The 57671-nt window shown below is 52.6% G+C and carries 58 protein-coding genes and 1 tRNA gene (2 of these 59 cut by a window edge); 26 read left to right on the top strand and 33 right to left on the bottom strand.

The window, feature by feature from the left end:
• Positions 1–162 carry the beginning of a lipase family protein gene (locus JOD55_RS09225; RefSeq protein ID WP_204398669.1) on the bottom strand. 1095 nt of this gene lie to the left of the window's left edge, so the window shows 162 of its 1257 coding nt (coding positions 1–162); it begins with the start codon at positions 160–162; its stop codon lies beyond the left edge, outside the window.
• 463 nt (positions 163–625) lie between these two features.
• Here JOD55_RS09225 and JOD55_RS03380 point away from each other — a divergent pair, with 463 nt between their 5' ends.
• Both JOD55_RS03380 and JOD55_RS03375 read left to right on the top strand, forming a co-directional pair.
• A complete protein-coding gene (locus JOD55_RS03380) occupies positions 626–1087 on the top strand; it encodes a hypothetical protein (RefSeq protein WP_204398667.1) in 462 nt (153 codons plus the stop codon).
• Positions 1084–1392 (top strand): transcriptional regulator, encoded by a 309-nt coding sequence (locus JOD55_RS03375; RefSeq protein ID WP_204398665.1) that lies wholly within the window; start codon positions 1084–1086, stop codon positions 1390–1392. The genes JOD55_RS03380 and JOD55_RS03375 overlap by 4 nt, the downstream gene beginning before the upstream one ends.
• Before the next feature lie 9 nt (positions 1393–1401).
• Here JOD55_RS03375 and JOD55_RS03370 read toward each other — a convergent pair whose 3' ends face one another.
• Positions 1402–2010 carry a mismatch-specific DNA-glycosylase gene (locus tag JOD55_RS03370; protein ID WP_338022187.1) on the bottom strand — a complete coding sequence of 203 codons (609 nt, stop codon included), beginning with the start codon at positions 2008–2010 and terminating at the stop codon, positions 1402–1404.
• A 189-nt stretch (positions 2011–2199) separates the two neighbouring features.
• On the opposite strand from JOD55_RS03370, the gene JOD55_RS03365 reads away from it, so the two are divergent.
• Both JOD55_RS03365 and JOD55_RS03360 read left to right on the top strand, forming a co-directional pair.
• A complete protein-coding gene (locus JOD55_RS03365) occupies positions 2200–3831 on the top strand; it encodes an FAD/NAD(P)-binding protein (RefSeq protein ID WP_204398664.1) in 1632 nt (543 codons plus the stop codon).
• Between the two features lie 68 nt (positions 3832–3899).
• Positions 3900–4571 carry a DUF6928 family protein gene (locus JOD55_RS03360; protein WP_204398663.1) on the top strand — a complete coding sequence of 224 codons (672 nt, stop codon included), beginning with the start codon at positions 3900–3902 and terminating at the stop codon, positions 4569–4571.
• 101 nt (positions 4572–4672) lie between these two features.
• Here the strand turns inward: JOD55_RS03360 and JOD55_RS03355 are convergent, their stop codons facing one another.
• The 4 genes from JOD55_RS03355 to JOD55_RS03340 all read right to left on the bottom strand — a co-directional run bounded on the left by JOD55_RS03355 (position 4673) and on the right by JOD55_RS03340 (position 8392).
• Positions 4673–5125, bottom strand: coding sequence for a hypothetical protein (locus JOD55_RS03355; RefSeq protein WP_204398662.1), 453 nt, complete (start codon positions 5123–5125; stop codon positions 4673–4675).
• A gap of 69 nt (positions 5126–5194) precedes the next feature.
• A complete protein-coding gene (locus tag JOD55_RS03350; protein WP_204398661.1) occupies positions 5195–5842 on the bottom strand; it encodes an IS1/IS1595 family N-terminal zinc-binding domain-containing protein in 648 nt (215 codons plus the stop codon).
• A gap of 251 nt (positions 5843–6093) precedes the next feature.
• Positions 6094–7860 carry an alpha/beta hydrolase gene (locus tag JOD55_RS03345; RefSeq protein WP_204398660.1) on the bottom strand — a complete coding sequence of 589 codons (1767 nt, stop codon included), beginning with the start codon at positions 7858–7860 and terminating at the stop codon, positions 6094–6096.
• Between the two features lie 10 nt (positions 7861–7870).
• Positions 7871–8392, bottom strand: a complete 522-nt coding sequence (locus JOD55_RS03340) for a GNAT family N-acetyltransferase (RefSeq protein WP_204398659.1) — start codon at positions 8390–8392, stop codon at positions 7871–7873.
• Between the two features lie 237 nt (positions 8393–8629).
• Between JOD55_RS03340 and JOD55_RS03335 the strand changes: the two genes are divergently transcribed.
• Both JOD55_RS03335 and JOD55_RS03330 read left to right on the top strand, forming a co-directional pair.
• Entirely contained in the window at positions 8630–9739 is a 1110-nt protein-coding gene (locus JOD55_RS03335) for a CE1758 family FMN-dependent luciferase-like monooxygenase (protein ID WP_204398657.1), read from the top strand.
• On the top strand, positions 9736–10359 hold the full coding sequence (locus JOD55_RS03330; RefSeq protein ID WP_204398655.1) for a CE1759 family FMN reductase: 624 nt from the start codon (positions 9736–9738) through the stop codon (positions 10357–10359). Before JOD55_RS03335 ends, JOD55_RS03330 begins: the two co-directional genes overlap by 4 nt.
• 164 nt (positions 10360–10523) lie before the next feature.
• Here JOD55_RS03330 and JOD55_RS03325 read toward each other — a convergent pair whose 3' ends face one another.
• Positions 10524–10823 (bottom strand): HigA family addiction module antitoxin, encoded by a 300-nt coding sequence (locus tag JOD55_RS03325; protein WP_204398649.1) that lies wholly within the window; start codon positions 10821–10823, stop codon positions 10524–10526.
• Between the two features lie 373 nt (positions 10824–11196).
• Between JOD55_RS03325 and JOD55_RS03320 the strand changes: the two genes are divergently transcribed.
• The gene (locus JOD55_RS03320; protein ID WP_204398646.1) at positions 11197–11592 is read left to right on the top strand and encodes a VOC family protein; all 396 of its coding nucleotides are present in this window, start codon (positions 11197–11199) and stop codon (positions 11590–11592) included.
• A 182-nt stretch (positions 11593–11774) separates the two neighbouring features.
• On the opposite strand, the gene ychF is transcribed toward JOD55_RS03320, so the two are convergent.
• The gene (gene ychF, locus JOD55_RS03315; protein ID WP_204398637.1) at positions 11775–12854 is read right to left on the bottom strand and encodes a redox-regulated ATPase YchF; all 1080 of its coding nucleotides are present in this window, start codon (positions 12852–12854) and stop codon (positions 11775–11777) included.
• Between the two features lie 163 nt (positions 12855–13017).
• Here ychF and JOD55_RS03310 point away from each other — a divergent pair, with 163 nt between their 5' ends.
• Positions 13018–14238: a DNA recombination protein RmuC gene (locus JOD55_RS03310; protein ID WP_204398635.1), complete on the top strand. Its 1221-nt coding sequence runs from the start codon at positions 13018–13020 to the stop codon at positions 14236–14238.
• Between the two features lie 99 nt (positions 14239–14337).
• Here JOD55_RS03310 and JOD55_RS03305 read toward each other — a convergent pair whose 3' ends face one another.
• A complete protein-coding gene (locus JOD55_RS03305; protein ID WP_239538952.1) occupies positions 14338–15117 on the bottom strand; it encodes a DNA alkylation repair protein in 780 nt (259 codons plus the stop codon).
• A 22-nt stretch (positions 15118–15139) separates the two neighbouring features.
• Positions 15140–16216 carry a 4-hydroxy-3-methylbut-2-enyl diphosphate reductase gene (locus JOD55_RS03300; protein WP_239539079.1) on the bottom strand — a complete coding sequence of 359 codons (1077 nt, stop codon included), beginning with the start codon at positions 16214–16216 and terminating at the stop codon, positions 15140–15142.
• 391 nt (positions 16217–16607) lie between these two features.
• On the opposite strand from JOD55_RS03300, the gene xseA reads away from it, so the two are divergent.
• Genes xseA through JOD55_RS03285 form a run of 3 tightly spaced genes read left to right on the top strand, consistent with a single transcriptional unit; the run spans position 16608 to position 19194 of the window.
• Positions 16608–17933, top strand: coding sequence for an exodeoxyribonuclease VII large subunit (gene xseA, locus JOD55_RS03295; protein ID WP_204398633.1), 1326 nt, complete (start codon positions 16608–16610; stop codon positions 17931–17933).
• Complete coding sequence (locus tag JOD55_RS03290; RefSeq protein WP_204398631.1) at positions 17930–18229, top strand: exodeoxyribonuclease VII small subunit; 300 nt, start codon at positions 17930–17932, stop codon at positions 18227–18229. Before xseA ends, JOD55_RS03290 begins: the two co-directional genes overlap by 4 nt.
• Positions 18226–19194 carry a carbohydrate kinase family protein gene (locus tag JOD55_RS03285; protein WP_204398629.1) on the top strand — a complete coding sequence of 323 codons (969 nt, stop codon included), beginning with the start codon at positions 18226–18228 and terminating at the stop codon, positions 19192–19194. Before JOD55_RS03290 ends, JOD55_RS03285 begins: the two co-directional genes overlap by 4 nt.
• Before the next feature lie 59 nt (positions 19195–19253).
• Here the strand turns inward: JOD55_RS03285 and JOD55_RS03280 are convergent, their stop codons facing one another.
• Positions 19254–20015 (bottom strand): isoprenyl transferase, encoded by a 762-nt coding sequence (locus JOD55_RS03280; protein WP_204398627.1) that lies wholly within the window; start codon positions 20013–20015, stop codon positions 19254–19256.
• A gap of 142 nt (positions 20016–20157) precedes the next feature.
• Here JOD55_RS03280 and trhA point away from each other — a divergent pair, with 142 nt between their 5' ends.
• Complete coding sequence (gene trhA / locus JOD55_RS03275; RefSeq protein WP_204398625.1) at positions 20158–20811, top strand: PAQR family membrane homeostasis protein TrhA; 654 nt, start codon at positions 20158–20160, stop codon at positions 20809–20811.
• Positions 20812–20918: 107 nt separating this feature from the next.
• A complete protein-coding gene (locus JOD55_RS03270) occupies positions 20919–22139 on the top strand; it encodes a PPK2 family polyphosphate kinase (protein WP_204398624.1) in 1221 nt (406 codons plus the stop codon).
• 89 nt (positions 22140–22228) lie between these two features.
• Here the strand turns inward: JOD55_RS03270 and mca are convergent, their stop codons facing one another.
• Complete coding sequence (gene mca / locus JOD55_RS03265) at positions 22229–23110, bottom strand: mycothiol conjugate amidase Mca (RefSeq protein WP_204398622.1); 882 nt, start codon at positions 23108–23110, stop codon at positions 22229–22231.
• A 196-nt stretch (positions 23111–23306) separates the two neighbouring features.
• On the opposite strand from mca, the gene greA reads away from it, so the two are divergent.
• The 3 genes from greA to JOD55_RS03250 all read left to right on the top strand — a co-directional run bounded on the left by greA (position 23307) and on the right by JOD55_RS03250 (position 25299).
• Positions 23307–23780 carry a transcription elongation factor GreA gene (greA, locus tag JOD55_RS03260; protein ID WP_204398615.1) on the top strand — a complete coding sequence of 158 codons (474 nt, stop codon included), beginning with the start codon at positions 23307–23309 and terminating at the stop codon, positions 23778–23780.
• A gap of 245 nt (positions 23781–24025) precedes the next feature.
• A complete protein-coding gene (gene msrA, locus JOD55_RS03255; RefSeq protein WP_204398613.1) occupies positions 24026–24709 on the top strand; it encodes a peptide-methionine (S)-S-oxide reductase MsrA in 684 nt (227 codons plus the stop codon).
• 182 nt (positions 24710–24891) lie between these two features.
• Positions 24892–25299 carry an FKBP-type peptidyl-prolyl cis-trans isomerase gene (locus JOD55_RS03250; protein WP_204398610.1) on the top strand — a complete coding sequence of 136 codons (408 nt, stop codon included), beginning with the start codon at positions 24892–24894 and terminating at the stop codon, positions 25297–25299.
• Between the two features lie 126 nt (positions 25300–25425).
• On the opposite strand, the gene JOD55_RS03245 is transcribed toward JOD55_RS03250, so the two are convergent.
• Positions 25426–26274 (bottom strand): Bax inhibitor-1/YccA family protein, encoded by an 849-nt coding sequence (locus tag JOD55_RS03245; RefSeq protein ID WP_204398608.1) that lies wholly within the window; start codon positions 26272–26274, stop codon positions 25426–25428.
• A gap of 383 nt (positions 26275–26657) precedes the next feature.
• Here JOD55_RS03245 and JOD55_RS03240 point away from each other — a divergent pair, with 383 nt between their 5' ends.
• The 6 genes from JOD55_RS03240 (at position 26658) to JOD55_RS03215 (ending at position 31487) form a co-directional block, all read left to right on the top strand.
• Positions 26658–27740, top strand: a complete 1083-nt coding sequence (locus JOD55_RS03240; RefSeq protein WP_204398606.1) for an ATP-binding cassette domain-containing protein — start codon at positions 26658–26660, stop codon at positions 27738–27740.
• 2 nt (positions 27741–27742) lie between these two features.
• Positions 27743–28528 (top strand): ABC transporter permease subunit, encoded by a 786-nt coding sequence (locus tag JOD55_RS03235; RefSeq protein WP_204398604.1) that lies wholly within the window; start codon positions 27743–27745, stop codon positions 28526–28528.
• Between the two features lie 250 nt (positions 28529–28778).
• Positions 28779–29279, top strand: coding sequence for a DUF456 domain-containing protein (locus JOD55_RS03230; RefSeq protein ID WP_204398602.1), 501 nt, complete (start codon positions 28779–28781; stop codon positions 29277–29279).
• 47 nt (positions 29280–29326) lie between these two features.
• Complete coding sequence (locus JOD55_RS03225; protein ID WP_204398601.1) at positions 29327–30058, top strand: DUF4126 domain-containing protein; 732 nt, start codon at positions 29327–29329, stop codon at positions 30056–30058.
• A 209-nt stretch (positions 30059–30267) separates the two neighbouring features.
• Positions 30268–30963 (top strand): DUF3800 domain-containing protein, encoded by a 696-nt coding sequence (locus JOD55_RS03220; RefSeq protein ID WP_204398600.1) that lies wholly within the window; start codon positions 30268–30270, stop codon positions 30961–30963.
• The gene (locus JOD55_RS03215) at positions 30960–31487 is read left to right on the top strand and encodes a hypothetical protein (RefSeq protein ID WP_204398599.1); all 528 of its coding nucleotides are present in this window, start codon (positions 30960–30962) and stop codon (positions 31485–31487) included. The genes JOD55_RS03220 and JOD55_RS03215 overlap by 4 nt, the downstream gene beginning before the upstream one ends.
• A gap of 119 nt (positions 31488–31606) precedes the next feature.
• On the opposite strand, the gene JOD55_RS03210 is transcribed toward JOD55_RS03215, so the two are convergent.
• A tRNA-Leu gene (locus JOD55_RS03210) sits at positions 31607–31680 on the bottom strand.
• Positions 31681–31902: 222 nt separating this feature from the next.
• On the opposite strand from JOD55_RS03210, the gene nhaA reads away from it, so the two are divergent.
• Positions 31903–33150, top strand: a complete 1248-nt coding sequence (gene nhaA / locus JOD55_RS03205) for a Na+/H+ antiporter NhaA (protein ID WP_338022186.1) — start codon at positions 31903–31905, stop codon at positions 33148–33150.
• Positions 33151–33312: 162 nt separating this feature from the next.
• On the top strand, positions 33313–34044 hold the full coding sequence (locus tag JOD55_RS03200; protein ID WP_204398597.1) for a DUF5067 domain-containing protein: 732 nt from the start codon (positions 33313–33315) through the stop codon (positions 34042–34044).
• A 192-nt stretch (positions 34045–34236) separates the two neighbouring features.
• Here JOD55_RS03200 and JOD55_RS03195 read toward each other — a convergent pair whose 3' ends face one another.
• The 4 genes from JOD55_RS03195 to eno all read right to left on the bottom strand — a co-directional run bounded on the left by JOD55_RS03195 (position 34237) and on the right by eno (position 38354).
• Positions 34237–35217 (bottom strand): Ppx/GppA phosphatase family protein, encoded by a 981-nt coding sequence (locus JOD55_RS03195; RefSeq protein WP_204398596.1) that lies wholly within the window; start codon positions 35215–35217, stop codon positions 34237–34239.
• Between the two features lie 79 nt (positions 35218–35296).
• On the bottom strand, positions 35297–35860 hold the full coding sequence (locus JOD55_RS03190; protein ID WP_204398595.1) for a DUF501 domain-containing protein: 564 nt from the start codon (positions 35858–35860) through the stop codon (positions 35297–35299).
• Positions 35861–35905: 45 nt separating this feature from the next.
• Entirely contained in the window at positions 35906–36853 is a 948-nt protein-coding gene (locus tag JOD55_RS03185) for an FtsB family cell division protein (RefSeq protein WP_204398594.1), read from the bottom strand.
• 220 nt (positions 36854–37073) lie between these two features.
• Complete coding sequence (eno, locus tag JOD55_RS03180; protein ID WP_204398593.1) at positions 37074–38354, bottom strand: phosphopyruvate hydratase; 1281 nt, start codon at positions 38352–38354, stop codon at positions 37074–37076.
• A gap of 308 nt (positions 38355–38662) precedes the next feature.
• Here eno and JOD55_RS03175 point away from each other — a divergent pair, with 308 nt between their 5' ends.
• Positions 38663–39640: an SPFH domain-containing protein gene (locus JOD55_RS03175; RefSeq protein WP_204398592.1), complete on the top strand. Its 978-nt coding sequence runs from the start codon at positions 38663–38665 to the stop codon at positions 39638–39640.
• 329 nt (positions 39641–39969) lie between these two features.
• On the opposite strand, the gene mfd is transcribed toward JOD55_RS03175, so the two are convergent.
• The 7 genes from mfd to JOD55_RS03140 all read right to left on the bottom strand — a co-directional run bounded on the left by mfd (position 39970) and on the right by JOD55_RS03140 (position 48410).
• Positions 39970–43491: a transcription-repair coupling factor gene (mfd, locus tag JOD55_RS03170; protein WP_204398591.1), complete on the bottom strand. Its 3522-nt coding sequence runs from the start codon at positions 43489–43491 to the stop codon at positions 39970–39972.
• Between the two features lie 71 nt (positions 43492–43562).
• Positions 43563–44147, bottom strand: coding sequence for an aminoacyl-tRNA hydrolase (gene pth / locus JOD55_RS03165; RefSeq protein ID WP_204398589.1), 585 nt, complete (start codon positions 44145–44147; stop codon positions 43563–43565).
• A 151-nt stretch (positions 44148–44298) separates the two neighbouring features.
• On the bottom strand, positions 44299–44883 hold the full coding sequence (locus JOD55_RS03160; RefSeq protein WP_204398588.1) for a 50S ribosomal protein L25/general stress protein Ctc: 585 nt from the start codon (positions 44881–44883) through the stop codon (positions 44299–44301).
• A gap of 277 nt (positions 44884–45160) precedes the next feature.
• Positions 45161–45457, bottom strand: a complete 297-nt coding sequence (locus JOD55_RS03155; RefSeq protein ID WP_204398587.1) for a ferredoxin family protein — start codon at positions 45455–45457, stop codon at positions 45161–45163.
• Positions 45457–46755: an FAD-dependent oxidoreductase gene (locus JOD55_RS03150; RefSeq protein ID WP_204398583.1), complete on the bottom strand. Its 1299-nt coding sequence runs from the start codon at positions 46753–46755 to the stop codon at positions 45457–45459. Before JOD55_RS03150 ends, JOD55_RS03155 begins: the two co-directional genes overlap by 1 nt.
• Before the next feature lie 5 nt (positions 46756–46760).
• On the bottom strand, positions 46761–47630 hold the full coding sequence (locus JOD55_RS03145; protein WP_204398581.1) for an electron transfer flavoprotein subunit alpha/FixB family protein: 870 nt from the start codon (positions 47628–47630) through the stop codon (positions 46761–46763).
• Between the two features lie 18 nt (positions 47631–47648).
• Entirely contained in the window at positions 47649–48410 is a 762-nt protein-coding gene (locus JOD55_RS03140; RefSeq protein ID WP_204398579.1) for an electron transfer flavoprotein subunit beta/FixA family protein, read from the bottom strand.
• A 158-nt stretch (positions 48411–48568) separates the two neighbouring features.
• Here JOD55_RS03140 and JOD55_RS03135 point away from each other — a divergent pair, with 158 nt between their 5' ends.
• Positions 48569–49210 (top strand): TetR/AcrR family transcriptional regulator, encoded by a 642-nt coding sequence (locus JOD55_RS03135; protein WP_204398578.1) that lies wholly within the window; start codon positions 48569–48571, stop codon positions 49208–49210.
• A 37-nt stretch (positions 49211–49247) separates the two neighbouring features.
• Here the strand turns inward: JOD55_RS03135 and JOD55_RS03130 are convergent, their stop codons facing one another.
• The 8 genes from JOD55_RS03130 to JOD55_RS03095 all read right to left on the bottom strand — a co-directional run.
• Positions 49248–49901 carry an MBL fold metallo-hydrolase gene (locus JOD55_RS03130; protein WP_204398577.1) on the bottom strand — a complete coding sequence of 218 codons (654 nt, stop codon included), beginning with the start codon at positions 49899–49901 and terminating at the stop codon, positions 49248–49250.
• 2 nt (positions 49902–49903) lie between these two features.
• The gene (locus JOD55_RS03125) at positions 49904–51247 is read right to left on the bottom strand and encodes an MFS transporter (protein ID WP_204398576.1); all 1344 of its coding nucleotides are present in this window, start codon (positions 51245–51247) and stop codon (positions 49904–49906) included.
• 11 nt (positions 51248–51258) lie between these two features.
• The gene (locus JOD55_RS03120) at positions 51259–52134 is read right to left on the bottom strand and encodes a MaoC/PaaZ C-terminal domain-containing protein (RefSeq protein WP_204398575.1); all 876 of its coding nucleotides are present in this window, start codon (positions 52132–52134) and stop codon (positions 51259–51261) included.
• A 16-nt stretch (positions 52135–52150) separates the two neighbouring features.
• Positions 52151–53701 (bottom strand): AMP-binding protein, encoded by a 1551-nt coding sequence (locus JOD55_RS03115; RefSeq protein WP_239538950.1) that lies wholly within the window; start codon positions 53699–53701, stop codon positions 52151–52153.
• An 18-nt stretch (positions 53702–53719) separates the two neighbouring features.
• Positions 53720–54931, bottom strand: a complete 1212-nt coding sequence (gene caiB, locus JOD55_RS03110) for an L-carnitine CoA-transferase (protein WP_204398572.1) — start codon at positions 54929–54931, stop codon at positions 53720–53722.
• A 14-nt stretch (positions 54932–54945) separates the two neighbouring features.
• Positions 54946–56079: a crotonobetainyl-CoA dehydrogenase gene (caiA, locus tag JOD55_RS03105; protein WP_204398570.1), complete on the bottom strand. Its 1134-nt coding sequence runs from the start codon at positions 56077–56079 to the stop codon at positions 54946–54948.
• A gap of 128 nt (positions 56080–56207) precedes the next feature.
• Positions 56208–57170: an acetyl esterase gene (aes, locus tag JOD55_RS03100; protein WP_204398567.1), complete on the bottom strand. Its 963-nt coding sequence runs from the start codon at positions 57168–57170 to the stop codon at positions 56208–56210.
• A gap of 5 nt (positions 57171–57175) precedes the next feature.
• Positions 57176–57671, bottom strand: partial view of an MFS transporter gene (locus tag JOD55_RS03095; protein WP_204398565.1) — the 3' portion only. Its footprint extends 821 nt past the window's final position; only the last 496 of its 1317 coding nucleotides appear in the window; its start codon lies off the right edge, out of view; its stop codon occupies positions 57176–57178.

The raw sequence follows: 57671 nt of genomic DNA, 5'->3' as shown, positions 1-57671 counted from the left end.
GAAAGGCAGGTAGTCATCGCCCTGCGGATCGGTTTGAGCACCAGCTTGCAGTTGGAGGGAGGATTGCGAAGGGCTTGCGTCCGCTATTGCCGACGGCGCGATGCCCGCTGCAAGCAAAGATGACAGTGCCAAACATGAAAGTATCATCGTATTTTTACGCACGATGAACTCCAATCGGTGAGAATTGAAAGTGGCTGTGGTGTATATATGCAATTTATGAGATCTATGCATGCAAATATGCACCAAACCTGGCATTGTGTTGCTTTCTGAGCAACACGTCTCAAGGTTATCGATACCTTATGTACCAAAACAAGCGTTTTGACGGATTTTTCCGATTTGTTCACTTTTAGCTACCGAGATTTTGCCGGATTTTCGTTTTTCAGCTTGACAATCATGCTGGCCAGCGGCCGGTGGGAAGCGACCTATCGACGCCACTAGGCACCGTTTCATATCTTGCGCACTATTCTACAAATGAACGAATTATTCATTCATACGTTATAAGTTCAGATATTCATGACATATATTTCATGCGCTTTGACTAACACCCACTTATGCACAGCCATATAACTACACATAAATGGCAATACTACTTTACAGATCGTTAAGTACTTAATACTATAGAAACATGAACGGTACAAATTACTCGTCAACTGCCCCACATCCGAGTTTCCGGCAAGCCTCTCTCCAAGCTCAAGCGAGTACACCTGCGTACGTGAGCTCAAAAGAAGGTTGGCTGTACCTTATCTATGCCTGCCTGATCGCTTTTCATTATGTGATAATGCTGCAACGCACCAATATTCCCTGGGGAGGAATCTTAACTACCTGCTCGAGCATCATCTTTTTGTTTGGAGGCGCCGCTTTATCTGCAAATATTATTCGGAGCAAGCGCGTCCAACCCCTCGGTTTTCGCCGTCGCAAGTTCTTTGCATTTGCGTTTCCGATAGGAGTCGCCCTGTTCGGATTATTACTCGAAGTCTTGGGCAAGACTCCACATTTCACATGGCCAGCTACTCTACTTATAGCAACAATAACAGTTGTCCCAATGACGCGCTTGGGAGTATTCATGATCAGATTGGCTCATCGATGAATCTAGTTAAGGCACGCACAGTCCTCGATTCACCAATCCATTCACCAGCCCGATTATCCATCGTGGCTCCACTGTACACAGTCGAATCAATCGATTATCAGACCCTGAAAAACGAACTCGGAATGAGCTACGCACTCCTCACGAAACACGCGACTCTCCTAGAAAACGCCGGCATCATAAGCATTAAGAAGGAGTTTTCAGGTAAAACCGCAGTCACGAGGCTAGCTTTAACCAAGCAAGGCCGCAAGGAATACGAGCTATACCTAGCAGCACTCGATACTTTGGTGCGAGGCTTCGCCCATTAGGCGCTACGTCTAGCTGCGACGTCGTCTCGCAGCTACTTGTTGCCACCAATCCACCAGCACTGGCATCGTGGCGTGGGCATTGAGCCCGCTCGGCTGCGGCAACACCCATAGCTCGCCGCCACCCAACGAAACGTGCAGGCCGCCGTCGTACTGCCTCCCTAGCTGCGCTTTTGGTTTTCGAAACGCCTCACGATACGCCATGATACCGAGAACAGCGACGACGTCGGGCTGAAGCTCCTGTGCAAGGCGCGCCAAACGTCGTCCACCCGCTTCGAGCTCAGCCCTCTTGAGCTCCGAAGCTTTCGCCGTCGCTCTATTGACCAAATTGGTGAGCGCGATCCCCTGCTCTTGCATCGCCAGTTCGTCCTCAGGCTTGAGACCAGCAGTGGCATCGACGCGATGCGGCAAAAGCCCAGCGTGGTAAAGGCTCGGCCAGAAGCGATTAGACGGCGCGGCGAAAGGCGCGTTGACCGCCGCAGTCCACAGACCAGGATTTATGCCGACGATGAGCAGCCACGGATGCGGGCAGAGGATGTCGTCGACTGTGCCGTTGACATACTGCGGCAGTTCGGCGCGGGTAGGCTTGCGTCCATTAAGTGGCGAAATTCTGGAAATCACCTAAATAGTCTAAATCATTCCGTTTAGACTATTAGCGATGCAGAAGTCGCAACACAAGTACTGGAAAACGAAAGCGACTGCTATGGACACAAGGAATCTGACGAATAGCGCCGTAAGCCCAGCACAGAGTGAGCACTTCCAACTAGACTTCTAGGTATCTGGCAAAACTATTTACGTTAGAGGAATCAGATGCTTTCAATCGCAATCGTTGGTGCAGGTCCGCGCGGCACTGCTGCGCTTTCTGCTATAGCGGCAAAAGTGACGCAACCCGTCACCGTTCATTTGTTCGGAGTTTTCAACGGCGACGGCGTCAGCGTAGCTGGTCAAGGCACGCCCTTTGACGTAACACAACCCGAATACTCGCGGTTTAATGCGCGAACGGCGATCGTTGATCAGTTCGGACCGTATCGTGCCAATCGAGTTCCTGTTTCAGACGCTAATCCCTCCAATGATCCAGCTGAATTTCATAAAAAGCTCGAAGATAGCGTCGCTTCACTTCACACCGCACCGGACTTTGACACGTGGGCAAAGAAAAAGTATCCGCAGTACGTCAACGATTTCCCTCCTCGTAAGGTCATTGGCGAGTATCTGGTCTATTGCTATGAGTACGTGAAGAAGGCTCTGCCCAAGAATATTGAACTGGTTGAACACGGCTGGGCGTCGAAAGTATCGGGCGTGCCCGGTTCTTGGCGCGTTACCACGGGAAAGCAAACTTTTACCGTTGATGAACTCTTGCTCACTGTTGGGCATTCGTTGAATCCTCCGAAACCCGTTTCGCTCGAGGATTTCGGTGGTAAAACAAGGGCTTATATTCCTTTCGCCTACCCACTTAGCATTTTGGATGATATCGACGCCGATGCCGTGGTAGCGGTGCGTGGTGCGGGACTGACGTTTATCGACGTCGCCCTTGCACTAACCGAAGGGCGTGGCGGAAAGTTCTCTGAGGACGGAAGCCAGTACGTTTCAAGCAAAAAACAGGTGAAGAAGATTTTACCGCTCGGGCTAGAAGGAATCTTCCTGGACATCAAGCCAAACATTGATGTGGTAAGGGATCTCATTGGCAAGCGCACGCTCGATGCTACGAACAAGAAAATTCGAGAGTCTGAGTCGCTCTCTGAAATCTTGGATCTCATTCGAGGCTTGACGCTGGATGTGCTTAAGAAGCTTGATTACCCTTATCCGGAGGCGATTTTCGACGGCGTTGTGGCAGGCTCGGCACCGAGCGAAGGTAATTCGCGTGGCACACTTGCAGACTCGATTGCGGCGTACGACGGCAAGCGAAAGCTCGGTGCGAAAGCCGTGTTCGCCGGCGTCTTCCTATTACTTGCAGATGCGATTTTAGATGTGCTACCAGGGAAAGAATGGCCAAATGACGAGTGGGAAACTTTCCGTAGATGGAACTCGCTAGTGGATATTTATGGATTTGGTCCGCCACCAATCAATGCACGCAAGATATTAACGCTCATCGATGCCGGAGTGATCGATACGTCGTGGCTGGATAAGAGTGTTGATGCACTTGAGCTACCAGAGTCGGTTGACGTGGTGGTTGATGGCGTACTTGCACCGGGAGGTTACTGGCCTGGCGCTTTCCCCGAGCTTGCCGAAATCGAGGACTATCTGCTCGTATGGAACGAAGACCGTAATGGCATAAGAATCGGTGAGGACGCTTCTGTTTTGGACAGTGATTTGAAGCCAGTTAACGGTTTAGCAGCATTTGGCCGAATTACTGAAGAATGGGAACTTGGAATGGACACGCTCAATTCGAGTCTGCATGGGCAGTTGCCGCTGTGGGCTGAGCGTATTCAGAATGAGGGCGTTTAACGGCGGCATCTTTACTGGTTCTCAATCAAACCGCCCCCTAGCTGCAGATTATCTATTATGATTTGCTCATGGGATTTAAATGCACAATGCTTTCATACTCGCCGACTATCCCGCGCGAGAACATCACTACCAAGCCAGAGGGCGGCGTTGAAGCCGCATCGGAGCAGATCACAAAGTATTTCGAAGGTGAATGGCGCTTCGACAGAACCGGTGATCTTGACGAGGCTTTCAACCCCACGGACGAAAGCCTCTGGGTAGGAACCTGGGGAGACACCGTCGTCTTCACCGGCGAAGAAACTTTAGGCTACCTCGTTGATGAGCCCGCCGATAATACATGGTTCTTATTTACTCGCAGCATGATGGATGCTTGCTCGTATCGGACGCCACCGAATCACCGTGGTCGCGTAGTAGATCTGGACGATTCTGCTACAGCTGAGGATAAAGTCGCAGCACTCGAGGGCGATCTGCTTCCCTTTGAGGAACCGTTTGCGCGTGGTGACCACAATTACGACGACGATCCAGAGTACGGTTATCACCCGCTCGACTTGGCAGAATCTGCCGTGTTGTGGATCTTCGGTACTGAAGGTGAAGGTGCCTCTGAAGACGAAGTAAGTGCCGCAATTACGCCGATCGACCCGGAAAAAATTATCCTTCATAGGTTTGTGCCAGCTGGTACGCCGGAGCGTTCTAAATCGGCCGGTGGCAAGAAGAAAGGATTCTTCAGCCGATTGTTTGGTTAGAATTAGCCTTTCTTAATTGGTGGATGTGCGTCGGAGAAATCCGGCGCACGTCTGTATGTTTGGGTTAATAGACAAAATGTGGGTCTAATGCGGGCGTGTCGTTAGCTTCGAATCCATCCTTTTCGGATGGTGAGGCTGTTTTCCCATGGTTGTTCGTGATCGATGGCGTTGTCGATTTCGGCGGGCTGGTCGGAGTCGGGTTTGTGTTTGGATGCTGGCCGGGCTTGCCGAGTGTTGGTGATGAAGGTTTCTAAGGGTTGGCGGTTAATGGACCGGTTGTAGAGCCAGTAGTCCAAGGCGGTGAGCATGTGGTCTTCTGACCAGCCACGGTGAGTGTGCAGGAAGCCTTTCAACGGCGCGTTGATGCCTCCTTCGAGCGGGTTCGTCGTCGCTGATAAGGGCTGGACGGTGGTGATATCTGGGTTAAGGAACGTGAAGAGCGCCCCGTCTTTAATATGCCGGTCAAGGGAGCGAACCATACGCCGTGTGGCGTGGTGGGTGTACCACCAGGACTTATTGTTGACCGTGAACTTGGGTACCTGTGAAGGTGACACGGTGTGCTTGTAGGTACGTTCGGCCAGCCACTGATCGTAAAGGCTATGAAAGACCGATAGGCCTTTTTGCTACTCGATCGCTTCCTCGGCGGTGGTGATTTTCATCAGGTTCAAGGCAAGCTTGTACAACGCTTTATGCTGCTTGATACGCGGCCTAGAGGTGGTGATACGACGGATATTGCGTTGGATATGGACCAAGCATCGCTGAACGTGTGTGGTAGGCCAGCAGGCTTTGATCGCGGCTAGTGCTCCGCGTTGGCCGTCGGTGGTGACCACCTGGGGTGCGGGGATGTGTTTGAGTAACGCTGTGTAGGCGGCTTTGGATTCTTGATTACATAGTTGATAGTCGATGACCCCATCGGTAGTTGCTGCGATCAGAACACACCAGCCGTGAGCGATATAGGTCCCGTCGATGAAGACTTGGTCATACACCTCCCCGGTAGGTTCCCAGACCGGACGGGTATCCCAACACCAGGCATGGTCCCGATCCCAGGTCCGTAGCGAGCCAGCCAAGCGGCGTTTGGGTTCGGTGTCGGTGACATAGTCACAAAACTCGCGGAATTGCGCTAGTTTTTGCTGGTCTGTGCGGGTGGAGGTGAAACTATAGCGGCAATTTTTGCAGTACCAGCGTTGGCTACCAGCTGCTGTTTTGCCTTTCTTCTTACATGGTTCATCACAAATCGGGCAGCGACGGGCACGCGGATTAAAAGACTTCACCCCACGCACATAACCCGGCCAGATTCAAGCAAGCAACAAGATTAAGCCCGAAACCCATAATGATGCCTACTTTCGCCTACCACAACAACGAAAAACCCGACCTTAAGACCCACGTTTTGTCTATTAACCCACGAAGTGTCTGCCCAGCAAAACCAGTAAATAGATAGAAAATTGGCACCCAAATGAACCCGATCAACGATTTCAGGAGAAAACAGTCCCCAGCACGGCCTACTCAGCTCAACACCTTATTTTCATTGTGCCAAGATCCGGTGTTGAATAAAACGAGCGATATTGTGCTGATTTTGCTCCCAGATCACGCTTCCAGGAATCGACAGTCCACCGTGTACACTGCCGGCGCACATCCACAGCTCGGTCTCCACACCCGCGTCTGTTAAACGGGTGGCAAGGTTGATGCCTTCGTCGCGCAACGGATCAGCAGAATTGACGACGACGCACATCGGCGGCACCTCACAAGCCTCAGGCAACCGATAAACGCTGCACTCCGCGACTTGCGACTCTATCATTGACACATCTGCGCTTTGTGCACTGCGAACGCTCAAAAAGTGCGCCCATGCTCCCTCGCTCGCTTGGCGATCCCACACTGGCCCGTTTCGATACGTCACCCACGAAAGCGAATTCATATACGGTTCAAGACACGGCTCCATCGCCACAAAACACTTCACGCGAGTGCGCACATCCACCGGAATATCTTGTGTGAACATCTGCAAACCGGTACCAGCGCCTGCCGAATCACCATAAACAATGAGCTGCGCATCTGGGTACTTTTGTGCCAGGTAAACCAGGGTCGCCGCGGCGTCTTGCGCATTAGCAGGATACGGATGCTCCGGGGCGAGACGGTAATCGGGCGAAGCTATGAGCACTTTCGCAACGTGACCTGCGGCGTCGGGACATTCCAGATCGGAAACTAAACGCAACAAATCGACGTGGCGCTCGTCGTCGAACTGCGGACGCCCTGAAACATAGCCGCCGCCATGCAAAGACAAAATGACGACGCGCGGTTCGTCACTATTGCTAACGATACGCACCTTTCTCCCTACAACGTCCGTTTCAGACAGATTTATGCCTTCCGGCCAGGCAATTGAGGAACTGAACATTGTGTTAGCGCGGGCGCGCAGTTTTAGCACATCACGCATATCTTGAGCAGGCGTATTAGCCACCACTTCGACCATGTCTGGGCGAATATACGGCGTCGGTACCTGCGATTCAGCCGAGACTAGCTCATCGAGAAAATCCTCAACCGCCGCGAAGAACGTCTGTGGCTGGTCGCGGCGCACCGTGTGGCTCGCCTGCGCAATACGCACCACTTTCAGGTGCGGACTCGTCAAGGAATCCGTGCGGGCGGCATCGAGGAGGATGTCATCGCCGTCGCCCGAAACGACGAGGGCGGGCACAACAAGGCGATCAAGCGCAGCAATATCAGACAAACCCACAACTCCCGTTTCCACAAAGGAACGATCTACCTGCGCTTTTGCCTGCGCCCACGCGGTACATTCTGGTTGCGTCCAGCGCGGATATTCGGCTCTGAGCTCAGCAATCGCTTTAGTTGGGTTCTCACTCACGTATTGCGTTTGCTCAACGAGGTATGGCGCGTTTTCTAAGTAGCGTTGCTGCTGTTCGGGCGTCAGTAACGCCGGATCTTCAAGGACGACGCCGTGGAACCACTGCGGATGACGAACGGCCAGTTGCGTGGTGATCGCGCCGCCCATCGAGTGCCCAAGCGCAACCACTTTGTGATGCAAAGAGCTTTCAAGGATATGGGAAACCGTGGCCTCAGCAGCTGCCACGGCGGCCGCAAAAGGATTAGAAAGCTCATCTTTTGTGAAACGAGGCGATATACCGTGCCCAAGAGAGTCAATGAGCACGACGCGCCAGCGAGAACCGAAACGAGTGGCGATGTCTACAAGCGAAGCGGCATTATCCGTAACCCCGTGAAATGCAATAATCGTGCCGTTAACTTGATTTCCTGATTCGTAATAGGCGAGACGATGGTTAGACATATGACGCTCCTTACTTAGCGACGCGATCAACTTTGAGTCGCGTATAGTAATGATCTTCCGTTTCGTGATGGATATAAGCACCCACGTTGAGCTGCACTTTTAGTGAGGAAGGATTCGACTTGTAGCAGGAGAAATAGATTTCATCGTCATTGAAATCCGGCATTTTCACTAGCTCTTGCACAGCGAGCTTGAGACCCGCCGTCGCCAAACCGCGCCCACGAAAATCGGGGTGGATTGCGTAGCCAATGTGCCCACCGCCGTCGCGAAGAAAATCGGTGAGAAAGTGCCTCACCTTAAACAGGCCGACGACGCGATCGTCGTCCCACAAGAAAAAATAGGTGTCGGGCACGTAACCTTGCGGAAGATTTCTTCCCTTGGAGGCGTCGAGCCTGCTAGGAATGGCTTTCTGTACAAAATCCTCGTACGAATATTCCTCATAAGGATTCTCAAAGCCGTCGGCGCTCGGGCACGCGACGAGGAATTCGTACTGCTGGCGGGCGTCCGCGGCATTAAGGGGTTTGAGAGTGAGCATGGGCCTCCTCGCCGATTAGCGGAACTTCTGTTATCGAGTTTACACAGGCGCGCGTGGAAGGTGCGAATTTGCACGTAATTTTCTGCCGTTCAACACCAAAATAACGCCCGAAGCGAAGCGCCATATCCACAGCGATCGCGCGCTTACTATAGCACGCTTGCCATGGGTGATCTCACTATTGGCATCGCCTCGCCTTATGGTAAAATAGTTTAATATTCAACTACTTTAGGAGAAATTATGGATTTTGGTATTTTTACAGTCGGTGATGTTACTACTGATCCCGTCAACGGAACGACGCCTAGCGAGCATGAACGCATCAAGAACACGGTAACTATTGCCAAGCATGCCGAAGCAGCGGGTCTTGATGTTTTTGCTACTGGCCAGCATCACAATCCACCCTTTGCTGCGCCGGCAAATCCTCCAGTCCTTTTGGCGTATCTAGCAGCACAAACATCAAAGATTAAACTCTCAACGTCAACCACTCTGATCACCACCACAGATCCTGTGCGCATTGCTGAAGATTACTCCTATCTTCAGCACCTAGTCGGCGGTCGTATCGATCTGATGATGGGTCGCGGCAACACTGGCCCCGTCTACCCATGGTTTGGCAAAGACATCCGAAACGGCATAAACCTCGCCATCGAAAACTACAACCTCCTTCACCGTTTATGGCGTGAAGAGAACGTGGATTGGGAAGGAAAATTCCGCACTCCACTCCAAGGTTTTACAGCAACACCACGCCCGCTCGACGACGTCGCCCCGTTCGTATGGCACGGTTCAATTCGATCCCCCGAAATTGCGGAGCAAGCGGCATATTATGGGGACGGTTTCTTCCACAACAACATCTTCTGGCCAACTTCGCACACCAAGAGATTGGTTAATCTCTACCGCCAGCGGTACGAAAAATACGGGCACGGCAAAGCACACCAAGCATTCGTTGGCCTTGGCGGTCAGGTGTTCATTCGCAAAAATTCTCAAGATGCCATCAATGAATTCCGTCCATACTTCGACGTCGCGCCGGTCTACGGCCACGGACCATCATTGGAAGAGTTCATGGAGCAAACGCCGCTAACCGTTGGATCTCCAGATCAAATTATTGAACGATACCTGTCGTTCCACGACTGGGCTGGTGACTATCAGCGGCAATTATTCCTCATTGATCACGCTGGTCTGCCGCTCAAAACAGTTTTGGAGCAGATCGATATTTTGGCTGAAGAAGTGGTTCCCGTTCTTCGTCGTGAATACGCTGCGCGCAAGTCGCCCGACGTGCCCGACGCACCGAACCACGAGTGGCTCCTCGAGCGCCACCGCGCTGGAAACGACCCAATACCAGGAGGACGCCAATGAAAATCGTTGCCGTATGGACGGGACTTAGCGAAGAATCAGCTACTACCCGCCTTGCCGAACGCATGATAAAGAGCGCTATTGAGCGTTTTACTGCAGCCGGTAAGGATGTGCAGGTAACGCGAATCAATATTCGCGAAATTGCCGCTTCACTTACTAAAATGACGCTCACACCAGCTCCATTTCCCGATGTTGAAGCCGCTTTCGCCGCCGTCAAAGAAGCTGACGCAGTGATTACCGTAACTCCGATTTACAAGGCTGCTCCCGTAGCACTCCACACCCTGTTCTGGCAGTTGATTGACGACGCCGCACTTGCCGGAACGCCTGTAGCTATCGGCGCAACGGGTGGCACCGCGCGTCATAGTCTTGCCGTGGATACGAGCTTGCGCCCGATTCTTTCTTATCTCAAAGCAAGCGTTACGCCCACATCCGTCTTTGCCGCCACCGCTGACTGGGGATCGACTGATTCGAATAGGCGACTTGCTGCGCGTATCGAATCGGTTATTGATGAACTTTTGCCGAATATGGCGCGCGTATCACGCGAAGAACGCCAGGCAGAACGGATAGCAGACGAATACGACCCCGACGGCGTCGTACCTTTTGCTCAACTGCTTGCTCAATAACGCGACCTTGGCGTTTACGAGACGCGGATACGTCAACCAAAGTCTCGTAAACTTATGCCAAGTGTCCCCACGAGTACCTCATTCGGCCGAACAGCACAATGAGCCTAATAAACATGAGTAAATTCCTCGAAAATGAAGGCGTTGCACCTCAAGACATTTTCATCTCAGGCAACTTGTAGAGGCTGGATTGCAGCCACTTGATCAGCAACGCGATCCTGCGCCAGCTCAAGATCGTAGCGACTCTGCAAGTTGAGCCAAAACTGTGGTTCAACACCAAAGTAGCGCCCCAAGCGAAGCGCCGTATCCGCAGTGATCGCGCGCTTACCATGGACGATCTCGTTAATCCGCCGCGGCGGAACCCCTATCGAGACGGCCAATTTATGCTGTGTAATACCGAAGCCCTCAATGAAGTCTTCCATTAAAATCTCGCCCGGATGGATCGGGGCGTAAAGTTTGTTAGTCATAGTGCACCTCAATGATAGTCCTCGATAATCACATTCTCAGGCCCAGCGTCGGTCCACTTTCACACCGTGTCACCGCTGGTGAAGCAGTTGATCACCTCTCCAATTTAACACCCATGACGCAATGCGTTAATAACGCTACGCGTTAAACCTGAACTCGACCACATTTATGCACGCACATTCATGTGTGCAAGCACTTCTCGCTTTGCCACTTCTAAACCCAACAAATAATTCTAGACACCCAAAAACAAGGTAACTTGCGACCCGCATCGAAAATCATGAGTCCACACCAGGCAACAAGCTTGATCTTGACGCAGTTCATCAACATCAGCACGCCGTCAGTGCCCGAGAAACACATCGGCGATAGACTTAAAATATGAAGAATCCAGTTCACCACATTGAGCTGTGGACCAACGATCTTGAGACAACATCTGCGTCGTTCGACTGGCTTCTCCCTCTTCTCGGGTGGGAGGCACAGCATGATCCAAGCTGGCCGCAGGGTCGAACTTGGCACCACTCAAGTGGGTCATACATCGTGCTCGAACAATCCCTTGCTGTGTCGGGTCTACACGACCGTATGAGGGCTGGGCTCAATCATCTTGCACTTCGCGCATCCGATCACGAGCAACTAGATCAGCTACGCGCCAACTGCGTCGCGTATGGCTGGACTGAATTGTTTGCGGATGACTATCCGCATGCGGGCGGTCCGGACCACACAGCACTGTACATCGAGAATACTGAGGGTTTCGAGCTGGAAATTGTCGTCGATTGAGCATCGAAAAATCGCGCGAATCTCCCCACAGCTTCGCAGTGCCCGAGATCGCCTCGCTATCTAGCTAATACCTCTATAGCCATCCCGAAGCACCTCAATGAGATCCCACACCGGGAAGAGAAAAACGACCCATCGTCTCTACCGGAGACAGTGGATCGCTTTCCTAGAGTTTTAGTAAAAAACTACACGTTAAACCTGAACTCCACCACATCGCCGTCGTGCATGACGTAATCCTTGCCCTCCATACGCAATTTTCCGTGCGCACGTGCCTCGGCAATCGACCCGAACTCCACCAAATCTTCGAACGAAACGACCTCCGCTTTAATAAAGCCACGCTCGAAATCGGTATGAATCACGCCCGCAGCCTGCGGCGCCGTCCAGCCCTTACGAATCGTCCACGCACGCGCTTCCTTTGGCCCCGCCGTCAGATACGTCTGCAAGCCAAGCGTCTCGAAGCCAACGCGCGCGAGCTGATCAAGCCCCGATTCTTCCTGACCGGACTCAAGAAGCATCTCCCGCGCTTCGTCTTCTTCCAGCTCAACTAGCTCAGATTCAAACTTCGCGTCCAAGAAAATCGCTTCCGCGGGTGCAACAAGCTCACGCAACTTCGCCTGCATGTCTTTGTCCGCCAGTCCGTCGTCGTCGGTATTAAAAACGTAAATGAAAGGCTTGGACGTCATGAGCTGGAACGACTTGAGAATATCCTGGTCAAGGTCGCCACCGGCAGACGAAAGTGTCTTGCCCTGCTCGAGAATCGCGAGCGCCGCCTGCGCCGTCTCCACCACTTCCTTGTCGATCTTCTTGCCCGTAAGCTCCTTCTGCAAACGCGGGAGCTGCTTTTCGAGCGTCTGAATGTCGGCGAGCACGAGTTCCGTGGTGATCGTTTCGATGTCCGACGCCGGATCCACGCGTCCGTCCACGTGCGTCACGTCTGGATCGGCAAAAGCACGAGTGACCTGGCAAATCGCATCGGCTTCGCGGATATTGGCGAGGAACTGGTTTCCAAGACCTTCACCCTCCGAAGCTCCACGCACAATACCTGCAATATCAACGAAAGACACGGTTGCGGGAAGAATTTTCTGGCTGTTAAAGATCTCCGCCAGTTTGTTAAGACGCTCATCAGGGAGCGGAACAATTCCCACATTCGGCTCAATCGTGGCAAACGGATAGTTTGCTGCGAGCACGGTTGCGCGGGTAAGAGCGTTGAATAGTGTTGATTTGCCGACGTTGGGCAGTCCTGCGATTCCAATTGTTAAAGCCACACGAACAGTCTAGTTGGGATCGCGGCTTTCGGGGTAATTCAAAACGTGTCGATAAAATCGAAAAAATCGACACGTTTATACGACGTGTCGAAAGAATCGACATATTATCGACACATCCAACCGGACACCATTTTTGGCAGGAGGCACAAACTAGACTGAAACCATGACGATCAACATTCCTGTTCTTATGCTACTTTTACTGCTCACAGCTATAGCTGGCGGGCTCGGCGGCTATAGCTTCGCTCACAGTCGGGCACGAAGTCGCGAGTCGGAGCTGTCCCAGCAGCTCTCGGCTTCACGCGAGCAACTCCTCATCACTTCCGGCAAGCTCGAGCGATTAGAAACCGAAAATACTGAACTCATCGAACGTTTTGGTGAAGATTCTTCGATCTTGCAGGTGCTCTCCCCTATCGTGAAGCAACTTGACGATGTAAACCAGCAAGTCCAGCGCCTAGATCAACGCACGATTGCGCACAACACACAAGTGCTCACTCATCTTCAGAACGACGCGCGGGTGCAAGCTGAGCTTTCACACACCACGGCTTCTCTCAATGCGGCTTTACGTTCAACGTCGGCCCGGGGAAACTGGGGCGAAGTGCAGCTAAAGCGGCTCGTTGAAGCTGCTGGAATGCTTGAACGCGTCGATTTTGACGTGCAGACCACCTCAGCGAAATTCGCTTTCCCTGCATCAAGCAGTGCGGCTGCGGCTCCGGCAGAAAAATCTCGACTGCGCCCAGATGCCATCATTCATCTTCCTGGAGGTGGGCATATCGCTATCGACGCAAAAACGCCCATGGACGCGTTCTTACGCGCACAAGAAATCGATACATCACAACTAGCAGGAGCACAAGAGCGCAATGAACTGCTCAAAAAGCACGCAAAGGCAGTACAAAGTCATATACAAGCCCTGGTAAAACGCAATTATCCCGGCGATTTTCCCGATTCCCCGCAAATCACTGTCATGTTTTTACCATCCGAAGGTCTCCTGGCCGAAGCACTCGAAGCAGACGCAGCTTTGCTTGAATCTGCGCTGCGTACGGGTATCGTCCCCACCTCGCCTAGTTCACTACTGGCATTGCTCCGCGCTGTAGCTTCCGTGTGGTCATCCGCTGCGGCATCCGAAGAAGCACGTGAGATAGTCAATCTGGGTCGCACGCTCGTAGAACGACTCAATACCGTGGTCAAACACCTGGGATCACTTGGGAAATCACTCGGAAGCTCGGTCGATAGCTACAACAAAGCTATAGCTTCACTCGAATCGCGCGTGCTGGTCACTGCTCGTAAATTCGATTCACTTGATACCCAAGCCCTTGAAATAGCGCCACCACCAGCACAATTAGCTACAAGTGACACCACAATCCGCCTCCCGAAAGAGCTTGCGTGAATTACAAAAGCTTCCCAGCTCACGAACACCTTGCGAATCACAAAAGCTTTGCGGCTCACAAGATCTTTCGTGAATCACAAGTACAAGATCTTTCGTGAATCACAAGTACTTGCTCGCTTCGCGGCGCGTGAGCGCCGCGGCCGAGTGCTTATCTAAGAATGCAGCTACCCAACTCGGATTAGTCTTGGAGTATTCACGCAGCGACCAGCCGATTGCTTTTTGGATAAAGAACTCATCACCAAATTCTGTACCCGGCAAATTCTTCACCAAAATCTGTTCAAACAGTTCAGTATCGGTATCCTCCCGAAAATGCAGCTGGTGATCAATCGCAATTCGACGAGTCCAGAAATTCGAATCCTCAGCCCAAGCGAGCATTACGTCTTTGGCCTGCGCATCCTTGCGCACAATGTCACCAACAATTCGATGCAAGGCATCAACAGTATCCCACCAGGATTTCGATTCAACCAGCGTCTTTATCCGTGGCAAATCAGCCAGCCCCAACAGATGCGACACCTGGCGCAGATAATCAGCAGCCACGTACTGGAATTCGCGTTGCGGCAAAGCCCAGCACATCGAAATAAAACTCCAGTCCGCATGAGGATCGCGCCGTGCCACTTTGAAAAATGGCTTCGAGATAGCCTTGCGCTCAGGAGTTTTCACACCAAGAAAAGCGAACTGGTCACGCATATATTTCTGCATACCAATCGCATTTTCACGATCTGCAGCAGCCATCAACTGCGCAACTAGAAGCGCACCGTCCATCGAGGTATCAAACGCCTCACCAGCGAAAACTGGATCAATCGGCGTCTGTGCCACCACGCCGTCTAGCGCATCAAAAGGTGAACTAAGCGCACCAGCACGCAAATCATCCATACTCATACTCGCCCCTAATCACACCTAATCACATCGAACGATTAGCGCGCGCATTCGAAATCTTTGCGTTCTTATCGCGCGCTTTGTGAGGGCGATCCACCTCAGCGCCAGTCGCTTTTAAATCAGCCCGCAGATTCTTCGGCAAAGAAAAACGCACGTCCTCTTGCGCAGTTGCAACATTCTCCACTTCGGTAAAACCAGCAGCCTTCAAAACGTCCACAACATCACGCACCAAAATCTCAGGCACAGAAGCTCCGGACGTCACTCCCACCGTCTTGGCATTCGCAAACCAATCGGCACACACTTCACTCGCCTTGTCAACGCGATAAGCAGCGCCAGCTCCAGCTTCCAAAGCAACTTCCACCAAGCGCACCGAATTCGAAGAATTCGCCGAACCCACCACAATCACCACATCAGACTGCGGCGCCATCGCTTTCACAGCCCCCTGTCGGTTCTGCGTCGCGTAACAAATATCGTCCGAGGGTGGATCGATCAGATTCGGGAAACGCTCACGAAGCAACTCCACAGTTTTCAGCGTCTCGTCCACCGAAAGCGTCGTCTGTGAAATCCACACCACACGATTCGGATCACGCACCTGAACTGCAGCAACGTCCTCCGGGCCATTCACAACCTGAATATGCTCGGGAGCTTCCCCTTGGGTGCCCTCCACCTCTTCATGCCCCTCATGTCCAATAAGTAAAATATCGAAGTCTTCATCAGCAAAGCGCACCGCCTGCTTATGTACTTTAGTTACCAGCGGACACGTCGCGTCAATCGTGAATAACGAACGCTGCGCAGCCTGCTCGTGCACCGCAGGCGACACTCCATGCGCAGAAAATACGACGCGCGCACCTTCAGGCACCTCATCAGTGTCATGTACAAAAATCGCGCCCCGCTCAGTGAGAGTTTCCACCACAAATTTATTGTGTACGATCTCTTTGCGCACATACACAGGAGCGCCATACAACTCAAGCGCTTTCTCAACTGCGTCTACAGCTCGATCCACTCCGGCACAGTAACCACGCGGCGTCGCAAGCAGTATTTTCTTTCCCTCCGACGACGGCTCCGAGGGAACGTCCGCAGGAAACGCTGAAGCTCCCGCCAAAGAAATAGCCCGGCTATCTCTAACAGCCTGCGTACCTTTAACCCCCTGAGCTTCATTAACACTCTGCACAGATTCGTCCTGCTCAACACATGACGTGTTGTGAGCTGCCGCGCTAGATACGTCGTTCAACTGTTGCGCCAAAGTTTCCTCATTTCATCGCGCGCTTTTCAAATTTTGACCGAGCCTCGATCAAGCGTTATTTGAGCTGCGTCTCTTTGAGAACGTGAGTTGGACACGCTCATCGAAGCCTGTCATTCGTCCTAATTAGATCGTAGTTCAAATACTTGATGCCGCGCACAACCAACCGGTCAAAACCACACGGTACGTCACACGTGCCACAAATTTCGCAGTTCCACTCCCCAAAGCTTGCCACATCGTGCAAAACTAGAGTGTGTCCACCAACAAAGCCCCTAGCGCTATCCCGCCACATTTACCGCAACTAGCAGCGCAAACCACGCCGGAACACCCCTGGCCGCTGCGTCTGCTATCAGCAAAAATAGCAGAATACGTGCAGAAGATGTCTCGCCTGTGGGTCGAGGGCGAAATCATTACGCTCGTGCGCCGCCCCAATGCCAAACTTCAGTACTTCACCCTCGCCGACCTCGAAGAAAAAGTCTCGATCAACGTCAAAATCTTCACCCACAATCTTCCCGAAGGTATCGATCAAGGCTCGCGGGTAATTATCTGTGCCAAACCGGACTTTTGGACAGGAAACGGATCACTCACGCTTCATGCCGACGAAGTACGCGCAGTGGGCATTGGCGACATTCTGGCACGAATCGAGCAATTGAAGAATCGTCTCGCGGCCGAGGGCCTTTTCTCTCCACAGCGCAAGCAGCCCTTACCCTTCTTACCTCGGAAAATCGGCCTGATCTGTGGCCGCAACACCAAAGCGAAACACGACGTCGTCGTCAATGCTACTGCACGCTGGGCGGACGTCGATTTTGAGATCCGGGAAGTGCAGGTTCAGGGCAACGGATCCGTAGAAGCTATGCTCCCAGCCCTGGCCGAACTCGATTCGATTCCCGACGTCGATGTGATCGTTTTCGCCCGCGGCGGCGGTTCGGTTGAAGATCTTTTACCGTTCTCCGACGAGCGTCTAATACGTGGCGTCGCTGCAGCTCACACACCCGTCGTCTCCGCAATCGGTCACGAAACAGACAATCCCTTGCTCGATTACGTCGCCGACTTTCGCGCCTCGACGCCAACTGATGCAGCGCGAAAAATCGTGCCCGACGTCGTCGAAGAAAGAAACTCGCTGCGTGAAACAATCCGACGCGGACGTCTTAGCCTAGACAACCAGCTAAATCTGGCAAACCAGCAGGTCTCTCAGCTACGCAGCAATCCGACCTTCGCCCACCCTGAACGCATGCTCGACGTGCGAGCAGAAGAGCTTCACAACCTTGTCAACCTCAAACACATATTTTTTGAACGCAACATTTCCGAAAAACGTGCGGAATTAGATGCTTCAGTGGCACGTTTGCGGACTTTATCCCCACAATCTACCTTGAAACGTGGATACACTATTCTTCTAAAGTCCGATGGCTCATTGGTGCGTCAAACCACTGATGCGCCCCCACAAACGCAGCTCGATGCTCGGCTCGCCGATGGCACGATCCACCTTGTGGTAACAGGAAAAGAAAAGACAACCGAAATCGCGAGTCTGCACCAGCAGAATCCCCACCCCAAGAAATCACAGATAGGAGATGCACAATGACAGATCTCAGCCCCGCTGAACTCGACAAAAAAGTCGCAGCGCTCTCCTATGAAGAGGCGCGCTCTAAGCTCGTAGATATTGTGGCGCGCCTTGAGCAGGGAAATATCCCGCTCGAAGAATCACTTACGCTGTGGGAACTCGGTGAAGCCCTGGCCCGACGCTGTGAAGCCTGGCTCGATGGAGCACGTGCCCGCCTCGCCCGAGCCCAAGAACTAACACGCAAAGCCCAGTCTTCTGTTGACTCACCATCCCTTGAATCAGCAGCTAATTCTCAAGATCCGGAGAACGAACAATGACGATCCTCGTAATTGGTGAAGCCCTTATCGACATCTTCTACAATCAAGCAGGCGCAGAAATCGATCGTCGCCCCGGAGGATCTCCGATGAACGTGGCAATTGGTTTAGCACGTTTGGGTCGCGACACGTCCCTGCTCACCAGAATTGGCGACGACGCCGCTGGCGACTCCATCGTCGAGCATTGCGCCGCGGATCGCGTGCGTTTAGTCAATGGCTCAGTCACGTCGGAGCCAACTTCGCTCGCACACGCACATCTCGGTGCGGATGGCTCAGCGAGCTACACCTTTGAACTTCATTCGGACTACCCGATGCCACCGAGCGACGAGCACGAACAGGCTGACCTGCTTGAATGTGCACCGCGACTGGTTCATATTGGTTCCATTGGCGCTCACCTTGAACCGGGCGCGGCAGCCGTAAAAGAGTGGATCAAGTTCTATCGGCAAAAGTCTACGATCTCCTACGATCCGAACGTGCGTCTCGACGTCGTTGGGCCAGCTGAGAAGCTACGCGGCGAAGTTGAATCCATGCTTGAGTATGTAGACGTTTTCAAGGCAAGCAAAGAAGACCTTGAGTTCCTGTACGAAGATTTGGATCTCGACGTCGCCGTGGACGCGGTGCTCAACGCAGGCGTCGCCTTGGTTGTGATTACCGACGGCGGTGCAGGACTTCACCTCTACACCAAAGAACATCGTGTAACGGTTCCAGCTGTGAAAGTGGACGTCGTGGATACCGTGGGAGCTGGGGATTCTCTGATGTCGGCACTCATTGATGGACTTGGGCGACTCTCCGTCCTCGGCCGTGAGGAAGTCGATGCGATTCGCGGTCTTTCAAAGACTATGCTCACGACTCTCGGCTACTATGCAGCAACCGCAGCTAGCATTACCGTCACTCGCCGCGGAGCGAATCCTCCAAATCGCCAGGAGATTTCTGCACAATCGGAGAAGTACTCTCTCGCCGGGCTTTAGGATTCTAGGAGCACCAGCCCTCTGTTCTACGCGTGACCAATCACTTTGCGTGCGTAAAACTATTTTCCTCGGCGGCGCTCGCGCCGGGAGAAATCACGCAAAGCGCGCAAGAAGTCAGTGCGGCGGAAATCTGGCCAATACGTCTCGCAAAAGAAAAACTCGGTATGCACGGTTTGCCAGAGCATAAACCCGCTCATGCGCTGTTCGCCTGAGGTGCGAATGATCAGGTCAGGATCGGGTTGCCCGCGCGTATACATATGATTCGTAATATCTGCCGTCGTGAGGTTTTGAGCAACCTCGCTCAACGTCGCGCCACGTGATTCACATTCAAGCAGGTAATCACGCATTGCTTGAGTTATTTCTTGGCGTCCACCGTAGCCAATTGCCACATTCACAGTCACGCCATCAACGTTTGCACTGCGTTCTGCAGCTTGTAAGATACGCGAGGCAGCGGCGTCGGGAAGAAGGCTCATATCTCCGATCACCCGCAGTTTCCAACGCTTCGTTTGTGCCAAACTTTCCACTAAACGCACGATGATGTCCAGCAAATCGTCAAGTTCTTCTTGAGCGCGCGCCAAGTTTTCAGTCGAAAGCATCCATAGCGTGACGATGCCGATGCCGGATTCTTCGCACCATCCCAGTACTTCGCTGACGTGGTCGGCACCTCGTTTGTGCCCACTAGCAGCTGCTACACCGAGCGCTTTGGCCCAACGACGATTTCCATCCAAGATAATTCCCACATGGTGCGGTATCTGTGCGTCTGAAAGCTGCTTGCGCAAACGCCTTTCGTAGAGCGCATAGAGAAAACTAGGAATCCGCATTGAGCCTCCTTGCGATTCTCACATCAGGTGTACTTAAGCATACCTTGCGAATTGAAAGGAAACATCACGCGTCACTGCGGTAGTGTTAAAAGAAAGAGGATATAAACCTCTGATATTTTTCTTTTACCTGCTGAGGAGCTTTATGAGCCGAAACGATATGATCCAGAAAACTCGCACTCGCGGGTGGATCCATTTATGCACTGCTCCGCTCGCAGTGGCAAACTCGATCGTTTTGCTGTGTTTTTCTCCCAATACCGCTGTAGCCACGTCGTTTATTGTTTATGGCCTGGCAGCTTTGGCTCTTTTTGGCGGCTCAGCGCTCTATCATATCGGCAACTGGCAACCGAAAACGAAAGCCATCTTACGCCGAATGGATCACGCCAATATTTTCCTGCTCATTGCCGGCACTTATACCCCGCTATCGGTCATGCTCCTTGAACCTGGCCGTGCGAAACTCGTGCTTTCAATTGTGTGGATTGGCTCAGCGTTAGGCATTCTCATGCATATCTTCTGGCTAAATGCTCCACGCTGGCTATATGTGCTGCTATATATCCTGCTTGGCTGGGTGGCAGTGTGGTTCTTACCTGATTTTTGGAATTCTGGCGGCCCGGCGATCGTGTGGCTGCTTCTCGCAGGCGGACTTGCCTATACGATAGGCGCAATCTGTTATGCATTCCGCTGGCCCAATCCTTGGCCGTTGCATTTTGGTTTTCACGAATTTTTCCACTTGGGCACTGTTGCTGGATACGCCTGCCATGCGGTTGCCGTGTGGCTCGCGCTCAGCACAGTTTGGTGAGGCCCGTAGCTTCACCGCCTCGGGTTGTCACAGCTTCGCTGCGTCGGTTTCTTGTGCTGCACGTCTCACTCTCTTGTGATATTTTTTAGCTATCGAAGGGAGAAATAATGGCTAAAAAGAGCGGAAAACCTAATTCTTCAACCTCACAGTGGGCGCAATCTCCTCGCCAGGCATTACAAGTGGGCGAAGACTTCATTTTGGACGACTTTGATCGATCCAGCACCCCAGGATGGACTCTCGATAAAGACTCCGCAGAAGACTTCATGGCCAAGCGTGGCGAGTTAATGTCGGAGCTGCAAGAACGTCTCTTTGCAGCTGGTAAGTATGGCGATCAGCGGCGCGTTCTACTCGTGGTACAAGGCCTCGACACAGCCGGGAAAGGCGGGGTTGCCCGTCACGTGCTCGGCATGGTTGATCCGCAAGGCGTAGCCCTCGCCTCCTTTGGTGTGCCAACAAAAGAAGAAGCCTCGCACCATTTCTTGTGGCGAATTCGCCGCGCGCTACCAAAACCCGGCAGAATCGGACTTTTCGACCGCTCGCATTACGAAGATGTGCTCGTCCAGCGCGTTGAGAAGATCGTTGAGGAACCGGTTTGGCGCAAGCGCTACGGCGAGATCAACCGCTTCGAGAAGAAATTGGTGGACGACGGCGTCACGATTATCAAAGTGGCGCTCATGGTTTCACACGAAGAGCAGGCAGTTCGCCTTGCCGAGCGCATTGTGCGCCCAGATAAAAAGTGGAAGTATAATCCGAGCGATATCGATACGCGGCAAAAATGGGACGAATACCAGCAGGCTTATCAGGACGTTTTTGCGCAGACCTCCACCGAGTGGGCTCCTTGGTACGTTATCCCTGCAGATAACAAGTGGTATGCGCGCTTGGCCATCACGGAGCTGCTAGTGCAGGCACTGATCGACCTCGACCTCGATTGGCCTAAGCCGCGTTGGATTGAGGATGTGCAGTTGCGTCGTCTGAATGAAACGATGGACGACGCCGAAAACGAGCGCGTCACCAAAGCTCTCGACGGTTTGGCATCCGAGGTTTCAGAGGATCTCGCGGAGTTTTCTGCTGAGGTAGAAGCTGCCGACGACGACGCAGCAGGTAACAGCGGCGCGAAGCCTGGCGAGGCTGTTAGGGACGACGCCGCTGCCGCGGATAATAGCGCTACGTCCAGCACAAATACGCCCACGCCGGACAAGAAGAGCAAAAAGTCGAAGGCGGAGAAGCCGGAAAAAGCCGATAAAAAGAAATCCGATCGCAAAGAGGACAAAGACGGCAAGAAAAAGAAGAAGAAAGACGGCAAGTCCAAAAAGGGCAAGAAAAAGTGAGCAAATAGCTCACTGATTAAATAGCTCGTCAAACAGAGGATATTGGCTAAGTATTGGGAATACCGAACTTAGCCAATATCAATATGTCTTCAAACTAATGGCTCGACGCCCGGAACGCGGGCGAAAAGGTCGGCTTCGACGTCGTCTGGATCTCCAACCACACTGAACCCGAGCGTAAACTCTTCCCAAGGCCATATTTGCGCTTCGAGATCACGCGGCATGGCGAAAAAGAAGCCCTCCGGATCGATCTGGGTGGCGTGAGCGAGGAGTGCGGCGTCGCGCTGAGGGAAAAACTCATCCACGCGAATACGTGCGTCAATATGCTTTTCCGCCTGCTCGGATCGGCGCTCGATCCACGACCCGAACGGACTCTCAATGCCATTTTCGAGCATGGCTTCGTGAAAACGCGTCAATCGCTCCAATGTGAAAGTCACATCGTAATAGACCTTTGCCACCTGCCACGACTGCCCGAGTTCAGGGTGAAAAGTTGGATCAGCTGCTGCTTTCACAGCTGCCATCGTCACTTCGTGGGTGCGAATATGATCCGGATGAGGATATCCACCAGTTTCGTCGTAAGTTGTCACCACTTGTGGGCGAAAATCGCGTATTTCTTTGGTCAGACGACGCACCGGCTCGTCAATGTCTATGGCGGCGAAGCTTCCCTCGGGCAGCGGCGGGAGTGGATCCCCCTCGGGCAAGCCTGAGTCAACAAAGCCGAGCCACACGTGCTCAACTCCCAACGCCTGAGCGGCGGCACGCATTTCGCTTCTGCGCACATCGCCAATATTTGCTTTAATATCGGCCCGTTCGAGCAGCTGTGGATTAAGGATGTCTCCGCGTTCGCCACCAGTTAAAGTAACAACGCGCACGCGGCCCGCTGTGGCGTATTTTGCCATCATGCCTGCACCTTTCGATGATTCATCGTCTGGGTGTGCGTGAACTGCCATCAAACGGCGCTCTTCAATAGGCATGTGTTCCTCTCAGATAGTTGGGCATGCCCAGATTAACACATAGTTGAATATTTAATATCAGAATGACGCTTTGTTCACACGTAGGCTTGGTGGTAGGGTATGCCTTTGACACCTCACATGCCGCTGGGCATGTTTTTTGTTAGTCGTTGCAAATTCTCACCGGCTAACAGTCACTAAGAGAAGTAGGAGAACTCACATGGCTGATGCAACATGGCTTTCCCAAGAGAGCTTTGATCGTTTGTCTGCTGAGCTTGAGAGACTCAAGACCACCGGACGCACTGAAATCGCCGAGCGCATCGAAGCTGCTCGTTCTGAAGGCGATCTTCGTGAGAATGGTGGATACCAAGCTGCGCGTGAGGAACAGTCCAAGATGGAAGGTCGAATCCAGGAATTGACCTACCTGCTTGAGAATGCTGAAGTGGGCGAAGCTCCCACATCGCTTGAGGCAGTAGCTCCTGGGCTCGTTATCACAGCAAAAGTTAACGACACCGAGAAGCACTTCCTTTTGGGTTCACGCGAGGCCGCGCCAGATCTTGATATTGATGTGTATCCAGAATCTGCACCGCTCGGCTCGGCAATTATGGGTCTTAAAGTAGGCGATGAGACTTCATACGTAGCTCCCAATGGCAAGGAGTTCGCCGTGAAAGTTCTCAAGATCGAAACACTTTAAGTTATTGCTGACTATTCTCAGCTGCGGGCGTATTTCGAGTGGCGGAATACGCCCGTTCTTCTATTTTCCGGCACACTGGTTTTAGCTGCGTTTTAAGCTGGTGGTTTATGCTGTTAGTTTCAGTTGGCAGCTTTTACTGCTGGTTTAAACTGACGGTTCTGGCCAGTGGTTTTTAGACAGCGGTTTTTGGCACACGCCGAGTGCTGCTAGCTGAAACGAATTGTGACTAATTTGAGGAGAGAGACGTGTTTATTTTCCGCCCCGAACCCACGATGGTTTCAAAAGACGAGGCCTTGCCCGGCCGTGCAACACCAGTGCTGACGCACCCTCAACCTCATCTGGTGCTGGGAAGTGACCTACTTGCCGAGCCTAATTCTGAGCAGTCACTGCTATACCTTGCAGCGGGGTGTTATTGGGGCGTGGAGGAGATCTACTGGAAGATTCCGGGGGTAGTGAGCACAAGCGTGGGATTTATGGGCGGATATACACCAAATCCCACTTACCAAGAGGTTTGTACCGGGCAGACCGGACACACCGAAACGGTGCGCGTCGTCTTCAATGAAAACCAAGTAAGCACTGCACAAATCCTCAAAACGTTTTTCGAATGCCACGATCCCACCACACACAACCGCCAGGGAAACGACGTCGGCACGCAGTATCGCTCCGCGATTTTCATGACGACGCCGCAGCAGCGCGAGCTTGCACAGGCCATGTTGACGTCGTACGAAGCTGTGTTGCAAGAAGCACATGGGCAAGACGCGAAGATCGTGACAGAGATTTTGGATGCCCAAGATTACCCGTTCTACCTGGCTGAGGACGACCACCAGCAGTATCTTTACAAAAATCCGAACGGCTATAGGTGCCACACGAAATCAGGCATGGCATGCCCGCTACCGGGAAGTGGACCTTTGGCGAGCGAGAGTCAGTGATAGAGAGCCACTGATCAAAAGTGCTGGTCAGCGATAATGCTTGCTGCGGTAGACGTGTTGAGTGAGATAAAAGCGCGAGGGCAACCTCATACAGGCCTCATTTACAGCACTGTTATGCGGCGTTTTCGTTGATTCGGCGAACCCAGTAGACTTAAGACGAATATGCGATGAAAGGTATAAGAATGAATGTAGTTCTTCCAAGTGTGTCCGGTTCTTTTGGTGAAACTCCAGAATTGACGTTTCCTGCCGATGTTGAGGCACCAAAGGGTCTGCGGGTCGAGGTGCTTGAGCAAGGCAACGGACCAGTCGTAATGGCTGGTCAAGAGATCGAAGTAAACTATCACGGCCAGATCTGGAACGGCGATATTTTCGATTCGTCTTATTTCCGAGGCGAGCCAACTCGGTTCCCTATCGGAGTTGGAATGGTTATCCAAGGTTGGGATCAGGCAATTGTTGGTAAGCAGGTAGGCTCTCGTTTGCTGATCTCGGTTCCACCAGTCAAGGGATATGGCAAGAATGGCAATCCACGTGCGGGTATTTCAGGTACTGATGTGCTGGTATTTGTGGTGGACATTTTAGGCGCCCGCTGAATCATCCATGCGTGACGCAGTTGTGGGTGGCTTGGACGATGTCCAAGCCACCCACAACCACATCTAGTCACCGCAGAATTTAGCTTTTATGCCAACTCGCCTGCGGCACAGTCAATGAATTTAGTTCTATCGATCAGCCAAAATAGCAACGATTCGCAGAACCTCTACGTAGATCCACAGGATCGTCATGACGATGCCAATAGCGCACGTCCATGCAAACTGTGCCGGAGCACCGTTATTGATTGCATCTTGTACTGCCTCAAAATCAGCAATGAGGAAGTACGCAGCTACGAACAGCATCACCACACCAATGATGACGCCCAGTGGCATTCCACCAAAAGCACCATCAGTACGGAGATTCGTCCGAGTGAAGAGCATAAGACCCATATTGATGAACCCGAAAAGAATTCCACCAAGCGCAACGATCAAAACAATCTTGCGTCCACGCGGCGTCGTACGAATCGCGCCAGAGTAATGCAAGCCAAGCGTAACGGCCACAATCACGGCCGTAGCCAAAATTGCTTGGAGGGCAACACCTGGCAAGAAATAGTCCAGGTAACGAGTAAGGGAACCTAACGCGATTCCTTCGATTGCGGCGTAAGCAATCGCCATCCCAGGCTTCACCATCGGCTGGAAAGCGATAAACATACCGATTCCAAAAGCTACCAATGACCCACCAATGGCAAGCATCGGCATCGCGGTTATCGGGAAGAAAAGAATTGCCAACACGCCAGCGAAAATAGTCGTGCCAAGCAAAAGGGCAGTCTTATTCATCGCATCTGCATAAGTCATTCGATCCGCGTCAGCATAAGGCGAGTAGCTCTGCGCCTGCGCATCAACATAACCTTGCGGCGAGTACTGCTGCGAATAGTCCTCAGCATACTGTGTAGCCTGCGGATACTGATTTGGGAACTGGTTCGGGCGCTGCGCCGACTGCTTGAAGTATGGATTCCGATCCATTACTGGATTACTCAACGTAGACCTCCTACTGTCTATCAAGGAATGCCCTCGATTTCTACCTTTATTCTAGCCGCAATAGCGCAGCAAACACGACTCCACCCAAATCCACTCTCAGTGAACATCGCAAGCCCGATTCCCTTGTAATATCCCAGCTGTCAGGGAAAAACCCTGAGGAATTTTACAAGAAATTCAGGAAGCCCACTAAAAAATTCATCCCTGAGGAGGATACCGGCAAGCATTGAAGCACGCATAGAATATAAATAGGCAGAAGGTTTGCATTCGAGCGGCTGGAATTACTCATGGAAGGGTCACCAGCGGCTAACTGCAAATCTTCTGCCACGGCACTACGGCTTTCACATGCCGTATCACAATAAATATCCCCAATTCAGGAGCACACTGTGATAACAGTTGAACACCTATCCAAAACGTATGGAAAGAAAAAAGCAGTTGATGACCTGTCATTTACTGTGCGCTCAGGCAGCGTGACTGGATTCCTCGGCCCCAACGGCTCTGGCAAATCAACCACGATGCGCTGCATGCTCGGCCTTGATCGACCCACCGAAGGAGTCGCGCGTTTTAACGGGGTGGAATACACCAAACTCGACTCACCACTCTCAACAGTTGGCGCTCTCTTGGACGGAAAAGCCTTCCACCCAGGTCTTTCAGCACGGCAGCACCTATCAATCATCGCAAAAACTCACGGAATTTCACAGGCTCGCGTGAACGAAGTTCTCGAGCTTACCGGCATTGAATCCGTGGCGAAAAAGAAGCTCAAAGGCTTCTCTTTGGGTATGGGGCAACGTCTCGGAATCGCCGTCGCACTCCTCGCTGACCCAGAATTCCTCATCCTCGACGAACCCGTCAACGGTCTTGATCCCGACGGCGTGCGTTGGATTCGCCAGCTCATGCGCAACTTCGCCGCAGAAGGGCGCACAGTACTAGTCTCCTCCCACCTCATGAGTGAAATGGCTCTCACCGCCGACGACCTCGTGATCATCGGCCGCGGCAAACTCATTGCTTCTGGCCCGATTCAGAACTTCACCGAGGCTTCATCAAAGCGCACAATTCACCTTTCCGGCCCGAATCTCTCCGCCATTCTCGAAGCACTGAAAACGGCACATATTACGCATGTTGTGAACGACAGCCGCGCAAATTCCGCTGCTCCCACAGTAGAAATCACTGGTAGCGACCGCGCACACATCGGCCATCTCATGTATGAAAACAACATCGAGGTACATGAACTCTCCGAGAGCTTCTCCTCTTTGGAAGACATCTTCATGGAACTCACCGAAAGCGAGGGCGAATACCGCGTCGACAACGCCCACATACCAGGAGGCGCCCACGTATCGGAAGCCGCTCACCCGTCGGGAAGCGCGCACGCAGCAGGTGGCGCTACCACGCACGGAACGACGCCGGTGTCGTCACCATCGTCCACCGCACCCTCTGCTACCTCGTTCGTCTCAAACAAGATGGAGAACTAATAATGACTTCGACTGCGCAAATTACACGAACGACGGCACATCCGGTCAATCTTTTGCGCTCGGTAAACTCCGAGTTCTACAAGCTATGGTCGGCAAAACTTACTAAAATCACGTCGCTATTGGTGATCGCCCTTAGCTGTGCGCCCGTTATCGCAATTGTCCGTTTGGCGAACATTCCGCTTGACTCGAAGGTTATCTTCGGAACTTGGGGCTTGAGCGCAATATTTTTCCTGGTGATCGCAGTGGCTGCGGTGTCGGCAGAGTATTCACACAACACGATGCGCACCACCGTCCTCTCCGACCCCCGGCGCACGCGCGCATTTTTCGCCAAATTCCTGGCAGTAGTTGCGTACTCGCTCTTGTTGGCAATCGTTCTTGCAGCGGCTCTCATGACGTGTACTCTCCTGAGCAAAACGCCTATCAGCTTCTCCACCCAAGACATCGGCCCTATCTGCGCATTTCTTGGACTGTGCGTGGGAGTCGCGGTGATGGGACTCGGTTTCGGCTACTTTCTTCGCTCAACTGCTGGCGGCATCACAGCCGGCGTGATCGTCTTGCAGTTCCTCGGTCTACTCACCCTCATCCCCCTCGACTTCTTCCAAAAGACGCTCGTCTACTATTTGCCAGGAAATCTGGCGCAATACGCGATGAACGGCTCACTCATGATGCCGGGAGCAACCGAAACAAGCGTGCCGTACAACCAAGCAGGAGCATTAGGAATCTTTGTGCTCTACTCACTTGTTGTGCTTCTCACCGGACTGGTTCGATTCGCGAAGTCGGACGTATGAGGCACCTCGTTGGGTAACTCGCATTCGTAAGAATCCGCAAGCCTCGCAAATGAAACCACAGCGATCGGCGTCGTACTCAGTTAACTTGGGTGCGACGTCGGTTGCTTGCGCACGTTAGGACACATGCGACGACGAGAACCAAAGCTCCACACAACCCCGCGCACCGACGTTGCTCCCCTATATGCAACGTTTGTTTCGCCCGTAGCGGGCAAGCAGGCTCTCGATAAATAGCTCATGATAAATTGACGCAATGTACATCGATATCATCACCACGATTTTGGCAGTAGTTGCCTATGGCGTGGCGATAGCAGGAATTATCGTGCCGGTTCTGCCTGGAACTGCCCTGATCGTGGCGGCCACTTTTGTGTGGGCGCTGGTCGTGGGCGGGAGTGCCGGCTGGATTACTTTTGGCCTCGTGGCTCTGTTCAGCGCGATTGGAATCACTGCGAGCTATGTTTTAACAGGCAAACGGCTTAAAGCGGCGCAAGTTCCAAACTCGTCCATTCTGTGCGGCGTGTTCGGAGCAATCATCGGCTTCTTTGCAATCCCGGTTCTCGGAATATTTATTGGTTTCGCCGTGGGGCTGTTTCTAGCCGAAATGCGCAGGCAGGGCGACGGCGTGCGCGCGGCGTCGTCCACATGGCTCGCCCTCAAGTCCCTCGGCGTCGGAATACTCATTGAATTGGGAATGGCTTTTACTTCCGCAATCGTTTTTGCAATATCTTGCCTGATTTACTTCTTTGGAAACTGATCTTCGAGATTCACCGAACCACGGCATCGTAATAAAAAGGACCGAATATGTTGGCAGTATTAACAAGTGTAGGACTCTCAGCTGCGGCGGGACTCAATGCGTACATCCCTTTTCTCATCGTTGCACTGATCTCACGTTATACCGAGGTGTTCACGCTCCCCTCGCAATTTTCGTGGATCGAGTCGCCGTGGGCGATTGGAATTGGCGTATTACTGCTTCTGTTTGAAACCGTGCTCGACAAAATACCTGCCGTTGACTTCATCAACGACGTAGCAGGAAGTGCCATTCGCCCAGCTACTGGCGGCCTTATCTTTGCCGCTACCGCCGCCGCACAGCAAGTTGAGGAAAACTCCTCGCTGTTGGCAAATAATCCCTGGATCAGCGTTGTGCTGGGCGGACTCACCGCTGCTATCGTGCACGCCGGGAAAATGCTCAGCCGTCCGATAATCAACGTTTCCACCCTCGGAATTGGCGCGCCGGTGGTTTCGACCGTGGAGGATGGCACGTCATTTACGATGTCGCTTATCGCGATTTTCTTGCCAGTGTTGGTGCTGGTGATTTTGGCTGTGCTGCTCTTTGCGCTGTGGAAGATTCTGAGGTTCGTAGCGCGCCGACGACGGTCTGGGGCTGCGCGCTCGCATACTTCTGATCCGAATACTTCTGATCCGTACACTTCCGATCCGTACACTTCCGATCCGCGCGTCATTGACGGCGAAGCTGTGATTCACGACGACGCCGCAGGTCATGGCGAGATTCTCGAAGGAGAAATTGAAGATTAATACAAGGTAGCTTGCGCAGTGATTTATTACTTTCCTTTCCGGTTAAATATTGCTTTCGGAGAACTCGACTCACGCGCAATCCTTACACTTACATAGCAAATTGTTAAACTAGAAAACAGCATTCAACGCCAGGACTTTCGTAAGCGACATTGCTAAAACGGCATAGCTGGCATACTAAGTACGAAATATCTGATCAAAGGTGGTAAAGCTTGTCTTCACTAAACATTTACTGCGACGAAAGCACCCACCTGCCAAACGATGGCAAGCCGTTTATGGTTCTTGGAGCGATCACATGTCCTTCAGATCTATGTAGGAACGTTGCTGTGCGATTGAGAGAAATTCGTATTCGACACAATATTCGTCCGGATTTTGAACTCAAATGGACCAAAGTGTCTCCTGCGAAATTAGATTTTTACCTAGATGTTATTGACTACTTCTTCGATAACGACGATCTAAGTTTCCGGGCAATTGTGGCGCCTAAGGACACGCTCGACCACGAACGTTTCAACCAAACGCACGACGACTGGTACTACAAAATGATGTTTTACCTCGTCAAGAACGTATTACCAGCTCAAGAAGAAGCTTTCATATACTTTGACAAAAAGGATACTAACGGGTCAGAAAAAATCGAACAACTTCGATCTGTTATCGCAAACTCAGAATACGACTTCGACCGTCACAATATCCGTCGTATACAAATTGTGGAGTCTCACCACGTAGGGTTATTACAGCTTGCTGACTTGCTCATCGGCGCAATTAATTATGCAAACCGCGGGGACGAAACGAGCGCAGCAAAACTAAAGCTAATTGAACGGATTCGCGAGCGCTCAGGTATCTCTTTAACAAGAACTACGCTCCTTTCAGAAACAAAACTAAACGTCTTTCGATGGCGAGCGCAAGCATGACGCAAAAAAGTCACTTCCCAATCGAACCATCTTATGACCCCGATTCATCAAGTCTTGATGAATACATCGAAGAGCTTTATCAGGTATTTCTCAACGATCTGGTACTGCAGCCCTTGTACTGGAAAAGTAGTAGTAGCAAAGTTAGCTTCCGAAAACACCCCACAGTCGCTGGCCGCCACGCCGTTTTCTCACACATTATTACGGGTGGATCCCCTATTGAATCCCTCCGTCAAGTAGAGTTTCCGCGTTGCATAAGGATTCGCTGGATCCGGATCCTCGTCGAATTGTTTAATAAGGATTTTCCTCAAGAAGAACAAATTCGGTGGTGGATAGATACCAAACGTAGTTCCAATCCCCGCTATATCATTACGCGTCCGGATTATGACTACGTTGTTGTGATCGAAGAGCGTTTATCTTATGCCTTACTAGTGACGGCATACTACGCCGAACACCAACATCGACGCAGAAAACTTCAAAAAGACCATGATACGTATTGGAAAAAGCAAGAGCCGCCCACTAAGTGAACGGCTCCAGATACTCTTTCAACACTTGGTTGATGAGCTAACGTCAGTTTATCATCAAATTTCAAAAGTCTTACGAGTTATGAGAATAAACTCAACCTCAAATTATTAATGACTCTGAGTGCCCCCGGTGGGACTCGAACCCACACTGAACAGATTTTAAGTCTGCTGCCTCTGCCGATTGGGCTACGGGGGCGTGCAATTCACACTGTACAAGTGTACTCACGAATTCCTTGCTGAGAGAAATCGAGACATCGCAAAATATTCGCATTTCGTCTCATTCGTTAGCGAACTTACAAGTTTGCCGCAAAAGATACTAGAGTTACTTCTTAGTTAAGTATGGAAATGTTAAACTCGCCTTTACTATTTTCATTCAGCGCACGAATACACGTCACAATACGGAAGTGAGAATATAACTGTGTCTAAACGACCAACTCTCATCGGACGCTACCGCAGAGCTCTCCACAGCGAAACTTTCGCTGGTTTGATGTTAATTCTAGCGGCAGCGATCGCGTTGATCTGGGCAAACTTCCCTAGTGGCGCAGTGCGCGAAGCTTATGCCACAATCTCCGAAACTACCGTGGGTATTTCAGCGATTCACCTTAACCTCAGCCTGGCAGAATGGGCAGCTGACGGCCTCTTGGCGATCTTTTTCTTCGTCGTCGGCCTCGAACTCAAAGAAGAGTTCACAACTGGCTCACTACGCGACGTACGTCGTGCTCTCGTTCCGATCCTTGCCGCCGTCTGCGGAATGATCGGACCAATCCTCGTTTACGTGCTCATTCAACTTATCACTGGCTCGGGCAATTATGGCGGTTGGGCTGTGCCGGTAGCCACCGATATTGCATTTGCCCTCGCAGTACTCGGGCTTTTTGGCAAGGGTCTGCCACCAGCCATTCGTACATTTTTAATGACGCTCGCCGTGGTTGACGACCTCCTCGGCATCGTGCTCATTGCGGTATTCTTCGCTGGGAGCTTGAATTTTATTGCCTTAGCGCTCGCTGTGGCAGTTATCGCACTCTTCGGATTTCTCGTTCAAAAGCGCATTACCAAGGCGTATCTTTTGTGGCCGCTGGGCATACTCGCCTGGTATCTCATGCACCTTTCCGGTGTGCATGCAACCATTGCCGGCGTGGCATTAGGTATGGTTGTGCCTGCTATCCAGCGCAAATCTGAGCGCGAGTCACTCACCCATCACTTCGCATCAAAAATCGAGTTTTACTCGGCGGGATTCATCCTCCCTATCTTCGCTTTCTTCGCATCTGGTGTGAATGTGGTAGATACCGGCGGATTCCGGGAGATGATCGTTGATCCAGTGGCGATGGGAATTTACCTTGGTCTGCCGCTCGGAAAGATGCTCGGCATCAGCGGCGGTGTATTTATCATGGTGAAATTGTTTAAACTCAAGCTCGGACGTGGCGTCAACATGCTTGACATTTTGCCCGTCTCGCTCGTGGCAGGAATTGGTTTTACAGTTTCGCTGCTCATCGCCACGCTTTCATTCCCTGCCAGCGACCCCCACGAGCCACATTCGCGTATCGCCGTGCTTGTAGGCACGCTTCTCTCGGCTATCGTCGGTGGCGCGGTGCTCGCGGCGCGTTCGAAGTGGCGTAACCGGTATGCTGTGCGCACTGAAATCCATACGTCGATGAGTCCGAGCGACTAACAAGCCTTCGACGACGATGGTTCAATAGTTGTCCCAAATGACATATTGCGTTGCGCCACCGCAGATATTAGTGATGTAATAATACTGCATTATTTAACTCATACGCATAGAAAGGGCAATAATGTCGGAAAACTATGAGCAAGGAGGGATCACCCCCCCGCGATGAATTATCCAGCTCCAGGAGCTAAGCCAACAAGTGCCGGATTTGGCATCGCCAGTTTAGTCCTTGGAATTATCGCTATCCTCGGATCATTTATCCCTGTTCTCAATATTGGCTCAATAATTCTGGCTATCATCGGTCTCATCTTAGGCCTTGTCGGCTTGTCGAATATTAAAAAGGGTCGTGCACACGGCAAAGGAATGACAATTGTCGGCGTGGTTCTTTGTGTACTTTCCATAGTGATCGCAATTTTCTCGAATGTCGTCTTCACCAAAGCTGTTGATAAGGCAATTGAAGAGTCACGCCCCACCAACGTTGCCAAGTCTGAATCGACCACAAACGACAAATCTTCGGACGCCGCAAAAGACAAAGGCTCCGACTCTGGTAAAAATAAGTACAGCATTTCCGTTACTGGCACAAAGTTAACAACAGATTACTCAGGTGCACCTGCACTTCTTGTAACCTACGCATGGAAGAACCTATCCGACAAGGAAGCATCCTTCATCGTAGAATTCCGCGCAAAGGCCTTCCAGAATGGTGTTGAACTTGAATCTGCAATTGGTAAGGAACCTGGGCTTGGAGAGCAGCAGATGGCTTCCGTTCAGCCAGGCGCTGACCACCAAGTTGGTGTACTTTACAAGCTCAAGGATCAAAGCGAAGTCCAGATTCAGGTGAAGCCAACTTTCTCCTTTAGCGACGATAAGCTCATCGATCAGAAAGTGATGCCTAAGTAAAGCAACTTCGCGATGTAAGCATCGCTACGTGGCTGGAATGTCACTTGAAGCGAAGTAACAGTTCTTTGGTCCACACACCTTGGGGTGTTTTCCTAACTCTTTATGTTAGGAAAACACCCCAAAGCATTTTCAAACGTAGTAGCATCTCGATTCACATTTATTGTGCACTCTAGAATGTTTCAGTATTTGCACCTAGTATTTTGGCGCCTGCACGCTTGTGGCAGCCCACAGTGCTAAGCCATCGAGAATATCGTGCTCTGAGGTGGTCACATGCTCAAGAACATGCCCTGCTTCATCCATACGTTGAGCAATCCTCCGCACAACCTCTTGCCAAACCAAGGCTCCCGCATTGATCACATCCACCCTGCCAGGGTGCATAAAACCAAGTTTTTCACGCTCTTGCGCAGTAGACCGGATGAACCATTCACAAGCACGATCAGTTTCTTCAAGCGTTAAAGCCGTCCCGTGAATTCGCTTCGGATCATATTCATCAAGGCCAAGAGCCAACGCCGTAATCGTGGTAACACTACCAGCCAAGCCAATCACAGCTCGTGCTTGACCTAAATCAACCACTTCTTCGGCGCGATCAAGCCAATCACGAACATCAATACGCGCCGCCTGGATCTGTTGCTCCTGAAGCGGATCACTTTGCAAATGCCGCTCGTGCATACGCACGCACCCGACGTCCATCGAAAATGCGGAAATAATCTTTCCATCAGCAGTCCCCAAGGCGATCTCAGTAGAGCCACCGCCCAAATCGACCGCAATCAAGGGTGACGCCGATTCACATCCGCGAGCCGAAATCGCCCCCGCAAAACTGGTAGCTGCTTCCTCTTGCCCCGATAGCACCTGTGGCTCCACACCAAGAAGCGCCACGACGCCGTCGATAAACTCATCGCGGTTACGAGCGTCGCGAGTGGCCGATGTAGCAGCAAAACGAATCGATTCCACGCCATGATCGGCACACAACTGCGCGTATTCGCTCACTGTATCCAAGGTGCGCGCCAAAGCTGTAGCGTCAAATTCACCGGTACGATCAACTCCAGCACCGAGCCGCACAACCTTCATCGTGCGTACCACATCTGTTAATTCACCTGCGTGAGACTGTATACCAGTATCCGCAATCAGCAAACGAATCGAATTCGTTCCGCAATCAATTCCAGCAACTCTCATAACCACTACTTTGCCACACGCCTCCCGCCAAAAATCGTGGCGAGTACCGCTACCCTCAAATTCCTCGACTACAGCAAAATTATTCGTCGTCAGCTACGTCTTTGCAGCGGCAAACCTCAGGATCCCAACCCGCCATATCTAGCGCTTCGTCGCCAATCGGGCACACTCCGCGCCCAACCGCCAACGCATATCCTGCCAACGCATGCAGGCACTTCACACGATCAGGCATACCACCAGCAGATTTACCGCCGAGTTCTGGGATCACCTCAAGCAGATCGCGACGCTCCACATAGCTTTGGTGCGCTTGTTCATGGGAGGCGAGCAAATCGGCGTCGTTGTGCAAACGTTCATTAAAAGGAGCCATGCCACCTGCACTTTCGATGCGCGAAATCTCCTTCACCAGCGACGGAAGCGAAAGGTAAAACAGCGTTGGGAACGGGCTACCGTCTGGCAGACGCGGATACGTGATCGTCACCGCCGGAGCACCGCAGGCACAACGGGCGCCGATTCCCACCAGCCCGCGCGGATCGCGTCCAAGCTGCTCAGTGAGGATTTCCCGATCATTGCCGCCAACGAGCGAAGCGTTGCACGCAATCTTTTGCAGCAATTCAAGACTAATATCTCGCTTCTGTGAAACAGTCATTTTATCTCCATTTATGGCATCAGCTCAGGGAAATTGAGCAAAGCGCTACTTATTGTTATTGATAACGGGAACGTTTGAGGGGTTATCTACCGCGCCGGACTGGCCAGCAATAGAGATTGAATCCCACATCGTCATGTAGAAAGGTGTGGCCGCGCGCCGTTCTTTATTGAGCTCAGCGAGCTGTTCTTGCTCTTTTGGTTGCGCACCAGCTATCGCCTGCGGATCCACGGTGTAAAGAGTCTGACCAGGAAGAACGTAGCCGAGCCGCTGTCTTGCCTGCGACTGAATATACTGCGGGTCGTTCCACAGCGCCAGCTGCTGCTCCAGCTCTTGCACCCGCTCTTTTCGATGGTCAAGAGTCGAGAGCAACTCGCGCTTTTCTTCCTGCTGAGCGATATAACCGCGCAACGGGGAAGAAACCAGAAAGACGCCGATCATCACCGTCGCGATCACCAGAGCAAGTCGCAAGGAAAATTGCCGCGTTTTTTCCGAACCCGAGAGAACGACGTTCCAGTCGCGCCCAGATCGGCGGCGTTTCGACGACGACGTGGTGCCACTCGATTCGGAGACGGCTTCCGTGGTGCGAGCGTTTGCAGCCTGAGCTGCGCGAGTGCGTGTACTTGCGGTCTGCGCGGTTCGTGAGCGCGCGGGTGGCTGTTCACCGCGAACTGTGCGTGTGCGAGCCTCTGCCTTCCAAGCAGATGCCGCAGACGCTTGCTGGCCGCGTACTGGACGGACGTCTTGAGCTTGCCGTTCAGCATGCACTGGACGCGTGCCACGTGTAGGACGGGCACTATTCCCAGTTCGGGCTTCAGGCTGGCTTTGAGCACGGCGCGTCGTCTGCGTGTTGCGAGACGTTTGTTTGCCACGCGCTAGCCGCGTATTCGGTGTCGGCTCTGCACCCCGATTTGGCTGAGCTGCACGCGGATTGCGCGCTGAAGAATCGTTCCCCGATTTCGGTGAACGACGTGGTGCAGGTGGGCGCGAACTCATAGGACTAGTCTAAAGGGCTATTGGCACACGTGGTGTATTCAAACCTGGTGAGCCGGCAAACATTCTCAAAATTAATTGAGTAAATGGCTCGCTGGCTGCACGGCTACTGGCACGGCTACTGGCACGGCTACTGGCTCACCTACCTGATCCTCTACCGGCAATAAGAAAGAGGGCGGGAAAACTCCCGCCCTCTCTTAGGTTATAAACCTAGTTCAAAGCATCACTTCTTGAAGCGTGGGAATGCTGAACGACCAGCGTATACTGCTGCATCGTCGAGCTCATCCTCAATGCGAAGAAGCTGGTTGTACTTGTTCACACGCTCGCCACGTGCAGGAGCGCCAGTCTTGATCTGACCAGAGTTGGTTGCAACTGCAAGATCAGCAATTGTAACGTCCTCGGTTTCGCCCGAACGGTGCGAGGTCATCGACTTGTAGCCAGCGCGGTGTGCGGTCTCAACAGCTTCGAGGGTCTCGGTCAAGGTACCAATCTGGTTCACCTTAACGAGCAGTGCGTTAGCAGCACCCATCTCGATGCCCTTAGCAAGGCGCTCTGGGTTGGTCACAAAGAGATCGTCGCCCACGAGCTGTACGCGATCACCGATCTGAGCAGTGAGAGCTACCCAAGCATCCCACTCATCTTCGGAGAGTGGATCCTCAATAGAAACGAGTGGGTAATCAGCCACGAGCTTCTCGTAGTAAGCAACCATCTCTTCGGTGGACTTGATGCCACCTTCGAACTGGTAGCCAGCGTCCTTGAAGAACTCGGTGGAAGCAACGTCAAGAGCAAGTGCAACGTCTGCACCTGGAGCCAAACCAGCCTTCTCAATAGCCTCAATGATGAGGTCAAGAGCAGCAGCGTTGGAATCGAGGTTTGGTGCGAAACCACCCTCATCGCCAAGGCCGGTGGAAAGACCGCGCTGCTTAAGCACGGACTTCAGAGCGTGGTAAACCTCAGCACCCCAGCGCAGCGACTCTTTGAAAGTTGGAGCGCCGATAGGAGCAATCATGAACTCCTGGATGTCAACGTTGGAATCAGCGTGCGATCCACCGTTGAGGATGTTCATCATTGGAACTGGGAGGGTGTGAGCATTTGGTCCACCCAAGTATGCGTAGAGTGGAAGACCTGCAGATTCAGCAGCAGCCTTAGCAACCGCAAGGGAGACGCCGAGAATAGCGTTTGCGCCGATCTTGCCCTTGTTTGCGGTACCATCAAGGTCAATGAGGGTCTGGTCAAGCAGACGCTGATCATTAGCTGCAAAGCCGATGATCTCTGGTTCAATAATTTCCGTAACAGCTTCTACGGCGTCCTGAACGCCCTTACCGAGGTAACGGGAGTCATCGCCGTCGCGACGCTCAACAGCTTCGAACGCACCGGTGGAAGCGCCTGAAGGAACTGCGGCGCGGGCAAATGTGCCGTCGTCGAGCAGAACTTCAACCTCAACGGTTGGGTTTCCACGGGAATCGAGAATTTCACGGGAGGCTACGGCCTCAATATTTGCCACAAGGACTCCTTCTATAAGGTGGATACATGACAACTTGTATTCTACCGCGATTGCCGCGAGAGAACTCGGACGTTTGACCCGCATGCGTAACCGCATCGGAGCGAATCGCATCTGCGCGCCCGTCCACTTCCTATTGTCCTACATATGACACGGTTTTCCCACACGCTCAACATAACTACCGGAAAAATTCACCCGTAGGGGAAATTATGAAAACATTCCTCTTGCCTCCTTACACCGCCCCTTGCACACCATTCAAAAAAGTGATATCAATTTAATATCACATAACTGACATCGACTAAGGAGCACTCATGGACGACGAAATTATCACCATTGACGAACGTGAGCCCTCGGCACAGCCTGTTGGACACGACGGCTCACGAATCCTCATTACTGAAAAGCAAGCTTGGCATCTAAAATCAGGCGTTACCTTTCCACTATTCCTGCTTTTAATTCTGCTTTCTGGTTTAGCAATTGCTGGTTTAGTATGGGGAGGTGTCGCTGCGGATAACGGAAGTGCTACGTCTTTCCACATAATCGCACTTGTACTCTCAATAGCTATCATTGCAACTACAGCTTTCCTTTTCACAGGCTTTACCATTGTGAGCCCAGGTCACACTAAAGTTGTACAGTTCTTTGGAAAGTACATCGGAACCTTGCGAAACCCTGGATTTGTTTTTACTACCCCACTCTCCAGCCGGCGCAAAGTATCTGCTCGCGTACGCAACTTTGAAACTAATGAAGCAAAAGTAAATGAATACAATGGCAATCCCATCAAAATTGCTGCAATCATTGTGTGGCAAGTTGCTGATACAGCCAAAGCGACTTTCGCAGTTGAAGATTATGAAAAGTTCGTGCAAACCCAAGCAGAGTCGGCACTGCGTCACGTAGCCACTCAGCATCCCTATGACAATCCAGTAGATGGAAGAATTTCACTTCGCGGCTCCACCGATGAAGTCTCCGAAGAATTGGCCCGCGAAGTTGCAGATCGTGTGCTTACAGCAGGAATTGAAATTCTTGAAACACGGATTTCCTCGCTCTCCTATGCTCCCGAAATCGCACAGGCAATGTTGCAACGCCAGCAGGCAGCAGCCATTGTAGATGCCCGCGAAACTATTGTGGACGGCGCCGTCTCTATGGTCCAGCAAGCCCTTGATCAACTAGAAGAACGCGATATTGTAGTTCTCGATCCGGAGCGCCGCGCTTCTATGGTGTCCAACTTACTCGTTGTACTCTGCTCTGATGGACAAACTCAACCAGTAATCAATACTGGAAGCATCTATTCCTAGGTCAGATCTTGGAAGAAAATAAAGCTACACCTGGAGCTAGCCGCAAAGTAGTTTCTTTGCGGCTAGACCCGCGTGTCCATGACGCATTAGCCCGTTGGGCAAACGATGAGTTTCGTTCTACGAACGCACAGATCGAAGTATTGTTGCGGAATGCACTTCGCCAAGCTGGCAGGTTACCTGATAATACGCCTAATATCCGCCCGCGTGGCAGACCACCGAAATCGGATTAAACACCACACCTCATAATAATCGGTATGCCAAAAGCCAAAGCAACCAAATTACTCGAAGTGTCTTAGTAACCAGAAACAACTCATCAATCTATCCTAGCGTTAGCCCGCCACAAACACCGCGTGGATCAACGACTCCACAAAGTCCATAATTTCGTCGTTGTCCAGCGGTTTTTCGGCGCCAAGCATGCGCCCGCCGTCGGCATCTGGAATCGGCACGAGGAGCGCACGCACCGCAGGTTTAACCACAGCGCGCGGATACAAACGCTTTAACCGCGCCTGACGCGAATCCGGCAACTGCACCGGCGCAAAACGGATATTTCTCCCTTGCATGGTGATTTCCTCGATCCCCACGCCCCGCGCCTGTTCGCGCAAACGCGCCAAGCGGAAGAGTCGCTCCACCTCAATCGGAATGTTTCCATAACGATCCACCAGCTCATTGGCGACGTCGGAGCGTTCCGTTTCATTCGTCGTCTGCGCGATCTTGGTGTAGATTTCCAGACGCAAGCGCTCCGAACTCACCCAATTTTGTGGAACGAACGCATCAAGCGGCAGTTCAATGCGCACGTCCGCATGCTTCTCTTCCTCAGATCGGCTATCTTGCCCGGTGAGCTGAGCAACCGCCTCCGACACCATACGAAGATACAGGTCAAAGCCCACACCAGCGATATGCCCAGATTGTTCGCCGCCAAGCAAATTACCGGCACCGCGAATCTCCAAATCCTTGAGCGCCACCTGGATGCCCGCACCCAACTCAGTATGTGAAGCGATCGTACGCAAGCGCTCAATCGCCGTCTCCGTCATCGCTTTCTCCGGCGGATATAAGAAATACGCATAAGCGCGCTCGCGACCACGCCCCACACGTCCGCGCAACTGGTGCAACTGCGATAGCCCCAGCTTCTGCGCGTCTTCCACGATCAACGTATTCGCATTCGAGATGTCCAAGCCCGTTTCCACAATCGTGGTGCATACGAGCACGTCAATCTCTTTATCCCAAAACTGCTGGATCACACTCTCAAGCTGATACTCGCTCATCTTTCCGTGAGCGACGCCGATACGCGCCTCGGGCACCAGTTCGCCGAGCCGCATAGCCACCTTATCGATACTTTCCGTGCGGTTATGCACGTAAAACACCTGGCCGTCACGCAAGAGTTCGCGCTTAATCGCCGCCGAAATCTGTTTCGATTCCTGGGCACCCACGTAAGTGAGAATCGGGTGGCGTTCCTCCGGCGGCGTGGCCAGCGTAGACATCTGCCGAATTCCCGTCACCGCCATTTCGAGCGTGCGCGGAATCGGCGTCGCACTCATGGCCAGCACATCCACGGTTGGATACAACTGCTTGAGTGTTTCTTTGTGTTCCACGCCAAAGCGCTGCTCTTCGTCGATAATCACCAAGCCGAGGTTCTTGAATCGCACATCGCCCGTGATGAGCTTGTGCGTACCGATCACCACATCGACTTTGCCAGCAGAAATACCTTTTTTCACAGCGTCGGTCTCTTTCGCCGTCTGGAAACGCGAAAGGATCTCAACGTTCACCGGGAAGCCTGCATAACGCTCTTTAAACGTCTCGACGTGCTGCTGCGCCAGCAAAGTAGTCGGCACAAGCACCGCCACCTGCATACCATCTTGCACAGCCTTAAAGGCGGCGCGCACGGCAATTTCCGTCTTGCCGTAACCCACGTCGCCAGAGATCAGGCGATCCATCGGCTCAAGCGACTCCATATCCCGCTTGACTTCCTCAATCGTGGAGAGCTGATCGGGCGTCTCCACAAATTCGAAAGCGTCCTCAAGCTCACGCTGCCAGGGCGTATCGGGCGCAAATGCGTGCCCGCGCGTCGCCCTGCGCTGCGCATAGAGACGAATGAGTTCCTTGGCGATCTGACGCACTGCCGCACGCGCTTTCGCTTTCGTCTTTGCCCAGTCTGCGCCACCCATTTTATTGAGTGACGGCGCGTCTCCACCCGAGTATTTGCTCACCTGATCGAGCTGATCGGTAGGTACCCAAAGCTGATCGCGCGGCCCACCTCGTTTCGAGGCCGAGTACTCCAGCACCACGTATTCACGCTGCGTACCACCAGGTCCGCCAAGCGAACGTTTCGCGAGCTTCACGAACTGCGCCACACCATGCCGTTCATGCACCACATAATCGCCCGGCTTAAGAGCAAGTGGATCCACCGTTTTCTTCCGGCGCTTCGGCATAGTGCGCTGGTCTCGCAAAGTGCCACGCACGCGCGACATCAAATCGCGAGCCGAAAACACCCCAAATTTCGCTTCTTCACATACGAATCCCGTTGCGAGCTGCGCCGTAAGGATATTGACGACGCCGGGTTGCAATTCCGTCTCGAAGCGTTCCACTATCCGCGCGGGAACTTCAGCATCCGAGAACTGCTCAAATAAGCGCCGTCCAAGGCCAGCACCTTCAACAGCAACCACAATTCGCCAGCCCTCGCGAGCGCGCCTGCCCAAATCCGCGAGCGCATCATCGATCTTGCCAGAATAATTCTGCGGTTCACTCAAACCGAAAGAAATAACTGTGTCCCCAGCAAAAGCACCCAAAGACCACCAGCTTAGGCCAAATTCCACAGCCGCAGCGCGAGTTTGGCTCAAGCTTGCAAATGAAGCAGAATCTACATTCACCGGCACTTGCCCGCCAGCTGCGGCGCTTGACCATGCCGCTGCCAAAAATTCCTCCGTGGTGGCCATGAGTGATTCAGCATGGGTGCGAATCCTCTCCGGCTCAACTAATACGATTCGTGAACCAGCTGGGAATTCTCCAACGAGCGGCACCATACGCTCAACGAGAATTGGCGCCAAGGATTCCATTCCCTCCACAGCAATTCCTTGGGCAATCTTGTCGAGCATATCGACCGCACCCGGGAACTGGGGCAACGCAGCTGCGGCACGCGAGCGAACGTCGTCGGAAAGCAAAATTTCTCGGCAGGCAGGCGCATAAACCTCGGAAACTTCGTCCATTGAGCGCTGGTCAGCCACCGAAAACTGGCGAATTTCTTCCACTTCATCGCCGAAAAATTCGACTCGGAGCGGATGCGGCTCCGTTGGCGGGAAAATGTCGATAATCCCGCCACGAACAGCAAATTCGCCGCGGTTCTCCACCATATCGACGTGCGAATAAGCCGCATTGACCAGATCTTCTTGGAGCTGGACGAGATCGCGCATCTGCCCTACTCGCAAACGCACAGCTCGCAGCTCGCCCAATCCGGCGACGATTGGTTGAAGCAGTGCTCGCACCGAAACTACCAGCACTTTCAGCTCAGAAAACTCGTCGGGGTGCGCCAATTGCCGCAAGACTTTCAGCCGCTGCGCCACCGTATCCGAACGTGGCGATAGCCGCTCGTGGGGCAGGGTCTCCCACGAGGGAAATATCTCTACTGAATCGGCGGGCAGAAACATCTTCAGCTCGGCTGCGAGCTGATCGGCGTCTCGATCCGAAGCAGTCACCGCCACGTGCAATGGCTGATTGCTGGCATCTTGCGCCCCCGCAAGCTCGGCCAGCACTGGCGAAATCGCACCTCGCGGCACGTCAATATCCACGAAGCGCTCGGCATCCAAAGTGTCGATGCGCGTCTGTTGCGAAATAAAATCGAGAATAGGATGAAGATCCATGAGCCTGTCCGTTGAAATTGTGGAGATATATTAGGCGATTTATTGTGGCATGGCGGTATTTTGCCGCATGTTTACGCTGTGTGTAGGCGCATTTGCGCCGTTTCCAAGCCGCGTTCGAGAACGTCGACGACGGCGTCCGCGGCGTCCGAAATTAAGAAAGGCATTTCTTTGCGTTCCGTTGCGGAAAATTCACCAAGCACGAAGTCGGCCGGGTCTTGCCGACCCGGTGGACGCCCAACACCAAAGCGCAAACGGATGTAGTCTTTCGTACCCAAAGACTGCGAAATGGATTTCAGGCCGTTATGTCCGCCTTCTCCCCCGCCGCGTTTGAGCTTCAACGTGCCAAAAGGGAGATCAAGTTCGTCGTGCACAACAATGAGCCCCTCAACTGGTGCATTGAAATAATTCATGAGGGCTTTTACTGGTCCGCCAGAGGTGTTCATATAGGACTTCGACACAGCAAGAATCACCTGCTCACTAGGCGCTCCAGGAGCTACCCCGAGGCGCGCTGAGGCGGCGCGGGTATTGGACTGCTTATGGTCGGAGAGCTTCGTACCAATGCGGTTCACGAGCTCATCAATCACCATCTGCCCCACATTGTGCCGCGTCTTTTCATATCGGGGGCCAGGATTACCTAAACCGATGATGGTGTACACGCTCTCTCCTTTACGCTCTGATACGTATTAATTTTCGCTCATATGGCGGGAAAATGCATGGAGACCTACCCAAAGAATTAGGTAGGCCTCCATTGACGTTTACTTCATCGAGTATAGCCAACACGGTGCGTGACCAGCTCAATTGTTAGCTTCACTCAGCTTCTACTGCTTCAGCGTCTTCGGTAGCTTCAGTTGGCTCAGCAGCTGGAATCGACACTACGATTACTGGAGCTTCTGGATCAACGGCCGTCTCAACACCCTCTGGAAGTTCAAGATCAGCAACGCGGATCGTGGTGCCATCTTCAATACCCTCAACCGATACAACGATGTGCTCAGGGATTGAATCAGCAGGAGCAAGCACAAGAAGCGTGAGCATCTCAACTGCTGCAACTGCGCCAGCGAATGGCTCACCCTCGGTGACGATAGGAACTTCCACTTCAACCTTCTGATCAGCCTTAACGCGGAAAAGGTCCACATGCTCGATAATGCGCGAGAGCGGATTGCGCTGCACGTCCTTCACGAGTGCGAGTTGCTTCTTGCCATCGAGTTCGAGAGTGAGAAGTGCGTTAGAGTTTCCACGTACTTCCATGTAGATCTCGTGTGCATCGAATGAGAGGTGCACAGGTGCCTCATCGAAACCGTAAAGAACAGCTGGGGTACGGTTCTCGCGGCGAAGCTGGCGCGATGCGCCCTTACCGAAGCTTTCACGCTTCTCTACTTTAATGACGTTTGCCATGTCTATCTCCTTTTTCTATTCTGACCGGCCTCAGTACGGAGGCTACGCAGGAGCATAGACACCGCGTCGATAACGGAACATGAACGCCGTCTTCCAGACGTCCACTCGCTCGTTGTATTAGAGCCATTCCCTCGCCGAGGCAACTCGTTAATTGTAGCGTCTTTATACAAACAGAAAAACTGAGTGTGCGAACATCACATTCGCACACTCAGTTTTCCAATACCTTGCTCGCACAGCTAAGCAGCACAGCTGCCCAGCTCAATGCACGAGGTTACGCTCAGCCCTCGCGGAATACGATTCCCATCGAGCTTTGCGGGTAATGCCATTTGAGCACGCCTGCCGGAGCCACGGCCAAACACGTTCCGCACTCCAAGCACGCAGCGTATTCAACAGAGATCGTGCCATCAGCTTCTTGCGCATAGACGCGCGCCGGGCAGACCTGCACCAACAGTTTCCCAGCACCCGTTGCTTTGGCAAGCTCCTGATTCACTTCGATGTGCGAATATTCTTCGTCAGTCTCATACACGTTGGAGCCCAAACGAGCCGCAACTGTTCCTGGTTCATATTTAGTCATCACATCGCCCTAACTGCATCAATGGCAATTTTCGCCAAACGGACCACGGAAAGCTTCGATTTCTTCAACGCCCCCATAGCAGTGCTCAAAATACGCTTGCGCGGCGTCAAATCGTGGTTGTACATGCCATAGAAAACATCGGCCAGGAGTTTACCCATATCGCCGTACATTTCCTTGGTGTTCTCCAAGAAGTGCGGTGCTCGCTTGAAAGTGTCCATGTCCTTGCCCAGCCAGCTCTCCTCATATTGCGCGATATAGGCTTCCAAAGACGTCTGCGAATAATCGCCAGCTTTGAGAGCTGCACTGATTGCTTTCGCTGCACAGCGCGCACTTTCAGCAGCCAAATCCATACCGCGCACGGTAAGACCCGTGTTCAAGGTGAACCCAGCGGCGTCGCCAATAACTACCAGGCCGTTGCGCACCAAATCGTGCTGCATCGCTTTGCCACCCTCTGCAACCAGATGGCAACCGTATTCGAGCAGCTCACCGTCCTCCAAGAACGGAGCAATGAACGGATGCGTCACAAAGTGGTCATGGATATCAGCAGAAGCCAATCCACTCTTTTGCAGGTCTTCAAGCATCATCACCACACCAATAGAGATCGAGTCTTTATTGGTGTACATGAAGCCACCGCCCGCAACGCCTTGCGTACAATCTCCGACGACGGCGTATGCAGCACCTTCGTTATCGGTGAGGTTGAAGCGTTCCTTGATCTTCTCCTCACCGATACGGATCACCGATTTCACGCCGACTCCGAAATGCGCAGCCGGTTCCTTGACCCGCACTCCCGCGTACTGCGAGAGGAAGGAGTTAACGCCGTCTGCCGCTACAACAACCCGGGCACGCAAGGTGTCTTCACCAGCGCGAACACCGACGAAAACGCCGTCTTCGCAAATCAGCTCGTCCACCTTAATACCTGGCATGACGGTTACGCCCAGCTCCTCGCACTGCTCAGTTAGCCAAGGGTCTAACTTTGCACGCAAAACGCTCACTGCATTTACCGGCTGCGCCAGCCGCTTATCCCAGTAGTCCACATTCACGACTGACTCTTCATTCATAAAGCTCAGCGTATTACGTGTAATCACACGCTCAACAGGAGCTTCCTGCGCGAATGAGGGAAATACCTGCTCCATCACTCGGCTGTAGAAGATACCGCCAGAAAGGTTCTTGGAACCAGGCTCAACGCCGCGCTCAATGAGAAGCACTTCGTGTCCCTCTTGCGCCAAGAGGTAGGAACAAACAGATCCGGCTACACCGCCACCAACGACGATTACGTCGAAATCATATTCTTCTGCCATAACTCCTACTTTAATGCTTGTGCGAGTTCAGGGAGAACTGTGTAGAGATCTCCAACGATTCCATAATCAGCTTTTTCGAAGATAACTGCCTTATCGTCGTTGTTGATCGCGATCACAGTCTTGGAATCGACCATTCCAGCAGTGTGCTGAATCTGCCCGGAAATACCTACCGCAACGTAGATGTCTGGCGCAACGTGCTGCCCAGAAATACCCACGTATGCGTCGCGATCCAGCCAGCCAGCACCTTCAGCCAATGGACGCGAACATCCGACTTCCGCATCGATAGCCTGCGCAAGTTCGCGTGCTAGCTCCAAATCTTCCTCTTTGGCAAAGCCGCGGCCAGCAGCAACAATACGACGCGCGGCTGCGAGGTTCACTTTCTTCGCTTCCGAAGCGTCCAAGCTGGTCACAGTTGCGGCGAATGCGTCGCCAGCAGCGTCTTCTGCTTCCTGCGCACCCTCGGCAAGCTCACCAACTCCGTCCATCACCACAACCACAGCAGAATCGAAGTTGACGTTCTGAACCGAAATTCCGCCGTAGCGAAGCAGATTTGCTGCACCCGCAGAGATTTCTTTCACACCGTTGAGCACCGGTGCGTCCAGCTTGGCAGCTACGGCGCCAGCAAAAACGCGTCCGGCAGCAGAGTTAGCTGCGATAACGACGTCGCCCGCCTCAGCCGCAACCACATTCGCAACTGCACCTGCGAGTGCTTCGGCAGGAACGGCGTCTGGGAGTGGAATTCGAATAACACGATCAACACCCGAGATCTGGGCATCGCCCACAACTACCACATTGACCGAGCCGCCAATGTTTTGGCTCATGCTCACAAGGTTCGCGATCTGGGCATCTGTACAAATAATCCATGAATTAGCCATGTTTTTCTCCTCCAAGTCTTAAAGAATTCCGTCTGCACGCAGTGCCGCAACAGCATCAGCTACGGCAGTGTCTCCGCTGAAAATAATGCGCTTACGCTCTTTGAACTCTGGTTTTGCGTGGGAAACGATCGTAACGTTTGCGCCCGATAGATCGACGTCGCCAACAGCAATCACGTCAACAGGTTTCTTTCCTGCCGCCAAGATTTCCTTCATCGATGGAACCTTTGGCGTCAAAGCGTCAGACGCGGCTGAAATAACCACTGCACCAGTCACGGCAACAGTGCGAGTTCCGCCATTGACCTGCTGCACGAGCGTGTAGCCGGCGTCGGTTTTCTCAATTGAGATCACGTCTTGGAAACATGGCCAGCCGAGGAAGCCTGCTACCAGGGCAGACATCATACGTGCACCCTCATCAACCGACGAATCACCAGTGATGACGACGTCCGCGTCACTTACTTTCTGCACCAAAGCTGCCAGGGCGCGTGCGGTGCGAGTCGAGTTCCATTCTGCGGTGGAATCGTCGGCTACGACCATGCCCTTGTCAAAACCACGTGACATCGCTGCCTTTGTAGCTTTTGACGTCGCCACTTCGGCTGTTCCTACGCTGATTCCAATCAGTTCCACACCCTGCGCATCTGCAAGGTTACGTCCGAGGGAAATTGCCACTGGATCGTATTCACTCACCCCAGCCTTAGCTCGGGACCAATCCACCACACCATCTTGCCCAACAGCTGCATCTTGCGGATTAGCTGCATACTTATACGCTACAATAACCGACATTTCATTCCTTTCATCAGTATTTCACCGGCGTCTAAAAGTTTTAGAACGCGATCAAATCCTTTTATTTTTTCTTATGCGACCACGACTTTCGTCCGGTCACGATATGATTGAATTGTGATTCACTTGAATCAAGCCTCGAATCGAAAGTAGGGATTTATATGAATCTCACCTCCGTGCCATCACAGCCTCTCCACCCACGCAGAGTGGAGACCGACAACAAGATCTTGGACGCCACACTGCGTTTGTATGGCGAATGCGGTTGGTCGAGCTTCAACCTCACAAACGTGGTAGCTGAAGCAAAAATTGGCAAATCAGCTCTGTATTCTCGCTGGCCAAGCAAGGACGTGCTGCTTCCTGCTGCTTTTCTTAACAAGATCCGAGTGCCGGAAGTTAAACCCGTCGATGTGCGCACCATGCTCATTGACGAAGCTGAGTACCGCTTGAATCTGTACTTTGGCGAATACGGAAAAGCTGTTCGCCGCGTGCAGATCGACGCTTTTTCTTCGCAAGCCCCTGCCTTAGCAACCGTCAACGAATACTTATTTAGGCAGCGCAACCGGGTATTGCGTGAAGAAATCTGGGAGCTGAAACTGAGCGGGAAGATTCCATCTGAAATTTCAGCCACCCGTTTACTTGATGCAATCGCTGGTTCCGTGCTGATCCGGTCAATTGAACTCGCACAAGATAATGTGGAATGTTTCATTGGGAAACTCCCCCGTTATGCAGCAGAAATCGTGGATGATCAACTAACTGTGCTCCACCACGACAGCCACCAGCGCATGCTTCGAATCGTTTCATAGCTCTACCATTCAACCGTTCGCGTCAATCATTTACGCATCAGCTCTGGCCGCCGGTACCGAAAGCGGTTTGCGTCGCCGGCACCAAGAGCGGATTGCGTCCAAATTCAGCACCAAGAATCGTGCTTGGCCCATGGCCAGGCAAAATATGCATGCTCGGGTCAAATTCAGCAAGTTTACGCATGCTCTCACGCATCTGGCGCATGTCGCCCGTGGCAAAATCGGTACGGCCATACCCGTAAGAGAAGAGCGTATCGCCGGTGAACATCCGATTCGACGCCGGCTCCCATAAACAGATTGACCCAACCGTATGTCCAGGCGTTTCGACGACGATCAGCGCGTCGTCGCCCAGCGTAATGCGTTCGCCATCATGCAAAGCTACGTCAATATTCTCAACGCGATAGTCACTACCCTCATCTGCAAACCCGGAAATATGCGGATCGGCAGCGCCGGCAACATCAGCTGCTCCGATATAAACCGGCGCACCCGTTTCTTCGCGCAGCTCATTGACGCATCCAATATGATCCGAATGGCAATGCGTAAGAATGATCCCTTGCACATTCAACTGCGCGATAACTGCCCGCAATACCTGCGGTTCAGCTCCAGGATCGACCAAGAATGTGCCCGCACTATTCGAAAGCAGGTAACAGTTAGCGCGGTACGCTCCCAGCGGCAGTGAGGATACGTGAAACATGGTTATTTTCTCTTTCGTCCCGTGAAATCAGCAGCCGAGGTCTGCGCGAGCGTTAAACCTTTGGTCTCTGGTGCCCAAACCACCGAAACAAGCAAGCCCAATAAGGAAATCGCAGCTCCGGCAAGCATCGTTGCCGAAAGCCCGTACTTTTCCAATGCCGTGGGCAGCACGTAGATCGAAACCACAGTAGCAACGCGAGAAAGGGACATAGCCACGCCCATCGCCGTCGCCCGCACACTCGTTGGGAAAAGCTCGTTCGGGTAGAGCCACTGGAGATTTCCTGGCCCGCCCGAAGCCAAAGCGTAGATAATGAAGCACAAAATCACGCCAGCCATCGCACCAGCAGGTAGGAAGCCCAAAATCGCCATTGCGAGCGTCATGATCACAAAGCTCCAGATCACCACCGGACGGCGTCCCCAATGCTCAGTGAGCAACATTGCTGGAATGGTGCCGAGCAGGAAGAACATTCCAATCACGATTTCACCGATGAATGCTGATTTTCCATCGCCTAAACCGAATTGGTTGATAATCTCTGGCCCGTAGGTGTAGATCGCGAACATCGGGATTGCCTGGCAGAGCCAAATAACAGCCACAAAGATCACGCGCCACAAGTATTTTGGCCGGAAAATCGTGGAGAGCTTGGTCTTTTCAGCAGCTTCATCGTCAATGACGACGGCGCGCCCAAACACCGAACGCATAATCTGCTGCGCTTCCTCAGTGCGACCTTTTGAATGTAGCCAACGCGGCGACTCCGGAATCGACCAACGCCCCAGCAAAATAATGATGCAGGGAATCACTGAACTAGCGAGCATCCAGCGCCAACCATCGGCAAGGTCGATCATGAAATACCCAACCAGATAAGCCACATTGGCACCCAAATACCACACTGCCGCAATGGAACCCATAGAGATCGCCCTAAACCGGCGCGGAGTGAATTCGGCGATCATCGATGTGGCAATCGGATAATCGGCCCCGATTGCCACACCGATCAAGAATCGCAATACAAACACCTGAAATGGCGAGGTGAGAAAGAAGCACAGCAAGGAGAGGAACGCGATTGCCAACACGTCGAGCACAAACATCTTCTTTCTGCCCAAAATATCGGTAATCCAGCCACCTAAAAAGGCCCCCAAGAAGAGTCCCAGCAATGCTGCCACACCAATGAGACCGCTCCAATGCGCGTCAATATGCAGCTCTTTGCCGATAGGCACAAGGGCTACGCCTACGATCGCTAACACATATCCCTCAAGGAAAGGTCCGCCGCTAGAATATACCGTCACGCGCTTGAGAAAACGCGTCATCGGCAAATCATCTAGCTTCACTGGTCTTTCTACCTCGTTATTCATGAATGTTCTCCCTACTCGAACTCGATAATGCCCCAGTTTAGGTGCGGTTTCGCTCCGGTGGTATCCGCATCGGCATCAACGAGCATGAAACGCAGCTCTCCCTCGCCGACTTTCCAAAGCTTAGTGGTCAGGGTGGTTCCTGGGAGCACTGGCGAAGTGATACGAGTCTTGAAACGCTTGATCCGCTCAGGCTCACCCGGAACGAACGCATTAATAGCGTGGCGCATCACTACGCCTGCGTAGGAAATCGCATGCAAAATTGGCCGTGGCTGGTCGTTCTCTGCCGCATAATCCCAGTCGATGTGCTGTGGATGGTAGTCTCCCGAAAGGCGGTAGATCAGCGCCTGATTTTCTGGGATTCGTTCCGATACTTCCACGTCAGCTGGGCGATCAGGCATGTCCACGATATCCTTTGGCGGGGTTGGACCTCCCCAGCCGCCGTCGTAAATCAAGCAGTCCCACGACTCCGTGGTGAATAGCAAATTGCCGTCCGAATCATAAGAATCGCCAATATGCTGAGCTAGCAGGCCACGTCCCTCGCCGCGATCGTAGAGACCCTCGAGCTTAACGTGAGTTTCGATGTGGTCGGCCATCTTCGTGATTGGCTGGTGATATTTAATATCGAAACCCCAGTGCAGGGAACCTGCGTAGTTGTAGCCGTAGTCGATTGTGCGGGTCACTGCTGAATCCACGATCAGCATTGCGCCGTACATAGGAAGTACCTTGAGCTTTGGATTGCGCTCATCGCCCTCGTTGAGGTATTCAAGGCCGTCTTTTCCGTCAATTCCGGCGCCGCAACCTAGCGCGAAAAGTTCGAGATCACGGAATGTGTAGTCGTGTGGGAATGGCCCAAAGGTCTGCCCCACCATATCAGTGTTAATCGCCATGATTATCCTTCCATTGTTATTTCAATAGTTTTCGTTGAACTTTCCCGTACTGTCCGCGCGGGAGTTCAGCAACAAAAGTGACCACCGTTGGCACTTTGAAGTAAGAGAGTCGCGTTTTCGCATACTCGATGATGTCTTGGCTGGTAAGCTGCGCATTTGGCGCTTTAACCACCACAGCTTTCACAGCTTCGTCGCGAATCGGATCAGGAATGCCGACGACGCACACATCCGTTACGCCCGGGCACTGCGCCAACACGCGTTCCACTTCCAAGGCGGAAATGTTTTCACCAGCCCGTTTGATAAGTTCGGAACGCCGCCCCAGGTAGTAGTACCACCCTGCAGAGTCAATCCGAGCCATATCGCCGGAGTTGTACCATCCATCAGCTAATACTGCCGCCGTGGCCTGCGGATCATTCCAGTAGCCCGCCATGAGCGTCTTGCCCGGCTCGCCGTGAATCCACAGCGTGCCGCATTCTCCGTCTCGCACAGGTTCACCTGCATCGTTACGAATTTCAACGCGGTATCCTGGGCCGGGCTTACCAATCGAGGGCCATTTCCGTTCTCCTTGCGGATAATCGGTTATGACGCCGATCAAAGATTCCGTCGATCCGTAATTGTTGAGAAGTCTCACGCCGAATCGCTGCTCAAAGGCAGTTTTTTCGGAATCTTGCAAGGGGAGGAAATAATGAATTTCGCGCACGCTGTGCATGCTTTCGTCTTTGTTGAGAGGTTGACGAAGCATCGTGCGCACCATCATCGCCATTGATTGCACTAGCGTGGCGCGATGCGTGCGCACGCTATTCCAGAAAGTGCTCGCTGAATAACGTTTGAGCAAAATCAACGTGCAACCTGCCGTGATGACCGGAAGCAACGCAGATAACTGGAAATTCACATGAGAAACAGCCATCGCCGTCACGTACCTATCACGGCACGTCATCGCCAATTCCCAATTGACGTAATGCCCCGAGAACACGAAGTTGTGTTGCGTGAGCATGACGCCTTTTGGTTCCGACGTCGTCCCCGACGTCATCATTATTTCGGCAAGCTCCTCGTGTGCCGGCACATATGGAAGCACCGGTAGTTCCGGAACTTCAGGAAGACCAGGTTGCTCGGGCGCAGACTTCTCCAAGGCCGTGCGGCTCACGATAAAGGTCTGGCTTAATGCCTCGCGCAACTGCGGGAAGTCCTCACTCAGGATGCGCAGTTCTTTATAGTAATCCGCACTGGTCACAAACAATTTTGGCTGTGTGAGGGTCACGCAATGCGCAAGCTCTTCCACAGACGACGTCTCGTTCATCGGCACCAACACGGCGCCAATTTTGCTGAGCGCAATATGCATTGCCACGAATTCAACAGAATTTCCCAACAACACAACAACACGATCAGCAAAATTGACACCGCTTTTAGTGAGTGCGTGGCTAAGTCGGCTGGTCATGACGTCGAATTGTGCATAAGTGTACGTGAGTACGCACCCGGTATCAGGATCTTCAAAAATGAGGAACTCCTGATCGGGCTGGTCGGCACACTGCTGTGCCCACACCTCACGCAATTTCATCTTCTCAGTCATCATCACACCTAAAAGCACTCAGCTTTCGTTGGTTTTAACCGTTCCATCCGCAATGAGCTTTTCGATGTAATCCACCGGCAAGCCAGCGCGCATGAGTACATCTCGGGTGTCTTGCCCTAGCTGCGGCATCGGACGCCAGAACCCACCTGGATTGCGTGAAAACTTCGGGAAAGTATTCAAGCCTTTCACAGGTGTGCCGTCTTCTTTCATCCACTCGATGTAGCATTCACGCTGCTTAACGTGGTCTGCCGCGAGAATATCATCAAACTCATTGACTACCTGCGCGGCGATACGATGCGCAACGAAATCGCGCTGAACGTCAAACTTTGAACGCTCCTTGAGGTAGGCTTCAAGTTTCTCTTCGATCAGCTGGGCTTTCGGTCCGTTCAACCACAGAGCAGAGGTGTCCTCTGGATATTCTTCGGTACCCCACAGCTCACCCAAACCGATTTGTTCGAGCAGGTACTTGTTCTGTGGCACTCCGTAGAGGCACAGACCGATATAGCCGTCTTGGCACTCGTAGATGCCAATTCCGCACAGGTTCTGGTGGCGCGCACCTGGCCGTGGGTAACGAGTTCCCTCATTGAGGTAATCCATCATGTAGTACGTGCCTACACGCAGCAAAGTCTCGTACATCGCCAGATCGATACTCTCGCCCTCGCCGGTCTTTTCTGCCCGGTGAAGTGCTGCAAGAGCCGAAGAAACAATCATCAACGAATTGATGTAGTCGCCAAGGTACGGGGAAATATTCGTGGGCTGCTCAGGCGTGCCATTCTGCGCAATAATTCCCGCATATGCCGCCACTGTAAGGTCATATGCAGCGGAATTGACCTGAACGTCGTCGCCCCACTGCCCGAAACCGGACACGTGCACGATCACGAGCTTAGGGTTGATCTCCCACAGATATTCGTCCGTGATACCTTTGCGAGCGTACACTGGCCCTTTGGAAGACTCGATGAAGATATCGGCGTCTTTCACGAGCGCACGCAACACTTCTTTACCGTCGTCGGTAAATGGATTGAGCGAAATCGAACGCATATTGCGACGTTCCATTTCTTTGGTCCACTTGGTGTCACGCATCGAATCGCCAGTCCAGACGTTCTCCACCCAAGTCACGTCCGCGCCCCACTCAGCCATGAGCGCAGCAGCGGTAGGAGCAGCAATTTCAACTGCCGAATACACGACTTTCACATCGTCTAGCACGCCAAATGATGGCTTGTTCATTTCCATGGTGTTTCACTTCCTCATCGGTAGTCACGCAGTGCTGCGCGTCCAGCGGTTAGGATCATCATTTCGTCTGTTCCGCCTGATACGCGGTCAACGCGCAAGTCGCGGAAGAAGCGCTGAACGCGGTGTTCGCCTGTGATTCCGACGCCGGAGAGCACCTGTAGCGCGTCGTCTACCACTTCGAATGCCGCATTTGCGCAGTAGTACTTGGCCATCGAGCAGTCGCCGCGACCCAATTCGCCATTTTCGTGCTTCCACGCAATCTCATAGAGCATATTGCGCATATTGGTAAGGCGAATCTTCATCTCGGCGAATTTGAGCTGAATGAGCTGGTAGCGAGCGATTGCTTCTCCACCTTGCACGCGCAAGTTGGCGTAGCGGGCGGCGTCTTCGAATGCACAGTAGGCCTGACCGTAGTTCGTCAATGCTACCAAGAAACGCTCGAGGTCGAAGTCCTCGACGCCGCGGCGGAATGCGTTGCCCTCGGTGCCGAAGAAGTCCTTTTCTTCCAGCTCAACATTGTTGAAGTAAACTTCTGCACAGGAATCCATTCGCAGGCCAAGCTTGTGGAGTGGCTCGCGGGTGATGCCGTCTTTGCTCATATCTACGAAGAATTCAGAGTAGACGTCCATATTATCGGCGTCGCGCGCCATAACCACGAGGTATGGGACTTTCATTGCCGAGGTCTGGAAAGTCTTGTGGCCGTTGAGGATGATCTTTCCGTCCACACGGCGGTATGTGGTGCGCATATCCGACCACGACGAGCCTGCGCTTGGCTCGGTCATCGCATAGTTGAGCACCTGCTTTCCGGTGCCGAGGTAGGAGAAGATGGCATCTTGCTGCTCTTGAGTACCCTCACGCAGCACGGTTCCCAGGCCTGGGAGCTGGTAAAGCACGTAGGTTGGCGCGCCGGCGCGTCCAAGAGCTTCATAGACGGCAGTCAAAGAAACCCAACCTTGCTCAAAACCATCGAGTTCTTCTGGGAGCAGGATTCGGTCAAATCCGAGATCGCAGATCGCTTTTACCCATTTTTCTGGGTATTCAGAGTTCTCTTCACACTCGCGGAAATAGTTTTCCCAGTTTTCGGTCTCCATGAGCTCGGTGAACCCCTCCACCATGAGCTGCTGTTCTTCATTTAATGAAAAATCCATAATCGTTCTCTTCCTTTAACTATTCCTATTAGTGTTGGTTATTTCTTCGATGAATATATTGCTTTTTATCGCAATTGTGCGTTTTTGCACAGATAGGGTTATTTACGTATTTTTGGTGTTTACTCGCGTCAGAGCGCATGACGACGGTGGAAACGAGCCGCGTGAGCAAGCGCTTCACTCGCTGCGTCCACCATTTTCGTGTAGTGCAAGAATGCGTGGATCACACCAGGTACAACGTCGAATTCCACCTCTTTGTTATGAGCTTCCAGCATCGCAACCAGCGCTTTTGAGTCATCAATAAGCGGATCGAGTTCAGCAGCCATCACATAAGCTGGCGGCATTACTGCCGTCATATCATTGCTCAACAGGTCGATATAGGGCTTCGAGTACTCTTGCTCGTTCTCAATCGCCAGATCCTTGTAGTACTTGAAATCTTCGCGAGTGAGGCCATCCCACCAGCCGCCCATAAGGCGTGCCGAAGCAGAATCCTGCAATCCATACCACCCATAGAACAGCAACAGCGAGCGAATGAACGCAACGTCCGCACCGGCGTCGCGAAGCATAAAATAGCTCGCCAAAGCGATATGCGCTCCGCCAGAATCCCCTGCCAAAGAGATATTATCGGTGCGCAAATTCCACTGCGTCCCGTGATCTTGCAGGTAACGAATCACATCTACCGTTTCTTCAACCGGCTGTGGATACTTCGCTTCCGGTGCCAAAGTGTAGTCAACCGAAGCCACCACAGCTCCTGACTCTTTGGCTAAAATGCGCGTCATTCGATCGTGGGTATCAGGATTTCCTAGCACCCATCCACCGCCATGAGTAAAGACAATCACTGCATGAGGTGCTACTCGATCTGGGAAATAGAGGCGGACCGGAATTTCACCATGCCGAGTGGGAATCAGAGTATTGACTGTTTCTTCCATCTCCGGCCCGCCCTCATTCCAAAACACACGTTCTTGACAATAGGCAGCGCGCAGTTCTTCATAACTCTGATCCGTGGAATAAGCTCCCTCGGAGTTTTGCTGAGCCGTTTTCACAGCTTCGTTGATCTGGCTTGTCCACAGTTTCGGAACGTTGAGTTTGTTCATAATAATTACTCTCCAGCGATTGCTTCGGCTTGCACTGCTGCTTCTTCGGCTTCGAGCTTCTTGGCATTTCGCTTCACATATGCGAGCAAGATGAGCGCCAATACGCCTGCTAGAGCAGCTGATCCGGCAAGAATCATGAAGATTTGCGGATATGCTTCGTTACCCTTTGCGTCAATCATCGCGCCAAACCATGTGGAGGAGAAGGTGTCTGGCAAGAAGCCAACCACCGAGAGAATTCCTGTGGCGGAACCGAACACCGAAAGTGGCACTTTTCCTTCGGTGAGCTGCGAGGAAACAATTCCAAACACGCCGTTAGCGAGGAAACCGAGGAGCACGACCACGATTGCGGCCAAGATAGCCATGGCGGACGTCGTCGGAAGTACGGTGAACGCGAGGATAAGACCCGCCGTCACGATGGAGCCAGCCGCGATAACTTTCGACGGCGATCCCACAGCTTTCGCTACGAAACCGAAAACAGGACCCGAAAGCAGCGTCACACCA

Source organism: Arcanobacterium pluranimalium, from assembly GCF_016907845.1.
GTDB classification, from domain to species: Bacteria; Actinomycetota; Actinomycetes; order Actinomycetales; family Actinomycetaceae; genus Arcanobacterium_A; species Arcanobacterium_A pluranimalium.
The sequence above is the reverse complement of the archived record's forward strand: the minus strand, read 5'-3'. Positions and strand labels throughout refer to the sequence as shown.

Excerpts from the sequence above, each read along its gene's own strand:
- JOD55_RS03380 (WP_204398667.1), top strand. The coding sequence starts at position 626 with ATGAACGGTACAAATTACTCGTCAACTGCCCCACATCCGAGTTTCCGG.
- JOD55_RS03375 (WP_204398665.1), top strand. The coding sequence starts at position 1,084 with ATGAATCTAGTTAAGGCACGCACAGTCCTCGATTCACCAATCCATTCA.
- JOD55_RS03365 (WP_204398664.1), top strand. The coding sequence starts at position 2,200 with ATGCTTTCAATCGCAATCGTTGGTGCAGGTCCGCGCGGCACTGCTGCG.
- JOD55_RS03360 (WP_204398663.1), top strand. The coding sequence starts at position 3,900 with ATGGGATTTAAATGCACAATGCTTTCATACTCGCCGACTATCCCGCGC.
- JOD55_RS03345 (WP_204398660.1), bottom strand. The coding sequence starts at position 7,860 with ATGTCTAACCATCGTCTCGCCTATTACGAATCAGGAAATCAAGTTAAC.
- JOD55_RS03340 (WP_204398659.1), bottom strand. The coding sequence starts at position 8,392 with ATGCTCACTCTCAAACCCCTTAATGCCGCGGACGCCCGCCAGCAGTAC.
- JOD55_RS03335 (WP_204398657.1), top strand. The coding sequence starts at position 8,630 with ATGGATTTTGGTATTTTTACAGTCGGTGATGTTACTACTGATCCCGTC.
- JOD55_RS03330 (WP_204398655.1), top strand. The coding sequence starts at position 9,736 with ATGAAAATCGTTGCCGTATGGACGGGACTTAGCGAAGAATCAGCTACT.
- JOD55_RS03325 (WP_204398649.1), bottom strand. The coding sequence starts at position 10,823 with ATGACTAACAAACTTTACGCCCCGATCCATCCGGGCGAGATTTTAATG.
- JOD55_RS03320 (WP_204398646.1), top strand. The coding sequence starts at position 11,197 with ATGAAGAATCCAGTTCACCACATTGAGCTGTGGACCAACGATCTTGAG.
- JOD55_RS03310 (WP_204398635.1), top strand. The coding sequence starts at position 13,018 with ATGACGATCAACATTCCTGTTCTTATGCTACTTTTACTGCTCACAGCT.
- JOD55_RS03305 (WP_239538952.1), bottom strand. The coding sequence starts at position 15,117 with ATGAGTATGGATGATTTGCGTGCTGGTGCGCTTAGTTCACCTTTTGAT.
- JOD55_RS03290 (WP_204398631.1), top strand. The coding sequence starts at position 17,930 with ATGACAGATCTCAGCCCCGCTGAACTCGACAAAAAAGTCGCAGCGCTC.
- JOD55_RS03285 (WP_204398629.1), top strand. The coding sequence starts at position 18,226 with ATGACGATCCTCGTAATTGGTGAAGCCCTTATCGACATCTTCTACAAT.
- JOD55_RS03280 (WP_204398627.1), bottom strand. The coding sequence starts at position 20,015 with ATGCGGATTCCTAGTTTTCTCTATGCGCTCTACGAAAGGCGTTTGCGC.
- trhA (WP_204398625.1), top strand. The coding sequence starts at position 20,158 with ATGAGCCGAAACGATATGATCCAGAAAACTCGCACTCGCGGGTGGATC.
- JOD55_RS03270 (WP_204398624.1), top strand. The coding sequence starts at position 20,919 with ATGGCTAAAAAGAGCGGAAAACCTAATTCTTCAACCTCACAGTGGGCG.
- mca (WP_204398622.1), bottom strand. The coding sequence starts at position 23,110 with ATGCCTATTGAAGAGCGCCGTTTGATGGCAGTTCACGCACACCCAGAC.
- greA (WP_204398615.1), top strand. The coding sequence starts at position 23,307 with ATGGCTGATGCAACATGGCTTTCCCAAGAGAGCTTTGATCGTTTGTCT.
- JOD55_RS03250 (WP_204398610.1), top strand. The coding sequence starts at position 24,892 with ATGAATGTAGTTCTTCCAAGTGTGTCCGGTTCTTTTGGTGAAACTCCA.
- JOD55_RS03235 (WP_204398604.1), top strand. The coding sequence starts at position 27,743 with ATGACTTCGACTGCGCAAATTACACGAACGACGGCACATCCGGTCAAT.
- JOD55_RS03230 (WP_204398602.1), top strand. The coding sequence starts at position 28,779 with ATGTACATCGATATCATCACCACGATTTTGGCAGTAGTTGCCTATGGC.
- JOD55_RS03225 (WP_204398601.1), top strand. The coding sequence starts at position 29,327 with ATGTTGGCAGTATTAACAAGTGTAGGACTCTCAGCTGCGGCGGGACTC.
- JOD55_RS03215 (WP_204398599.1), top strand. The coding sequence starts at position 30,960 with ATGACGCAAAAAAGTCACTTCCCAATCGAACCATCTTATGACCCCGAT.
- JOD55_RS03200 (WP_204398597.1), top strand. The coding sequence starts at position 33,313 with ATGAATTATCCAGCTCCAGGAGCTAAGCCAACAAGTGCCGGATTTGGC.
- JOD55_RS03195 (WP_204398596.1), bottom strand. The coding sequence starts at position 35,217 with ATGAGAGTTGCTGGAATTGATTGCGGAACGAATTCGATTCGTTTGCTG.
- JOD55_RS03190 (WP_204398595.1), bottom strand. The coding sequence starts at position 35,860 with ATGACTGTTTCACAGAAGCGAGATATTAGTCTTGAATTGCTGCAAAAG.
- JOD55_RS03185 (WP_204398594.1), bottom strand. The coding sequence starts at position 36,853 with ATGAGTTCGCGCCCACCTGCACCACGTCGTTCACCGAAATCGGGGAAC.
- JOD55_RS03175 (WP_204398592.1), top strand. The coding sequence starts at position 38,663 with ATGGACGACGAAATTATCACCATTGACGAACGTGAGCCCTCGGCACAG.
- mfd (WP_204398591.1), bottom strand. The coding sequence starts at position 43,491 with ATGGATCTTCATCCTATTCTCGATTTTATTTCGCAACAGACGCGCATC.
- JOD55_RS03160 (WP_204398588.1), bottom strand. The coding sequence starts at position 44,883 with ATGGCAAACGTCATTAAAGTAGAGAAGCGTGAAAGCTTCGGTAAGGGC.
- JOD55_RS03155 (WP_204398587.1), bottom strand. The coding sequence starts at position 45,457 with ATGACTAAATATGAACCAGGAACAGTTGCGGCTCGTTTGGGCTCCAAC.
- JOD55_RS03150 (WP_204398583.1), bottom strand. The coding sequence starts at position 46,755 with ATGGCAGAAGAATATGATTTCGACGTAATCGTCGTTGGTGGCGGTGTA.
- JOD55_RS03145 (WP_204398581.1), bottom strand. The coding sequence starts at position 47,630 with ATGGCTAATTCATGGATTATTTGTACAGATGCCCAGATCGCGAACCTT.
- JOD55_RS03140 (WP_204398579.1), bottom strand. The coding sequence starts at position 48,410 with ATGTCGGTTATTGTAGCGTATAAGTATGCAGCTAATCCGCAAGATGCA.
- JOD55_RS03135 (WP_204398578.1), top strand. The coding sequence starts at position 48,569 with ATGAATCTCACCTCCGTGCCATCACAGCCTCTCCACCCACGCAGAGTG.
- JOD55_RS03130 (WP_204398577.1), bottom strand. The coding sequence starts at position 49,901 with ATGTTTCACGTATCCTCACTGCCGCTGGGAGCGTACCGCGCTAACTGT.
- JOD55_RS03125 (WP_204398576.1), bottom strand. The coding sequence starts at position 51,247 with ATGAATAACGAGGTAGAAAGACCAGTGAAGCTAGATGATTTGCCGATG.
- JOD55_RS03120 (WP_204398575.1), bottom strand. The coding sequence starts at position 52,134 with ATGGCGATTAACACTGATATGGTGGGGCAGACCTTTGGGCCATTCCCA.
- JOD55_RS03115 (WP_239538950.1), bottom strand. The coding sequence starts at position 53,701 with ATGACTGAGAAGATGAAATTGCGTGAGGTGTGGGCACAGCAGTGTGCC.
- caiB (WP_204398572.1), bottom strand. The coding sequence starts at position 54,931 with ATGGAAATGAACAAGCCATCATTTGGCGTGCTAGACGATGTGAAAGTC.
- caiA (WP_204398570.1), bottom strand. The coding sequence starts at position 56,079 with ATGGATTTTTCATTAAATGAAGAACAGCAGCTCATGGTGGAGGGGTTC.
- aes (WP_204398567.1), bottom strand. The coding sequence starts at position 57,170 with ATGAACAAACTCAACGTTCCGAAACTGTGGACAAGCCAGATCAACGAA.